Below are 54283 nucleotides of genomic sequence, written 5' to 3'. Positions count from 1 at the left end.
GCAGCGCGGCCCCGGCGCACAGCGCGAAGAGCTGGCGGTAGGCCGTCAGGGACGGCACCGCGAAGGCTCCGAGGATGACCGTGTTGGCGGCGAGGATGCTGCCACCGAGAGCCGAGGCCAGCGAGCTGCCGAGGCTGCGAAACAGCGCGTTGAGGCCGTTGGCGGCCGCGATCTCGGAGCGCGGCGAGTGCTCGTTGATGAGCGACGGGATGGCGGCGTAGCCGATGCCCGTGCCGATCCCGACCACGGTCGTGCCGATGATGACCTCGGTGAGGCTCGCGGTCCAGACGATGCGCATGAACCAGCCGAGGGCGACGATCACCGCGCCGAGGGCGAGGGTCTGCGGCGCACCCCACGAGCCGATGAGGCGGGCGGCGATCGGCGAGAAGATGATCATCGCGATGCCGCTCGGGAGCAGGGCCAGACCACCGGTCATCAGGCTCGCGCCGAAGCCGTAGCCGCTCGCCGCCGGGGCCTCGATGAACGACGCCGTGCCGAGGAACGAGGCGAAGAGGGCGAAGCCGAAGAGGACCGAGGCGATGTTGGTCAGCACGATCGGGCGCCTGCGCAGCGCCCTGAGGTCGACGAGCGGCTCGCGGATGCGGGTCTGGCTCCAGCCGAAGACCACGAAGAGCACGGCGGACGCACCGAGCAGCCACCAGACACGGGGGTCCGACCAGCCCCACGCGGCGCTCTGCGTCAGCGGCAGCAGGAGCGTCAGGAGCGCGCTGCCCATGAGCACGGCACCGACGATGTCGACCCGACCACCGCTGCGGCCCGGCGCCTCGGGGACCATCAGGCGGATGCCGACGAGGGCGACGAGGCCCGCGAACGAGGTGATCCAGAAGAGGGCGTGGAAGGAGAAGTGCTCGGCGACGAAGCCGGCCAGGGGCAGTCCGAGCGCGCCACCGACGCCGAGCATCGCGCTGACGAGGGCGACGGACGACGCGACGCGCTCCTTGGGCATCGTCGTCATGAGCAGGCTGATCCCGAGCGGGATCGCGGCGGCGGCCATGCCCTGGATCGCGCGGCCGGCGATGAGCAGGGCGATGTTGTCGGTCACGGCCGTGAGGAGCGAGCCGAGCGTCAGGGCGGCGAGCGAGACGAGGAGCATCCGGCGCTTGCCGAACATGTCGCCGAGGCGGCCCATGATCGGCACTGAGATGGCGGCGACGAGCAGCGTCGAGGTGAGCAGCCACGAGACGTTGCTCGCGGACGTGTGGAGGTCGGCCGGCAGGGTCGACAGGACGGGGACGAGCAGCGACTGCGAGAGCGCGACGACGAGGGCGCCGAGGCCGACGAAGACGAGCTGGACGGTGGCCCGGTTCGAGGTCGTGGTCTCCTCGCCGGCCCGCCGGGTGGCCGGCTCGGTGGTCGCCACGGTCGAGGCTGCCGTCTCGGGCGGCTCGGTGCTGACGGACATGCGGACTCCTACGGGAAGAACTGCGGTGTCCTGACACTGTACGCCCATCGTGACACCCGGTGTCAAACACGGCAGGCGATGCCAGAGCCTGCTAGGATGGCCGCATGCCAGCGACGCCGACGACCCTCCGGGACCGCGCCCGTGGGGCCGTGCGCGACGAGGTGTCGAAGCAGGCGTGGCGCCTCTTCGCGACGCAGGGCTTCGAGCTGACGACCGTCGAACAGATCGCCGCCGCGGCCGGCATGTCGCGGCGCACGTTCTTCCGCTACTTCGAGAGCAAGGAGGACCTCGTCCTCGACCGGCTCCTCGAGTCCGGCGAGTCCGTCGTCGACGCAATGCGTGAGCGACCGGCCGACGAGTCGCCGTGGGCGGCCCTGCGGAGGGCCTTCGAGGCGATCGTCAGCCTTCAGGAGACCCACGCCGTGAGCTCACGCCCCCTCCAGCTGATGCTCCACCGCGAGCCCGTGCTGCGCGGGACGGTCACCGAGCTGCACCGCCGCTGGCTCGAGTCGCTCACCCCCCTCGTCGCCGAGCGGATGCCTCGCCGCCGCGCCCACCGCGGGCCCGACGTCCGCGCGGCGGCGATGACGAGCAGCGCCCTGGCCTGCCTCGAGATCGCCCAGACGACGTGGGCCGGCGACCCCTCCGTCCGCCTGGCACCCCTGCTCGACGAGGTCATGGGCGCCGTCTCGCCGCTCACCTGAGCTCGGCGGTCCCCACCACGACGTGACCGAGGTATGCCGTCGCGACCGGACGCGACGGCATACCTCGTCCCAGCGGGGCCGGTGTCCCGAACCCCGTGGAGCTCAGCCGGTGACGGCGACCCGGAGGGCTCCGGCGGTCGCGTCCCAGCCGGCCTGGGTCGGGTGGACGAACTCGGCGACGTCGCGGCCCGGCGTCCCGACGGGGACGAGCCATGCCGCGGAGTTGTCGGCGACGACGTGCGGGTCGAGGCCGTGGACGCGACCGCCCCAGGCGGCCTTGACGGTGTCGACGAAGTGGTACGGCGTCGTCCCGTCCTCGGCGTTGAGCTCGGCGACGCCGCGAGCCTGGAGGTCGTCACCGAGCCGCTGGAGGTCGTTGAGCGCCCGGCCGGCGTCGTAGACCGGCGCGACCTCGGGGATGGCGTAGCTCTCGGTGTCGATGAGGAACGGGTAGCTGAGCAGGTAGACCTGCGCGTGACCGCCCGAGCGCGCGACGACGGCCCGCAGCGCGTCCTTGGTGCGCTGGACCATCTCGGGCGCCTTGGCCGAGGCCGCCTCGAGGGACTGGCGGCAGCTCGACGGGTCACGCAGGGTCAGGCAGTCGACGACGATCGTGGAGAAGCCGATGTCGTTGCCGCCGATGGTGAGGAGGGCGAGGTCGGTGTCGGGCGTGACCGCGTCGATCTGCGGACGCGCGACGAGCTGGCACGACACGGTGCCCGTGTAGAGGTCGTTCACGCCGACGCCCGCGACGAACGTGTACGTGTACGAGAAGTCGGGCTGTGCCGGCACCCCGCAGAGCCGCTCGGTCTGCGCCCGGCGCAGCCACTCGGCCTTCTGGTCGGGGTGGCGCGCCGGGTCGACCGAGTACGTCCCCGTCTTCGTGGACGCGTCACCGAGCAGGCGCGGCTCGAGGATGTCGGCGACGACCCCGCCGCTGCAGGCCGCGTCGGTGTAGGTCGCGTCGATCGAGGCCGCGACCTGCCACCCGTAGTTGTCCGGGGAGCGGTAGCAGCTGCGCTCCTCGTAGGTGCCGGTGCCGTTGCCGGCCGAGTAGGAGTCGCCGAGCTGCACGACGTGCGGCGCGTCCGTCGCGACGGCGGAGGGAGCCGCGGCGGCCCCGCCGGTCGCGAGGGCGGCGGCTGCAGCGAGGGCCGCGACGAGCGCTGCGGCAGGCCGGGCACGGCGGGCGGTGCGTGAGGAACGGGGCACGGCGGGACTCCTTCGTCCGGTGTCGGTCTCGGAGGAGAACGAGCCCGCCACCGGCGAGGTCACGCGACGGGCCCGGCGCTGCAGGCGCTGCACCCGTCGGGAGGCGAACGTCGGGTGGCGCGCGGCGGGTCCCACGAAGCGCGTACGCGGGCAGCGCTGCCGCCGTAGCGTTCGGCCATGGAGCGCACAGACTTCGTCGCCTCGGGCACCGACGGCGACCTCGGCGGGTTCGTCACCGGTGCGGGACAGCCGGTGCTGCTGGCCCACGGCGGCCCGGGCCTGGGCTATGACCACCTGAGCACCCTCGTCGAGGAGCTCGCCGCCGGGTTCCGGGTCGCTTACTACCAGCAGCGCGGACTCCCGCCCTCGACGACCACGGGTGCCTTCACTGTCGCGGAGGCGGTCGGCGACGCCGTCGCGGTGCTCGACCACCTCGGCTGGGACCGCGCCTGGTTCGTCGGGCACTCCTGGGGCGGGCACCTCGGCTTCCATGTCGCGGAGGCCATCCCCGACCGGCTGCACGGGGTCCTCGCCGTGGACCCGCTCGGTGGGGTCGGCGACGGGGCCGCGGAGGCGTTCGGTGCGGAGATGTTCGCCCGGGTCCCCGCCGACCGGCGGGCACGCGCCGAGGCGCTCGACGAGAAGGACATGAACGGCACGGCGACGCCCGAGGAGGAGGCGGAGACCTGGGACCTGGTGTGGCCCGGCTACTTCGGCGACCCCTCGCACGTCATGCCGAGGCCCGAGATGACCGTCTCGCCGGAGGCCCACGTGGGCCTGTGGAACGACCTCAAGGCGAGGCTCCCCGACCTCGAGTCGGGGCTGGTCGACATCCGGGTCCCCGTCGGGGTCGTCGTCGGCGAGCGCAGCCCGATGCCGCCCGACCGAGCCGGCGGGGCGACGGCGGACGCGATCCCCGGAGCGTGGGTCGAGGTCGTCGACGGCGCCGGGCACTTCGTGTGGTGGGAGCGTCCGGGCTCGGTGCTGCGGGCCCTTCGCCGCCTCGCGGACGAGAGTGCCTGACCCACGCTCGCGGGTCAGGCACTCCCGGCCGGCTCAGCCCTGGGCGAGCTGGGACACGTCGTCCCACTTCTCCCACGTCTCGATCCGCGAGGCGTAGTCGGCCTTGGCGATCGAGAGCGGGGCCGCGCCGAAGAAAACGCGCAGCGGCGGCTCGTCGGCGTCGACGACCTTGAGCACGGCGGCCGCGGAGGCCTTGGGGTCGCCGGGGCCCGACGTGTTGCGGGCCGCGCGCTCGCGGTGGGTCCGCTCGCGGATGTCGTCGTAGGGCGACGACGGCGCCGAGTGCTTGGCCGACGGGCCGGCCCAGTCGGTCGAGAAGCCGCCGGGCTCGATGAGCGTGACGTGGATGCCGAAGGGCGCGACCTCCTGGGCGAGCGACTGGCTCAGACCCTCGAGCGCCCACTTCGACGCGTGGTAGGCGCCGACGATCGGGAACGCGGAGATGCCGCCGATCGAGCTGACCTGGATGATGTGGCCGGATCCCTGCTCGCGCATGATCGGCAACGCCGCCTGCGTGACCCAGAGGGCGCCGAAGAAGTTCGTCTCCAGCTGGTTGCGGACGTCGGCCTCGCTCAGCTCCTCGACGAAGCCGAAGTGGCCGTAGCCGGCGTTGTTGATGACGACGTCGAGCCGGCCGAAGCGCTGGTGCGCCTGCTGGACGGCTGCGATGTCCGCGTCGCGGTCGGTGACGTCGAGGGCGATCGGCAGCAGCCGGTCGCCGTAGGTCTGGACGAGGTCGTCGAGGGTCGAGGTGTCACGGGCGGTCGCGGCCACGTTGTCGCCCCGCTCGAGTGCGGCGGTCGCCCACTCGCGACCGAACCCGCGGGACGTTCCGGTGATGAACCACGTTTTCGTCATGCGCTCGACGCTATGACTTCGAGTGCACTCCAACGCAAGCCGGGCGACGGCCGGGTCGAGGTGATGCCGGCACCGACCCGGCTCCCGCGATCACCTCGAACGGGCAGAGCGGCGGGCGCTCAGGAGCGGTGGGCGCTCAGGAGCGGCGGGCGGCGCGGGCGAGCCAGGTGAGGGCGTCCTCGGCAGTGCTGAGCACGGAGACGTGACCGTCGAGAGGCTGGAGCCACAGGTCCGCGTCGGGGATCGCGCTCGCGAGCCACTCGCCGTGCGAGACCGGCACGATGCGGTCGGCGCCGCCGTGCACGACGAGCGCCGGCGCCGCGACGTCGCGGGGATCGAAGCCCCAGTCGGAGACGTAGGCGAGGTCGTCGTCGATGAGCGCGGCCGGGCCGGCCGCCAGCGCCGGGCCGACGACCGAACCGAACCAGCCCCACGGACCCGAGAAGGCCTCCTCGTCCGCCTCCACGAAGCCGAAGTCGACCTCGCCGTCCGGCACCTGGGCCGCAGCGGCCTCATGAGCCTCCTTGGCCTCGCGACCGGCGGCCGCGGCACGCAGCGACGCCTCGCCGCCCGGCGCCATCCCGGCGAAGAAGTCCAGCCCCGGGGCGCCGAACGGTGCCACTCCCGAGACGGTCACGACGCCGAGCACGCGGTCGCCGAGCAGCGCCGCGGGGGCCAGAGCGTGCGTGCCTCCGCCCGAGTGGCCCATCACCGCGAACGAGCCCACGCCGAGGTGGTCGACGACGGCCGCGACGTCCCGCGCCGCCGAGGCGACGTCACGACCCGGTCGAGCAGTCGAGCCGCCGTAGCCGGGCCGGTCGTAGGACACCCAGCGGATGCCGAGGCGGGCCGCCGCGGCGAAGAGCGGCTGCGGGGGCGCCCCGATGTTCGGGGTGCCGTGGTGCCACACGACGACGAGCGCCTCGACGTCCGGGGTCCCCGGGCCGCCGGTGTCGTAGACGTGGAGCACGTGACCGTCGCCGAGGTCGACGTCGCTCTCGGTCACGGCGGGCGCGGGGGTGTCGGCGGCGTCGCTCACAGGGCTTCGGCCTTTCGTCGGAGGTGGTCCTGCTCGGGGATGCTCGTCGTGAGACGTGACGCGAGCAGGTAGCTCTCGCGGGCCCTCTCGGTGTCGCCGGACATCTCGAGCAGGTGCGCCCGCACGGCGTGCAGGCGGTGGTGCCGGGCGAGACGCTTGTCCTGCTCGAGGTCGTCCAGCACCGCCAGACCTGCGGCCGGCCCCTCGACCATCGCGAGCGCGACGGCGCGGTTGAGCGTCACGACCGGCCCGGGGGCGAGCTGCTCGAGGAGCCCGTAGAGCGCGAGCACCTGCTCCCAGTCGGTCTCGGCCCCCGAGGGCGCCTCGTCGTGCACCGCGGCGATGGCCGCCTGCACCTGGTAGGGCCCGAGCCGGGTCCGCGTCAGGGAGTCGGTCACGAGGGCCACGCCCTCGTGGACGTATGCCGTGTCCCACCGAGAGCGGTCCTGCTCGGCGAGCGGCACGAGCTCTCCCGCCTCGTTCGTGCGGGCGGGGCGCCGCGCCTCGGTGAGCAGCATGAGGGCGAGGAGGCCGGCCACCTCGCCGTCGTCGGGCAGGAGGGCGTGCGCCTGGCGCGTGAGGCGGATCGCCTCTGCCGTCAGGTCGACCCGGTGCAGCTCGTCACCGGTGCTTGCCGTGTGCCCCTCGGTGAACACGAGGTAGAGGACGTGGAGCACCTCGCGCAGACGGTCCGGCACGTCGTCGGGCGGCGGCATCCGGAACTCCGCGCCCGACTCGCGGATCCGCTGCTTGGCCCGGCTGATCCGCTGGGCCATCGTCGCCTCGGGCACGAGGAAGGCGTGCGCGATCTGCGCGGTGGTGAGGCCGCCGACTGCCCTGAGGGTCAAGGCGATCCGGGACGCCGGGGCGAGCGCGGGGTGGCAGCAGAGGAGGAGCAGCGTCAGGGTGTCGTCGTGGTCACCCGGCCCGACGGCATACGGCGGCGGGGCCACGAGCTCGTCGGCAGGAGCCCGCGTCGCGTCGGCGAGCTCACGACGCTCTCGTGCCTCGTCGCTGCGCAGGCCGTCGATGAGCCGGCGCGAGCCGACCCGGATGAGCCACGCCTTGGGGTCGTCGGGCACGCCGTCCTCGGGCCACTGCGCGGCGGCGGCGAGCAGCGCCTCCTGGGCGGCCTCCTCGGCGCGGTCGAAGTCGCGGTAGCGGCGCACGAGCGCACCGATGACCTGCGGCGTCACGCTGCGCCACAGGTCATCGGTCACGACGGGTCCTCCCACGCCACAGTCCTTCTCAGAGGTCCTCGGCCGAGCCGCCCATGAGCGGGCGCACCTCGACGGCCGCGAACCGGGCGTCGGGGAAGCGCCCCGCGATCTCCTCGGCCCGCTCGGGCGTCGCGCAGTCGACGACGAAGTAGCCGGCCATCTGCTCCTTCGCCTCGACGAACGGCCCGTCGGTGACGAGGCTCTCGCCGTCGCGGACGCGGACGCTCCGGGCCGTGAGCGGGTCCGCGAGCGCCTGGGCGGTGACGAGCTCACCGGACTCGCTGATCTCGCGCATCAGGTCCTCGAAGGCGCGCAGCAGCCCCGCCCGCTCGTCGTCGGTCATGGCCGCGGCCTCCGGCGTGCGCAGGAAGATCGGGTGCCCCCAGGTCTGCGGGTTGCTCCAGATCATCAGCAGGTACTTCACGTCCACTCCTTCGTCCTGACGCCGTCCAGGCGCCCTCGTGGCGGCGGGTTCCTCGTCAGGAGACGTCGGAGCCGCGGCCGCGATCTCGACACCGACCGACCCTTCCACAGTCCCGGTGGCGGCGGGGGCCGCGATAGCGTCGCAGCGTGTCCGCCGGTGACGTCCCGACCCGACCTCCGACCGCCCTCGACGAGCGTGCGGCGGAGGCCGAGCGCTCCGTGACGGCACTCTTCGCGGGCCCCCTCGGGCGGGTGCCACTGACGCACCTCGCGCGGATCGTCCACCCCGTGCCGCCCGGGTCGCGGGCGTTCGGCGGGCTCCGCGGGACGTGGCACTACTGGTGGCAGGCGCACTACCTCGACGCGCTCGTCGACGCCGGCGTCCGGGCCCTGCGGACCGGCGACCGGACCGGCGCCGAGGAGCACGCGGCCCGGGGCGACCGGCTGCTCAAGACGATCCGGCTGCGCAACCGAGTGCGATGGGTCAACGACTTCTACGACGACATGGCCTGGCTCGCCCTCGCCTCGGGCCGGCTCCAGACCCTGCACGACGAGATCGGCCGCACGGCCCGGGGTCGGCGCCTCCGGTCGGCGAGCCGTCACCTCACCGGCCAGCTGCGCGCGGCGCACACGGACGACCTCGGCGGTGGCCTCTTCTGGAGCCGTGACCGCGACTTCAAGAACAGCCCGGCGACCGGCCCGGCCGCCCTGCACCTCGCCCGTCTCGGCGACACCGACGAGGCGCGTCGGCTCGTCGACTGGCTCTACGCGCGCCTGTGGTCACCGGAGAGCGGGCTCGTGCTCGACGGCATACGGCTGCGCGGCGGCGAGGAGGTGCTCGTCCCGGACGTCTGGTCCTACAACCAGGGCACCGTGCTCGGCGCGCTCGTGACGTTGGGCGACGAGGAGAGCCTGATGCGCGCGGCCGCCCTCGTCGCCGCCGTGGACGCTCGGCTGACGACCGAGGTCGACGGGGGTCGCGTGCTCCGGACGCACGGCGGTGGTGACGGCGGTCTCTTCACCGGCATCCTCGTGCGCTATCTCGCCCTCGCGGCGACCGAGCCCGGGCTCGACGCCGTGGCGCGCGAGACGGCACGAGGACTCGTCGCCGCGACGGCCGAGGCGCTCTGGCGCGGCCGGGCGAGCCTCGCCGTCCCGGGTCGCCGCGACCCGACGGTCTTCCCCGTGGAGCCCGGCGGGCGCGCGCCCGGTCCGCCGCTCGAGCTGTCACCGCAGCTGCAGGCGTGGACCGTCCTCGAGGCCGCCGCCACCCTCCCCTGACCGGTCGGACGTCCGCCGACGGACGACCGTTGGTATGCCGTGTCGACCGTTCCGGCGTGTCGTGCGGCGTGTCGGGTGGGGCGTCTGCCAACGGTCGTCGGTCGGTGGAGGTCTCGGAACGGGCACGAAGGCTGGGAGCGGGCTGGGAATCCGGGCGGTCCCGGGTGAGACTCGAGAGGTGCGCACCCCCAGAGCCCTCGTGACCGGCCTGGCCGCCGCGCTGCTGCTCGGTGCCTGCTCGACCTCGGGGCCGGCCGCCGGGCCCGCCGACGACCGCGGCGGAACCACCGGGCCCAGCCCCACGGCATACGCCGGCCCGAGCCAGGGCGCGAGCGAGACGGCCACGTCGACGCCCACCGCGTCCACCCCGACACCCGCGCCGAGCCCGACGAAGCCCGCGCCCGACCCGGCCTCGATCGAGGCCCTCATCGCGACCCGCTACGAGGGCGGCAACCTGAGGCTGGGCCGTGAGCGCGGCAGCACCGACGCGTACCGGCAGTACTTCGCGACCTATGAGAGCAACGGGCTGACGATCTCGGGACGCATCAACATCCCGCGGGGCAAGGGCCCGTTCCCCGCCGTGGTCCTGGCCCACGGCTACGTCGACCCGGCCGTCTACACGAACGGCGAGACGATGCTCCGCGAGCGCGACTACCTGGCCCGCCGGGGCTACGTCACGCTCCACATCGACTACCGCAACCACGCGCAGTCCGACCGCGACCCCCGCAACGATGCCAACCTCCGCGCCGCCTACACCGTCGACGCGATCAACGCCGGGCTGGCGCTCAAGAAGGCCCAGGTCGTCGACCCGAGCCGCATCGCGATCATCGGCCGGTCGATGGGCGGCGGGGTCGTCTTGGGCGTCCTCGTCGTACGCCCGGGGCTCTTCCGCGCGGCCGTGGCCTACGCGCCGGTGAGCTCCGACAGCGTCGACAACTTCGACAAGTGGGTGCGGCGCGACGCCTCCCGTTCCGGCGCGGCGCGGGCCGTCATCGGGCGGCTCGGCACGCCCGAGGCGGAGCCGGCCGCGTGGGCGGCGACGAGCCCCCGCACCTACTTCGGCCGCATCACCGAGCCGCTCCTCATCCACCACGGCACCGCCGACGAGGACTGCCCGCTCACCTGGTCCCGCAAGTCCGTCGCCGCCCTGAAGGCCAAGGGCAAGGACGTCGAGCTGCGCGTCTACCCCGGCGGGCGGCACACCCTGACGTCGCCGCAGTGGGACACCTCGATCCGGCGCACCGAGGCCTTCCTCCAGCAGCACCTGGGCTGAGGTCCGGACGGGCTGGAGCGCCTGACCGTCGCCGTGACGTATCCGGAGGGCCCCTCGATCTCTCTGAATCTCCATGGCGATGTCACCGGACACGCCACCATCGAAGGATGTCCTGCGATCTCGCGCAGGACGTTCCGGGGCTCGTCCCGGTTCGGGGGCCGCGGCGACCACGCCAAGGCAAGGGGAAGAGATGATACGCACACAGCGGTGGGGCGCAGCTGCGCTCGCAGCCGTCACGGGAGTCATCATGTCGGCAGGGACGGCGCTGGCCGCCGCACCCGCCAACGACGTCAGCGGCAGCGCACTGGCCATCGGGGCCCTGCCCTACAGCACGACCCTCGACACGAGCGAGGCCACCACCGACGCGGACGACGCCGCGCTCAACGCGTCGTGCGGCGCCCCGGCGACGGACGCGAGCGTCTGGTTCACCTTCACGGCGGCCGCCGACAGCATCGTCGTCGCCGACGTCAGCGGCTCCGACTACAGCGCCGGCGTGATCGTGGCGCAGGGCACGGGCAGCTCGGCCACGGTCATCGCCTGCGGACCCGGAGGCTCCGGGTGGGCGGCGTCCGCAGGGGAGACCTATACGATCCTCGCCTTCGACGACCAGGAGGACGGGGTCGGCAACGGCGGACTGCTCGACATCACCGTCGAGACGGCTCCGGACGTGCCGTCCATCGAGGCCACCATCAACCCGATCGCCCAGTTCGACAAGGCGACCGGCGGCGCGTACGTGTCCGGCACGGCGACGTGTTCGGGCGAGGCCGACTTCGCGTTCGTCGACGTCCAGCTCAGGCAGCGGGTCGGTCGGATCCTGATCCAGGGATTCGGTGAGACCGAGATCGCCTGCACCGGGTCCGTCGAGCCGTGGACGGTCTTCGTCCTCGGCGACAACGGGCTCTTCAAGGGCGGCAAGGGCGCGACGGCCACCGCCGCCGTGGCCTGCAACATCAGCGGCTGTGGCGAGTACTTCGCCGACCAGACGGTCCAGCTCAAGGGCCGGACGCACTGAGGCCGGCGGGTGACCGGTCGGCGTCAGGTCGACGCCGACCGGTCACCCTCGCTCGGGGCTGCTGTCGAGGCCACGTCCAGACCAGCGTCCAGGCCACCGTCCAGGCCACCGTCCAGGCCCAGGAGTCGGGCGCCGTTGTGCCACAACACCGCTCGCATCCAGCCGTCGCCGAGGCCGAGGCGGGCGAGGGCGTCGAGCTGGTGGGCATAGGGGTAGGGGATGCTCGGGAAGTCCGATCCGAGCGCGACCCGGTCGCGCAGGGTCGCGAGGCGCTCGACGTAGCCGTCGGGGAAGGGCGCGAAGCGGTTCGTGAAGTCCGTGCCGCTCATCGTCGTGTCGAGGTGGACACCGGCGAACTCGTCTGCGAGGTCGGCGAACTCGTGGTACTCCGGCATGCCCAGGTGGGCCACGACGAGCACGAGGTCCGGGTGTCGACGGAGCACCTGGCGCACGGCGTCCGGGCCGGTGTGGGTGCCGCGGATCGGTGCCGAGCCGGCGTGGATGACGACCGGGACCCGGGCGCGCTCGAGTCGCGCCCACGCCGGGTCGAGGCGCTCGTCGTCAGGGGTGAAGTCCCCGACCTGGACGTGCATCTTGAACAGGCGCGCCCCGTCGTCGAGGGCCGCCGCGACGACGTCGCCCACGCCGGGCTCGGGGTAGAAGGTCGCGCAGTGGACCGCGTCCGGCACCGTGCGGGCGAAGTCGGCGCACCACGCGTTGAGCCACTGCGCCATGCCGGGCTTGTGCGGGTAGACGAGCGCCGGGATCGTCTGCAGTCCCAGCGACCGCAGTGTCGCGAGGCGCGTCTCCTCGTCGTCGCGGTAGGTGACCGGCCACGGCGTGCCGTAGTGCGTCTCGGCCTCGTCGAAGTAGTCCCACACCTTGCGCTGCATGGCGTCGGGCAGGAAGTGGACATGGACGTCGGCGAGGCCCGGCAGCCCGAGAGAACGGACGTATGCCGGCACGTCGGCGTCCGTCAACGGGCCCGGCGTCGTGTGGTGCGCGTCAGTAGTCGTCATCGTCTCGCACCGACAGCACGGCCTCGACCCACGACTCGTCGTCGAGGCCGTCGAGCGCGGCACCGATGCTGCGCTCCTCGAAGGCGAAGTGGGAGTCCATGATCGCGGTCAGCCCGTCGAGCTCACCGACGAGACGAGCGCGGTGGCCGTCGTCGCCCGCGCTCGTGGCCGTGTCGACGAGGTGCTCGACACGCGCGAGGATGCCCGCCACGAGGTGATGGTCCTCGACGATCTTGTCGAGCATCGGGCCGAGGTCGGGTCGCTCGACGCGCAGCGCGGCGAAGAGTCCGTCGTCCTCGCCGGTGTGGTGAGCCTGCAGGGCGAGGCAGAAGCCGAGACAGTGCTCGAGGATGCCGGTGGCCGGGGACTCCGCGTCGACCGTCGTCGTCCCAGGTCGGGCGAGACCGTCGCGGATCACGCGCACCCGTCCCCGCAGGTCGTCGTGCACGGCGGTGAGCTGGGCGGCCAGCGCCATCGTGCGGTCGTGGTCGTCATGACGGGGGTCGCGGAAGCTCGGGGGCATGGTGCACCCAGTCCATCACGCGGCTGGTCGGCGACGCCGTCCACCTGACGTACGAGCGCGCCGCCGCCTGACCGGCAGCGACGCGCTCGACGCGGAGCGAGAGCGGACTCAGCCGGCGAGGGCGCCCATCGGGTCCCAGGCGGGCAGGACGATCGGGTCGCGGGTCAGCGCCTCCTGCAGCTCGCCCGGCAGCGCGTCGCGGCGGACGGCCACCTCGAAGACGAACTCGGCGAACCAGCCGTCGTTCATCGTCATGAAGCCCTTGTCGCCCTTCTCGGTGCCCCAGCTGTTCTCGACGCGCCAGCGTCGCGGGAGGTCGTCGAGCAGGTCGACGCCGGTGAAGAGCATCGCGTGCGTCATGAGTGACTCGTGGTGGAGCAGCCGGTCGGCCTTGCCGAGGCTCGGCTCGGTGCCGTAGATCGCGGCCCGGTCGAAGAGGCCGGCGTCCCAGAGGCCGAGGGTGGCGTTGGACATCTGCCCCGTGTCGCAGCCGAACCACACCGGCTCGCCCCCGAGGATCGCCTGTGCCGCAAGGGACTTCATGAGGTCGGGCTCGACGTTGAGGTAGGTGACGGGCGGTGCGCCGACGACGTTGCCGAGGTGCTCGACGGTGAAGGTGTGCCCGTAGGGGCTGCTCGCGCGAGGGTCGTTGACGAGGCAGACGTAGTCCTCGAGAGGCACCGTGACGTAGCGCTCGGCGAACTCGAGCGGCGTCATGGTGCCATCGCGGTGGAAGCCCCCGTCGGTGTCCTTCCACTGCCACACGAACGACTCGGGCGGCGTGCCGAGGTGGATGCAGAGCAGGCGGTGGACCGTCGCGAGCGCCTGCTCCTTGGCGTCCTGCAGGTCCTCGGCGTCGTCGCCGTCGGCTGCCTTGGCCCGCAGGTCGCGCGCGGCCTGGCGCAGGATCGTGCTGAGGTCGCGGTTCATCTGGCCGGTGTTGCTCGAGCTCTTCGTCTCGGGCATCGCGACCTTCGGCACGAGTCCGTGCTTGACCACGAGCGCGACGAACATGTTCCACTGCCCGCCGTCCTCGGCCGGCGTCGCGAGCAGGTGCGCGACCGTGCGGTCGTCGACGTCGCGGTCGGTCGTCGCGATGATCGACTCGAGCCAGTGGTTGGCCTTCTCGAACTTGTCCCAGAAGAGCAGGTGGTTCTGCGAGAACTCGAAGTCCTTGACCTTGAGCTTCTCGCGCGCGCTCGCGCGCAGCAGGTTGGTGCCGGCGAAGAGCCAGCAGCGGCCGCTCTTCTCCTGGGACGTGGCGCTCCAGTCGTCGAGCAGGTTCGAGACGGAGTGGTCGATGCCCGTCACGACCCGGCGGTCGAGCGCGATGTCGTCGACCGACGTCGTCGTGACGGCGTTCTGCAGCATCCGGGCAGTGGGGTCGGCCTCGAACGCCTTCGTGAGGCGCTCGACGAGGTCGGGGGCAAGGTCGCGCGGCATGGGCCACTCCTTCGAGCTTTCTCGGGTCCCAGCATCGTATGCCGCCCAGCCCGCACCCACCCGGCCCCACCCCACCCGAGTGAGCGCCCCGCCACACGGGTCAGGCCAGGTCGGTCACACGCTCTCGGCGACGACCTCGATCGGGACGACGCCGGCATACGCCTGCGCGGCAGCCCGGACCTCGTCGGCGGTGAGTGACCCGGGGACGAGCGCCGGGTCGGGGCGGAAGTGGACGACCGTCCCCGTCGACGCCTGACCGGGCACGGCCTCCGGCACGCCCTGCGGTTGGCCGCGCTCGAGACGCTGGCTCCACCCACCCTCGGTGCGGCGGTTCGTGTGGACGACCCACTCGCTCAGCGCCGCGACGACCGAGATGCCGGCCCGCGGCGACCCGTCGGGCAGCAGGGGCGCGTCGTCACGGCCGTAGAAGCGCAGGTCCCTCGTCGCCATGACCGGCTTGACCCGCGCGACGCCGTCGTCGTCGACGCGCGTCTCGGTGCCGCGCCCGTCGTCCGCGACGGACACGGAGCCGTCCGCGTGGAGCACGACGCGGATCCGGGTCGTCGACCCTTCGACGGCCTCGTCGACCGGGTAGGCGAGCACCTCCAGGACGAGTCGAAACGGGCCGGCCGACGCGAACTCGCTTGCGTTGCGCCGGATCTCGTCGAGGTGGTCGGTGTCGACCGGGCTGCTCCAGCTGTGCGTTGCTCCCACAGCCCCACCTTGCCAGACCTCAGCGCGACAGCAACGCCATGATCGCCGCCGAGGCCGCGAGCTGGCCGGCGGCCATCGACGACACGACCGAGGACATCGGCATCGGGTAGGCCGGGAGGTGCGCCATGTCGCCCGCGCAGAAGACGCGCTCGCGGCTCGACCGGCCGAACTCGTCGACGCGGACCGCCCCGGACGGGTTGAGCTCGAGTCCCAGCTGCTCGGCGAACGGTGCCGACTGGTGGAGCTCCGGCTTCACGAAGAGGCCTGCGACCTGCTCGTGCACCTGCTCACCGTCGACGCCTTCGAGCACCACGCGTACGCCCCCGTCGTGCCGTTCGACCGCGACGACCCGCTCGGTGCGCACGATCGCCACCGCCGGAAGGCCGTCCGGCACGTCCGCACCGTCGGCGAGCACGACGAGCTCGGACGCGATGCGCCCGAGCAGCGCCGACAGGTGGGGCGCGTTCGCGGCGCCGAGGATGCCGACGCGCTGACCGCTGAGCTCGTGCCCGTGGCAGAAGGGGCAGTGCGCGACGAGGTCGCCCCAGAGCGGGTCGAGCCCGGGCACCGGCGGCAGCGTGTCACGGACCCCGGTGGCGAGCACGACGGCATACGCCGTCACGGTCGTGCCGTCGGCCGCATGTAGGAGGAAGCTCCCGTCGACCTCCTCGATCGACGCGACGCGCTCCTCCCGCACGCTCACGGTGTCGTATGCCGTGAGCTGCCTGCGCGCGTCGGCGCGGAAGTCCGCCGGCGGGGTCCCGTCGTGCGCGACGACGTTGTGCATGTGGCTGACGGTGGCGTTGCGGTAGGTCCCGTCGTCGAAGAGGACGGCGTCTCGGTGGATGCGGCCGAGGGTGAGGGCGGCCTGGAGGCCGGCGGGGCCTCCGCCGATGACGGCGACGTCGGTGTGCATGAGTGGCTCCTTGCGGTTGTCCGGCGGTTGTCCGGCAGTTGTCCGGCGGTCGGTCCCGGGCGGCTCTGTGCCTGTTGCGATCCAGCGTGTACCTTCATGTGGACATGAAGGCAAGGCAGCGTGACGAGACGTGGACCGTCGGTGAGCTGGCGGCGCGTTTCGACCTGCCGACGAACGTGCTGCGGCACTGGGAGACGTTCGGGCTGCTGACCCCGGCGCGCGACGGGTCCGGCTACCGGCGCTACGGACGCACCGACCTCGTGCGGGTCGCGGTCATCCTGCGCAACAAGGCGGCCGGGATGACGCTCGAGCAGATCGGCGTGCTGCTCGACGGCGAGGCGGCCGGTCGACACGAGGTGCTCGAGGCCCACCTGCGCGACCTCGACGAGCGGGCGCGGTCCATCGACCGCTCGCGCGAGATGACCGAGCACGCGCTGCGCTGCCGGGCGCACGACATCGTCGCGTGCCCGCGCTTCTCGCAGCACGTCGCCGACCTCACGGAGGGCCGCACGGCGACGGCCCGCATCGCCGACTGGGAGTAGGGCTGCACCGCACCAGCCGCTGGACGGCCTTACGTCGACAGCGAAGGGGCCTTGGCGTCGCGGCGCGTCCGGGCGAGGATCGTGCCCATGAGACTGCTCGTGCTCGGAGGCACCCACCACGTCGGTCGCGCGTTCGTCGAGGCCGCCCTCGCCCGCGGCGACGAGGTCACCACGGTGACCCGCGGCGTCAGCGGCACGCCCGTCGAGGGCGCCGAGGCGCGGCACGCCGACCGCCTCGACCCCCGGGCCCTGCGCACCGCGCTGGGCGACGACGAGTGGGACGCCGTGTTCGACACGTGGTCGGCCGAGCCGGTCGCGGTGCAGACGTCGGCCCGGCTGCTGAGCGGACGCGCCCCGCACTACACGTACGTCTCGTCGTGCTCCGTCTACACGTGGCCGATCGCGGTGGGTTCCGACGAGGGCGCGCCGGTCGTCGAGGGCGACCCGTCGTCGACCGACGGCTCGGACTACGCCGCGGCCAAGCGCGGGGGCGAGCTCGCCGCGCTCGCGGAGTTCGACGGCGACGTGGCGATCGCCCGCGCCGGGCTCATCCTCGGCCCGTACGAGATGGTCGGCCGGATGCCGTTCTGGCTCAAGCGGATCGCCGCCGGTGGGCGCGTGCCCGCACCGGGTCCGTATGACCGGCCGTTGCAGTACGTCGACTGCCGCGACATCGCGGACTGGGTGCTCGGGTCACGGGCGGTCGGCACCTTCAACATGGTGAGCGAGCCCGGCCACACGACGATCGGCGCCCTGCTCGACGAGGTGCGTGCCGTGACGGCGAGTGATGCCGAGCTCGTCTGGCTCGACCCGGAGACGGTCGAGGCGGCCGGCGTCCAGCCCTGGACCGAGCTGCCGATCTGGGTCCCGCCGACGGGCGAGCTCGCCGGCCTGCACGCGCTCGACACCTCGGCGGCCGCGGCGGCCGGCCTGCGCTGCCGGCCGATGCCCGAGACCGTCGCCGACACGTGGGCGTGGCTCGAGCGCGAGGGGCTGCCCGAACGCCCGACCAACCGTGGCGGAGGTCCCATGGACGCCGCCGCCGAGGCCCGCCTCTGGGCCGCCCACGACGCCGCCACCACCACCGCGACCACGACCACGACCTGAGAGATCCCCTCCCGCCGAGCGGGGCGGGGTTCAGCGGGTGCGGGCGCGGTGGGCGGCGGCCTTGACACGGCTCTGGCAGCGCGCCGAGCAGAAGCGCCGGGTGCCGTTCTTCGACCCGTCGACGTAGACGCGGTCGCACACCGGCGCCGCACACACCCCCAGGCGGCCGCCGAGGTCACTGCCGACCGCCATGGCCAGGCCCGAGGCGAGACCCGCCTGCCAGCCGCGTACGAAGCCGTCGTCGGGACCGTGGAAGTGCAGCTGGTAGCGGCCCTCGTCGTCGGGGTCGAGCCGCGGACGGGCGCCCGTCGCAGCGAGCAGGTCGTTGACGACCGAGGCCGCAGCCGCGAGGTCGTCGCGCTCCGCCGCCTCGAAGACGTCCCGGACCTGCGGCACGACAGTGAGGAGAGCGCCGGCCTCGGCGGATGTCGGCCGCGAGCGCCGCTCGGGTGACGAGGTCGCGTCGGCCACGCCGCGCACGAGGTCGTCCCCCGTCGGGGGTTCGTAGGCCGTCCCGTGGGCCTCGCCGGGGCTCGCGAGGTTGACGAGTGCCACCGTCGCGTCGAGCAGCCGCTCGACATGACTGTCGAAACGCACTTGACCAGTCACCTCCTCCTTCATAGTCTCGTGACTGCCAAAGTCTAGTTCGACAGTCAGGAGATCCGAGTGAGGAGCCACCGCGAGGCGACCGCACTGCCGCCCCAGCTGCGCCTGCTCATCCTCGCCCGGTGCGTCAACCGGCTCGGCGGCTTCTCGATGGCCTTCCTCGGTGTGCTCCTCGTCCGCGACCTCGGATCAGGGGCCGCCGAGACCGCGCTGGTCCTCACCTGCTTCGGCGTCGCGACGATCCCCTCGCGCATCGTCGGCGGTCACCTCACCGACGCCTGGGGCCACCGGTCGACGATGCTCCTCGGCCTCGTCGGCTGCGCGGTCGCCCAGCTCGTCATCGCCATGGCACCGGGCTTCGCCTGGGCCCTCCTCGGCGCCGTGCTCCTCGGGCTGGCGTACGAGGTCGTCGAGCCGCCGACGCAGGCGCTCGTCTCCGATCTCGTGCCCGAGGATGCCCGCGCTTTCGCCTACTCCGCGCTCAACGCCTCCCTCGCGGTCGCGGGCGTCCTCGCCGGGCTGGTCGCGGCCGCCGTCTCGGGCGCCGGCCTGCGGTGGCTGTTCGTCGTCGACGCGGCGACCTGCCTCGCCTGCGCCGCCCTCGTCGCCCGCCGCATCCCCCACGCCACCTTCTCGGTGGAGAACCGCCCGGTCAACGAGGACTCACGTCGAGTGGGCACCTCCCCACGCCCACGCCCACGCCACCGCATCACGCCCGTCGCCCGCGCTCGGTGGGCCGCAGCGCTCCAGGACCGGCGCCTGCGCCCGGTCGTCGCCTTCGGGACCGTCGCCGCCACCGTGACGATGGTCGTCGTGCTCGGGGTGCCGCTCCTCGTCGAGCAGCGCGGTCTGGCCCCGGCCGTCACGGGCTGGGTCCTCGCCGCCGGCGCCGCAGCCAGCGTCCCCGGCGCGTGGCTCGCCGCTGCACTGCGCCGCCGCACAGACGACGCCGGTGTCCTGCTCGTCGGCGAGGTGGTCGCCTCGGCCGGTCTCGCGACGATCGCACTCGCCGTCCACCCCGCGACGCTCGCCCTCGGCCTCGTCGCCTTCGACGTCGGCGGCCTCCTCGTCATCGCGACGACGATGGCCCGCGCCGGCACCCTGGCACCTGAGGGGTCCCGCGGCACCTACCTCGCCGTGCTGGGACTGACGTGGGGACTCGCCACGTCGGTCGCGCCGGTCGTCCTCACGACGCTCGGGACGGCATACGGCCCGGGAGCGCCGTTCGGTGCCGCAGCACTCGCCCTGCTCGCGACCGCCGTCGTGCGCGCGGGTCAGCGACCGCGGTTGCGGCGCCGGACGTCCTTGGGGGGCTTGCCGCCGGCATACGACCGCGAGGGGTCGACGACGTAGCCCTGGCGCAGCGCCTCCCGACCGACGAGCATCCGGAAGCCCATCCGGTCACGCTTGCTCAGCGTCACCTCTGCGGGGACCGTGCGGCCGGCGAGCGCGAGGTCGAGCCGCACGACGAGGCGCTTGGTCACGTGCCCCGACGAGCTGCGCACGCTGCGTCGGTCGTGGACCGGGCACTCGATGGTGTGGGCGTCGTCGGTGGCGTCCTGCCAGGGGTGCACCGTGAAGCGCACCCACGGCTCGCCGTCGCGGTCGAACTCCACGACGTCCTCGGCGTGCAGCGACGAGGTGCGAGCACCGGTGTCGATCTTGGCCTTGAGCCACGGCAGGCCGATCGCAGGCATGCCGACCCACTCCCTCCACCCGACGGGAGTGCTTGAATAGGCCGGCCCAGACACCCGCCCATCTTGGCAGGACCCTGCATGAAACTCGCGATCCTCTCGCGCGCGCCGCGTGCCTACTCGACGCAGCGTCTCCGCACCGCAGCGCTCGACCGCGGGCACCAGGTGAGGGTGCTCAACACGCTCCGTTTCGCCATCGACCTCTCGGGCCCGGAGCCCGACCTGCAGTTCCGCGGGCGCCCGATCTCCGACTACGACGCGGTGCTGCCGCGCATCGGCAACTCGATCACCTACTTCGGCACGGCCGTCGTGCGGCAGTTCGAGCAGATGGACGTCTACACGCCGAACACCGCGAACGGCATCTCCAACGCGCGCGACAAGCTCCGCGCCGCGCAGATCCTGTCGCGCCACAACATCGGCATGCCCGCGACGACGTTCGTGCGCAACCGCGCCGACGTCATGCCGGCCATCGAGCGCGTCGGCGGCGCGCCCGTCGTCATCAAGCTGCTCGAGGGCACGCAGGGCATCGGGGTCATCCTCGCGCCCGACATCAAGATCGCCGAGGCGATCATCGAGACGCTGCACAGCACGAAGCAGAACGTCCTCATCCAGAGCTTCGTCACCGAGAGCCGGGGCCGTGACATCCGCGCGCTCGTCGTCGGTGACCGCGTCGTCGCCGCGATGCGGCGACGGGCCAGCGGCGACGAGTTCCGCTCCAACGTCCACCGCGGCGGCACCGTCGAGGCGGTCGAGCTGACGCCGGAGTACGAGCAGGCGGCCGTGCGTTCGGCGCAGATCATGGGCCTGCGCGTCGCCGGCGTCGACATGCTCGAGGGCAACGACGGCCCCCTCGTCATGGAGGTCAACTCCTCCCCCGGTCTCGAGGGCATCGAGACGGCGACGAAGCTCGATGTCGCCGGCGCGATCATCGACCACATCGCCGGCCAGGTCGCCTTCCCCGAGATCGACGTGCGCCAGCGGCTCACGGTCTCGACGGGCTACGGCGTCGCCGAGCTCGTCGTGCACGCCGGCGCCGACATCATCGGCAAGACGATCGGCGACTCGGGGCTCGAGGAGCGCGACCTGCAGGTGCTCACCCTGCACCGCGGCACGAGCGTCGTCCCCAACCCGCGGCGCCGCGTCGTGCTCGAGGCCGAGGACCGGCTGCTGTGCTTCGGCCGCCTCGAGGAGATGCGCTCGATGATCCCGGAGCGGCGTCGCCGCCGCGCCAAGGTGCGCCGGCTGCCGAACGACCCGATCCACACCGTCGCCTGACGGGCGACCGATGGCGTATGCCGTCAGGCGCGGGGCGTGACGTAGATCTTGCGGAGCGTCTCGGTGACCGTCCACACCGTGCGCGCACCCTCGGGCAACCGCACGACGGAGCCGGGTCCGAGCTCGAGCGTCGCACCGCCCTCGACCGCGAGCGCGGCCCGGCCGGAGAGCACGACGAAGACCTCATCGGCCTCGACGTCCGTGACCGTGCCGGGGCTCATCTCCCAGACGCCGACCTCGGCGCCGGCGACCTCGGCGAGAGTCGTGACGGCGGCGGTCGGCGCTCCGCCGAGCACCTCCACCCCGGCGGGGACCTGCTCGTCCAGGGGCTCGGTGCGCACGTCGCCGACGAGGAGCGCCACGGTCGCGCGCTCGGTCGCGGGCTCGGTGTCGGCCACGGCGTGGGGCTCCGTGTCGCGCTCGAGCTCGGGCTCGGGGAGGGCGGAGGGGTCGCTCGTCACGGTCGCAGACTAGTGCGAGCCGCTCGCGTGCTTCCGGGTCTCGAACTCGGCACGCAGCCGGGCGACCTCGGCCTCGGCGGCGGCCGCGCGGTCGTCCGCCTCGGAGACGGCGCTCGTGGCGGAGCCGACGTGGTTCTCAGGGACGTCGGCCGAGGTCCGCATCTGGTCGACCTCCGACTTGAAGATGCGCGCCGACCGCCCGAGGCTGCGGGCCATGTCGGGCATGCGCTTCCAGCCGAAGAGGAGCACGACGGCGAGGGCGATGATGCTCAGCTCCGGCCACCCGAGATCTGCCACGGGAACCTCCTGGGTTCGGCGGTCGGCGGGGTCGGCGGTTGCACGCGCCCGCGCACGCATGGTGATGGAGCAGTGTAGGAGCCGTGGGTGGGAAACCGCCGGGAACCGGCTGTGAGGTCGCCGGGCGACCGGGTCAGCCAGCGCCGGGTCAGGGGGTGGCCGGGTCAGTGGGTGGCCGGGTCAGTGGGTGGCCGGGGCGGGGTCGCCCGCGCCGGCGGCGAGGGCGTCGAGGTCCCGCTCGGCGTAGAGGCGGTGCTGCCACTCCTCGTTGAGGATGGTGCGCAGGATGCGGGTCACGGCATACGACTCGGGCTCGGGGTAGCCGGGCGCGGTGACGGGCTCGGTGGTGCCCGCGAGCGCCTCGTCGGTGAGCCCGTCGACGACCCGGCGCACCGTCGCCGTCCGGTCGGCGCGCAGCGCGAGCACCTCGTCGAGCGAGGGGCGCGCGTCCCGGTCGCGAGGCACGGGCGGGCTGTCGGGCATGTCGTCGTGCGGCAGGTCGAGGGCGTCCCACGGCTCGGGCTCACCGAGGAGGGCGCGACACACCCACGCGTCGGTGGCGAAGACGAGGTGCCGCTGGGTCTCGATGAAGGACCACTCGCCGTCGACGCGCTCGTGCAGCTGGTCGGCCGGGAAGGTGCGGGCGCGCGCGACGGTGCCGGCCCAGAGCCGCTCGAGGACGTCCCAGGCCTCGCGGTAGCCGGCGGCGTCGGTCGGTCGCATCTTGGGCCGGTCGGGGTCCCGGCGGTCGAGCTCAGCCTCGATGAGGGGCGCCACGTCGACGCCGTTGATGACGAGGTTCTCGACGTCGCCGGTGATGTCGACGTCCTCGAGCCAGACGTCGCGGGCGCGAAGGCCCCGCAGGTCGACCTGGCGCAGCGACGCACCTCGCAGATCGACGTCGTGGAAGGTGGCGCGGTCGAGGTAGACGTCCTCGAAGGAGGCGCCGGTGAGCCTGGCCCGTTCGAAGCGGGCGCCGGTCTGGTCGTCGTAGGTCACATCGGTCATCGCAGTCCCCTTCTCCCAGAGGCCCGTCCGCCCCTGATGCTGTCCTCGGACCACCACCGGGCCCACCATTGGCAGCGTAGGGCCGTACCCGGACGTTCGGCGTCCGCCGTCAGCGCGTCGTGCTGACGGCCGCGTGGGTCGCCGCGCTGGGAGATGCCAGCCCGTCGGCGACCGCGACGACGAGCCCACCGAGCATGAACGCGGCGATCGCCGCCGCCAGGGCCGGCGCGGGCAGGTCGGGGATGAAACGGCGCGCTCCGGTGACCGCAGCGGCCGACCCGTGGTGCTCGTGCGTCAGGGCGTGGCCCTTGCCGCGGGCGAGCAGGTAGCGGTTCACCGGGTAGGCGGCGAGGAACGCCGCGACGAGCGAGATCGACATCCCGACCCAGAAGACGGCGTTGACGAGCCCCGCGTCCATGGCACCCGGGATGACGGCCATGACGAGGTTGTCGACGACCTCCATCGTGAGGATCGAGACGGTGTCGGCGGCCACGACGAGCCCCAGCGCGGCGCCGAGCGTCAGACCACTGCGCAGCAGGGGCAGGCTCGAGAGTGCGTAGCCGAAGAGAAACGCGAGCGCCACGGACAGCGCGATGGTCGCCCCCGTGGCGAGCCCGACCGCCGTGCCGATCATGAGGCCGAGGATCTCTCCGATCGCACAGCCCGTGAGGCAGTGCAGCGTGGCACTGGCCGCCATCGAGGCGAGCCCTCCACCGTGGGCCGCGCGCGCCTCGTGGGCTGCGTGATGGGTGTGCGCTGGGTGGTTCATCGTCTCGTCCTTCCGGTCCCGGGAGCTGCGGGGACCCGCTGGGCCCGCCACCCGGCATACCCCCCACGGGTATGCCCTCCGGTCCGGTCAACGCGGCCGCGCCGCCACCCATTCCCGGGACCACGAAGTTCGGGGTCGCCTGACACGGCTGGGGGCGATGGACAAGGATTGGACCCGTGACAGAGCCCGTCGACGACGACCACGCGCACCGGATCCTGCTCGATCATGCCGACCGGAAGGTGACCGGTCCGCTGGAGGACCCTGCCGTCCTCGCAGCGGTTGTCGGGGTCGAGCGGCTCGTCGTCGCAACGGGATCGACCGATGAGGCCGTGCTGCGGTCTGCGCTCACCGGTGACGTCGTGGCGGACGCCGATCCCGACCGGGTCGCCGCCCTGGTCGCCGAGGCGAGGAGCCACGTCATGGCCGGGCTCCTCCGGCGCGCCACCGGGCAGGCCGTGGACGCCGGCATCGTCAACCCGGCCTCCGGTGGCTACGAGATCACGACCGATGCGACCCTCCTGCGCGCCGCCGTTCGGGCCGCCCAGGGGTCGATCGACGCCATGCCCTACTACGGCGCCCGCTACGGTGCGCGCGGTTCACGGTTCGCCACGACGGACTCCGCGTGGCTCGTCTCGCTCGCGACCCTGGCCGAGGACCGCGCGGTGCACCAGGTCGAGTGGCTGTCGCGGGTCCTCGCCGCCCGGGGGATGCCCTCCTGGCTGCTCGAGATCCACCTCGACGCGCTGGTGTCGGAGGTACGTTCGGTGGCGGACTCCGGCGCGGTGGGATCGCTGCCGGTGGCCGCGGACGCCTTGGGTCGGGCGCGACGGCGCCATGTCGACGACGACCTCCTCCGCTCGGCGGACAGCTGGGCCGACGAGGTGCTCGGCGACGCCCTGCCGGTACCGCGCGCCGGGGCCCTGATGGCCGCCGCCGTCGCCGACGAGCGCGCGGGGGTGACGCGGGACGACCGGGCCCTGGTCGACTGGCTCACCGACTCCGCGCGGTCCGACGAGAGCGCCACGGCCCGGCTGCTGGGCGTGCGTCAGCGCATCCTCGATGAGGCGCGCTGACGGGTCACCGACCGGCTGGAAAAATCGGTACAGATTGCCGCTTGACCTTGACGCTGCGTCAGGGTTGCACGCTGTACGCATGACCACTCAACCAGCCATCGAGATCGCCGGGCTCACCAAGTCCTACGGCGACCACGCAGTGCTCACGGGCGTCGACCTGAGCGTCCCCGCGGGCACCATCTTCGCCTTGCTCGGCTCCAACGGCGCCGGCAAGACCACGGCGGTGAAGATCCTGTCCACGCTGCTCAAGGCCGACGGCGGGACCGCCTCCGTCAACGGGCACGACGTGTCCACCGAACCCGAGAAGGTCCGCGAGTCGATCAGTCTCACTGGGCAGTTCGCCGCCGTCGACGAGATCCTCACCGGCCGCGAGAACCTCGTGCTCGTCGCCCGGCTGCGGCGCCTCGAGGGCTCGGGAGCGATCGCCGACGCCCTGCTCTCGCGGTTCGGCCTCACCGACGCCGCCGGGCAGCGGGTCGCCACCTACTCGGGTGGCATGCGCCGTCGCCTCGACATCGCGATGAGCCTCATCGGCGACCCGCCGGTGCTCTTCCTCGACGAGCCGACGACGGGGCTCGACCCCCAGTCGCGGATCGAGGTGTGGAAGACGGTGCAGGAGCTGGCCGGCCGCGGCACCACCGTCCTGCTCACCACGCAGTACCTCGACGAGGCCGAGCACCTCGCCGACCGGATCGCGGTGCTCCACGACGGCCGCATCATCGCCGACGGCACGCTCGCCGAGCTCAAGCAGCTCCTCCCGCCGGCCAAGGTCGAGTACGTCGAGAAGCAGCCGTCCCTCGAAGACATCTTCCTCGCGATCGTCGGTCACGACGGCGCCGCCAGCCAAGGAGCCCAGCGATGACCACCTACGTCCTCCACGACACCGACGTCCTGCTCAAGCGGTCCCTGCGCCACATCCTGCGCAGCCCGGACACCATCATCACCACCGCCGTCACCCCGATCGCCATGCTCCTGCTCTTCGTCTACGTCTTCGGCGGGGCGATCGACGTGGGAGGCGCCTCCTACGTCAACTACCTGCTGCCCGGCATCCTGCTCATCACCGTCGCCTCCGGCATCGCCTACACCGCCTTCCGGCTCTTCACCGACGTCTCGGGCGGCATCTTCGAACGGTTCCAGTCGATGCCGATCACGCGCTCGGCGTTCCTGTGGGGGCACGTGCTGACGTCGGTCGTGGCCAACATGACCTCGCTCGTGCTCGTGGTCCTCGTCGCCCTGGCGATGGGCTTCCGCACCGGCGCCGGTGTGCTCGCCTGGCTCGCAGTGCTCGGGATCATGCTGCTCTTCACCCTGGCGCTCACCTGGCTCGCCGTGATCCCGGGGCTGACCGCCAAGACGGTCGACGGCGTGAGCGGCTTCTCCTACCCGCTGATCTTCCTGCCCTTCGTCAGCTCGGCCTTCGTGCCCACGGAGAGCATGCCCGGCCCCGTGCAGTGGTTCGCCGAGCACCAGCCGGTCACCTCGATCGTCAACACCATCCGCAGCCTCTTCGCGCAGCAGCCCGTCGGCAGCGACGGCTGGGTGGCCCTCGCCTGGTGCGTCGGGCTCCTCCTCGTCGCCTACGCGCTGGCGATGCGCACCTACCGCAGCAAGCTCGCCTGACACCGCCGCCGTCCCCACCACCCGCGAAGGAGACACCGTCATGAACAACCTGCTGACCAAGATCATCGGCGACAAGAAGGAGTGGAAGGCCATGGAGGCGCGGGCACGCACCCTGCCCCGCGACTACCGGGTCGTCTACGGCGAGATGAAGTCCTACATGTGGCGCTTCACCTCTGGCGATGGCATGGACGTCGTCGCGGTCCTGAAGGACGTCCTCGAGCTCTTCGAGACCAGTGCCGCCGAGGGCAGGCACGTCCTGGACGTCACCGGGAGTGACGTCGCGGCGTTCTGCGACGAGCGACTGCGCGGCGTGACGACGTACGCCGACACGTGGCGGTCCACGCTGAACCGCGAGGTCGCCGCGCAGGTGTGCGCGAAGGTCGCAGAATAGGGCCATGCTGACCATCAGCCAGCTCGCGTCGTATGCCGGCGTCACCGTCCGCACCGTCCGGCACTACCACGCCAAGGGGCTGCTGCCCGAGCCCGAGCGCGACCACTCGGGCTACCGGCGCTACGACGCTGCAGCGGTCGTCGAGCTGGTCCGGATCCGCACCCTGGCCGACGCGGGGGTGCCCCTGTCTCGGGTGCACGAGCTGCTGGAGGCGGGTGACGAGGAGTTCGCGGCGGCGGTCGAGCAGATCGACCGCCGCCTGCGCGCCGAGATCCGCGAGCTCCAGCGGCACCGGGAGCGCATCGCCAAGCTCGCAGCAGGTGACAGCCTGGCGCTGCCGCCCGAGGCGGTCGCCTACCTCGACCGGATGCGCGAGTTCGGCTTCCCCGAGCGACTCATCGAGGTCGAGCGCGACAGCTGGATCCTCATCGCGGCGCAGATGCCGGACGAGGTCGCGGCCTTCATGGAGATCAAGCAGACCCAGATCGAGCACGAGGTGCTGCGCCGGCTCTACCTCGACGTCGGCGACCTCGTCGACTGCACCCCCGACGACCCGCGTCTGCCCGCCCTCGCCGACCGGGTCGCCGCCTTCATCGAGGCCGCGTCGGCGGAGGCCGAGGGCATCGAGGACGTGCACCCCGTGAGCGACGACCTGGTCGCGCTCCTCGACGCGGCGTTCCTCGAGTCCTTCGCGTGCGCGGGCCGGCTGCTGGAGCTGCTCGAGGAGCGCGGCTGGACCGGCTGGACCGACATCCGGCGCCTGGAGCCCGCGGTGTGAGCGCTGATCCCACCGAGGGCCCGGTCGGCCCTGTCACATCTGCCCCGTCCCGATCGTCAGTAGTGCAGGACAGCACACGAGAGAAGGAGATGACCATGAAGACCATGACCTGCCGAGCACTCGGAGGACCCTGCGACCTCGAGCACCGGGCCGAGACCGCCGACGAGATCATCAAGGCCCAGGACCGCCACCTCAAGGAGGCGGAGAAGGCCGGCGACGGCACCCACCAGGAGGCACGTGAGGCCATGAAGGGCCGGTGGCGGCACCCGAAGAAGTCCATGGCCTGGTACACCGACACCAAGCAGAGGTTCGCCGCCCTGGCCGAGGACTGACCTCGACCCCGTCCCCGCGACGTGACCGCCCACCCGGACCACCGGCTGGGCGGTCACTCGCGACGGGCGACCGTCGCTCAGTCGAGGCAGAACTCGTTGCCCTCGACGTCCTGCATCACCTGGCACGACTCGTTGAAACCGTCGGCGCGCAGGAGCGTCCCTCGGGTGGCACCGAGCGCGACGAGCCGGGTGCACTCGGACTCGAGGGCCGCCAGGCGCTCGTCACCGACGAGCCCCGTGCCGACCCGGACGTCGAGGTGGACCCGGTTCTTGACGACCTTGCCCTCGGGGACGCGCTGGAAGAACAGGCGCGGGCCCACACCGGTGGGGTCGGAGCACGCGAACGCCGAACCCTGACGCTCCGGAGGGAGTGACTGGTCGAACTCGTCCCACGAGGCAAAACCCTCGGGCGGTGGCGGCACCTCGTAGCCGAGCACCTCGCACCAGAAGCGAGCGACCCTCTCGGGTTCCGCGCAGTCGAACGTGACCTGGACCTGTCTCACCGACGCCATGGATCCACCCTAGAGGCGTGGCCTTGGAGGCGACCACGCCATTTCGCCCGTGTGCGAGCGGCCTGTGCTGCCAAGGGATCCGGGTCAGAAGTTGTTGGCCATGTTGGTGAAGCGGCTGAAGTGACCCTGGAAGGCGACGACGATCGTGTCGGTGGGACCGTTTCGGTGCTTGGCCACGATGAGGTCAGCCTCGCCCTCGCGCGGGGAGTCCTTCTCGTAGGCGGCCTCGCGGTGCAGCAGGATCACCATGTCCGCGTCTTGCTCGATCGACCCGCTCTCGCGAAGGTCGCTCATCGCGGGCTTCTTGTCGGTGCGCTGCTCGGGACCACGGTTCAGCTGCGAGATCGCGATGACCGGGACCTCGAGCTCCTTGGCGAGCAGCTTGAGCGCACGCGAGAACTCCGAGACCTCCTGCTGGCGCGACTCGACGCGCTTGCCCGAGCTCATCAGCTGGAGGTAGTCGATGACGACGAGCTTGAGGTTCTCGCGCTGCTTGAGCCGGCGGCATTTGGCACGGATCTCCATGAGCGACATGTTCGGCGAGTCGTCGATGAAGAGCGGTGCGTCGGAGACTCGGCCCATCGTCGAAGCGAGGCGGGTCCAGTCCTCCTCGCGCATCGTGCCCTTGCGCATGTGCTGCAGCTGGATGCCGGCCTCGGCCGAGAGCAGACGCATGGTGATCTCGGTGCGGCTCATCTCGAGCGAGAAGACGACGGCAGCCATCTTGTGCTTGATCGCAGCAGACCGGACGATGTCGAGTCCGATGGTCGATTTTCCCATCGCCGGTCTGGCGGCGATGACGATCATCTGGCCGGGGTGCAGACCGTTGGTCAGGGCGTCGAAGTCGGTGAATCCCGTTGGTACACCGGTCATCTCGCCGGATCGGCCGGATGCGACCTCGATCTCGTCGACCGTGGCCTCGATGATGTCGCCGATGGCGTGGTAGTCCTCGCCGCCGCGCTTGTCGGCGACGGCGTAGACCTCGGCCTGCGCCGCGTTGACGATGTCCTCGACGTCACCGCCGCCCTGCGCGTAGCCGAGCTGGACGATCCGGGTGCCGGCCTCGACGAGGCGGCGCAGCACGGCGCGCTCGGCGACGATCTGGGCGTAGTAGCCGGCGTTGGCCGCGGTGGGCACCGAGGCGATGAGCTGGTGGAGGTAGGCCTGGCCCCCGACGCGCCCGAGGTCGCCGCGCTTGGTCAGCTCGTCGCTGACGGTGATGGCGTCGGCGGGCTCGCCGCGACCGTAGAGGTCGAGGACGGCGTCGTAGATGAGCTCGTGCGCGGGGCGGTAGAAGTCGGTGCCCTTGAGCTGCTCGACACAGTCGGCGATGGCGTCCTTGGACAGGAGCATGCCGCCGAGGACGGACTGCTCGGCCCCGACGTCCTGGGGCGGGAGGCGGTCGTCCGGAGGTCCCCCGTCACGGGTCGACGACGACGCGAACGCGCTCGTGCTCAGCTCATCGAGCGACACGTGCTCCCCTTCCCCTGAGTGATGAATGACATCAGTGCAACTTGGTCCACACCAGTAGACAACGTCGTGCCGACAGTGCTGGAACGAGGGGGGACGAGTCCTACCCAGCTCGCGCGCTCACCCTCCCGAGGAGCACCCGACCCACCGTAGGTGCGGGGTTCGACCGACAACAACCTCAGGAGCCATCCGCGCCGAACCGCCTGTGGACAACCGGTGGACGGTCATCCCCGACACGCCGTCAACAGGTGTGGACAAGGTGTGTGCACAACTGTGGGCATGTGGCGCCGGTCACACGAGTTCGTGCTCGCTGACCTGCATAAACGCCTTTCCACGGGGTGTGGAGAACAAGTTCCTCACCCCTGTGCGCTGTCCACAGCGGTATGCGACACGCCCGAACGTGGGGTATGGCGTCCCGCTGGGTCCCCGCGTCCGTTTACAGCCCGGCGGCCGAGGCGTCGTAGTAGTCCCGGTTGCGCAGGCCCGAGGCCGCGGCCCCGTCGAGTACGGCGGTCGCGTCGGCGTGCCATTGGAGCACCGACGCGGGGCACGACGCCGACAGCGGACCCTCGAGCGCGGCCGCGACGGCCGCCGCCTTGCCCCGCCCGGAGGCGACGAGCACGAGCCGCCGCGCGTCGAGGACGGTGCCGAGTCCTTGGGTGACACAGTGCGTCGGCACGTCGTCGATCCCGTCGAAGAAGCGCGCGTTGTCATGACGCGTCCGGTCCGACAGGCGCTTGACCCTGGTCCGCGACGACAGCGCCGACCCGGGCTCGTTGAAGCCGAGGTGGCCGTTGGCGCCGATACCGAGGATCTGCACGTCGACACCACCCGCGTCACGGATGAGGCGCTCGTACTCCCTTGCGCCGGAAACGAGCTCGTCCTCGTCGTGGCCGGAGCCGTCCGGCACGTGCAGCCGGTCGGGCGCCAGTCCCAGCGGCCCGCAGACCTCGCGCAGCAGCACCTCGCGGTACGACTGGGGATGCCCCGCGGGCAGGCCGACGTACTCGTCGAGCGCGAACCCGCTGGCACCGCGCAGGTCGAGGCGGCCGCTCGCCACGGCCCCCGCCAGCTCGGCGTACAGCCCGAGCGGGGAGGATCCGGTGGCGAGTCCGATGACGGGCTCGGGGCGGCGGGCAGCGGCCAGCCCCTCGATGACGACCGACGCGGCTCGGCGTGCGACGTCGGCAGGCGTGGGCAGGACGAGGACCTCCATCAGCCCACCCTCTCACCGGGCAGGGCGACGTCGGGACTGGCGTCCGGGGACGCGACCGCGGCCAGGCGTGGGACGTCCGGGACACCGAGCCAGGCAGCTCCGAGCGCGGCCACGGGCACGTCGGCAGGCAGCAGCTCGACGCGGTCGGGCAGGCCGAGGACGTCGATGATCCTCGAGCTGCGTGCCCGCCGCATCAGGTCTGCACGGATCCCGTCGAGCAGGGGCGCGCCCAACCCGGCGAGGCCGCCGCCCACGACGACACGCTCGGCGCCCGAGGCCAGGGCGAGCACCTGGACCGCCAGACCCACCCCCGTGCACAGCACGTCGACGGCGGCGCCGGCGAGGGCGTCACCGGCAGCCGCCGCAGCGAAGGGGTCCCGTGCTCGACGCCGCGTCGCGGGCCAGAGCCGGGCGAGCGCGGACCCTGAGGCCACGGTCTCGAGGCAGCCGACCTGGCCGCACGTGCACGGCGCGTCCCCGCCCACAGGCAGGTGCCCGATCTCGCCTGCCGCACCGTCGATCCCGCGGACCACGATCCCGTCGCGCACGACGGCCGAGGCCAGGCCCGTCCCGAGGTTGAGGTAGGCCAGCGCCGACTCGCCTCCACGGTCGTCCGACCCGCGTGCCGGCCCGACGCCCGCCACAGACCCCGCGGACCCCGCGGACCCCGCGGACCAGGACCCGCGCAGGCGCCAGGCGCCGAGGGCGGCGGCCTTGACGTCGTTCTCGACCGCCACGGGGACGCCGAGGCGCGCCGAGAGCTCGCCGGCGAGGTCCAGGGACTCGACCTCGAGGTTGACGGCGTGCCGGGCGAAGCCGCTGACCGGGTCGACGAGCCCGGGCATGCAGGCCCCGACCGGCACCGTGGCACCACGACCCCGCGCGCGAGGCGCGTGCGCATCGAGGACCTCCCGTGCAAGCCGCACCGCGACGTCGACGACTCCGGACGCACCGCGTCCGGACGGCGCCGAGCGCATCGCCTGCACCGAGCCGTCGGCCACGAGGGCCACAGCCGTCTTCGTCCCGCCGATGTCGATGCCGAGCCGGTGCCCCGCCGTCATCGCGCGGGCACCCCGAGGTAGCGGCCGAGGGCCTGGGCCACGACGACGGAGCCGCCGAAGGTCACGAGGTCGGCTCCGCCGCGCGGCCAGCCGCAGTCGACGACGATCGTCGGATGTCCCTGTGCGCGAAGCCGTTCGGCGACGTCCCACAACGGGTGCCCGGCCGCGAGACCGCGACCGGCCACGGCGACCCTCGCCCCATCCGGCACGTCCGGCTCGGCGGTGGTCAGCCCGGCGGCATCCGGCCCCCAGGCGACGCGTCCGACGGCGAGGTTCGGGTCGGACGCGACCTGCACGATGACGGCGTCACCGGGCGCGTCGAGCCACGCCCGGACCGCACCGCCCACCTCGAAGCCCCCGACGAGAGCGCCATTGGCCCATGCCGGCTCCGCCGCGTCGTCATCCTGCACGAAGTTCGCACCCACGCCACCCATGGCGAAACCCTTGGACAGCAGGGCGACCCGCGCCGCCGCCTCCCCGAGGCGGTCGACCGGCAACCGCCCGGACGCCGCAGCCTCCACGAGCGCCTCGACGACGGCGAGGTAGCAAGCCTCCGTCGTCTCGGACCCGACGCAGAGCAGGTCGCACCCCGCCACGAGGGCGCGCACGGACGCCTCGGGGATGCCGGTCTCCGCCGAGGCCCCGGCCATGTCGAGGGCGTCGGACACGATGACACCCTCGAAGCCGAGACGGCCGCGCAGCACGTCCCCGAGGACGATCGGCGAGAAGGTCGCCGGACGCTCGGCGTCGATGGCGCTGACGACGACGTGGGAGGTCATGATGCACGCGACGCGAGCCTCGATCGCTGCGCGGAACGGCTCGAGCTCGCGCACGTCGAGCACGTGCGCCTCGGCGTGCACCCGGGGCAGCGCGTGGTGCGAGTCGGTGACCGTGTCACCGTGGCCAGGGAAGTGCTTGGCGCACGCCGCGACGCCCACCGACTGCACGCCCTCGACATAGGCGGCGGAGTGCCGGGCCACGTGGGCGGCGTCTGCGCCGAAGCTGCGCACCCCGATGACCGGGTTCTCGTCGGCCGAGTTGACGTCGACGACGGGCGCCAGGTCGAGGTTGATGCCGTATGCCGCGAGCTCGCGTCCGATGGCCGAGGCGGAGCTCCGCGTCAGCCCGGTGTCGTCGAGGCGCCCGAGCAGCGCGTTGCCGGGCTGCGTCGAACCGGTCGGGTAGTGCAGCCGCGTCACGTCACCGCCCTCCTCGTCGACGGCGACGAGCAGGTCGGGCGCGGCCTCCCGCAGCGACGCGCACAGGGTCGCCAGCTGGTCGGGGTCCACCACGTTCGCGCCGTAGAGGCAGACGGAGGCCAGCCCGGCGGCATACTCCCGCTCGATCCACGCGGGGACGGTGGTGCCGACGAAACCGGGCATGAGCGTGCCGACAACGAGGCGCCGCAGCGCCTCTCGTGAGGTGTTCATCTCAGCCCTTCAGCGCTCCGCCGACGAGGCCGTTGCTCATGCGTCCCTGGACGACGAGGAAGAAGACGATGACGGGCACCGCGACGACGGTCGACGCGGCCATGACCTGGCCCCAGTCGGTCTCGCGGGTCGCGCTCGCCTGGACGAAGCCGCGCAGCCAGAGCGGCAGCGTGCGGGACTGCTCCTCGGTCATGACGACCAGCGCCACGGTGAACTCGTTCCACGCCTGGAGGAACGCGTAGACGCCCGACGCGACGAGCCCGGGAGCCAACAGGGGGAACGTGATCCGCAGGAAGGCCTTGGTGCGCGAGAGGCCGTCGACCATGGCCGCCTCCTCGAGCTCGACGGGCACGCCGGCGACGAAGCCGCGCAGCATCCACACGGTGAAGGGGACGACGGCCGCCGTGTAGAGCAGGGCGAGGCCGAGGACGTTGTTGAGCAGGCCCACCGAGCTCATCATCTTGTACTGCGCGATGAAGAGTCCCTCCGCGGGCAGCATCTGGATGAGCAGCAGCGCGAGGATGAACGAGCGTCGGCCGCGGAAGCGGAAGCGGCTGATCGCGAGGGCCCCGAGGAAGGCGATGACGATGGCCGCGGCGACGGTGACGAGGGTTACGGCGAGCGAGATCCCCAGCGCCCGAACGAAGCCCGCGTCGCCGAAGACCGTGGCGAAGTTGTCGAGGGAGCCGCCGAAGGGCAGGAAGGTCGGGGTGCTCGACTGGAGGGTCACCTTGTCGAGGAAGGCCGAGTTGAGCATCCAGTAGACGGGGAACGCCCAGACGAGGGCGACGAGGACGGCGACGACGGTCAGCACCGAGCGTCGGGTGGACCGACGCGAGCGGGCGGGGGCGAGGATGCGACTCACGACTCCTCCTTCATGAGCGAGCGGACGTAGTACCAGCTGATGGCGACGGTGAGCAGGAGCATGACGATCGAGACGGCACTGGCCATCCCGAAATCGCCTGCGCCCGTGCCGAGCTGGTAGATGAACGTGCCTAGCAGGTGGGTCTCGTTGGCCACGCCACCGGCGTCCTGGAGCAGCTTGATCTGCGTGAAGACCCGGAGGTCCCAGATGAGCTGGAGCAGCAGGACGATCGAGATGACCGGCGCCACGAGCGGGAGGATGATGTGCCGGAGGCGTTTCCAGCCTCCCGCGCCGTCGATCTCGGCTGCCTCGAGCACCTCCGGGGAGAGCTGGGTCAGCCCGGCGTAGATCGAGAGGGCCACGAACGGCACGCTCATCCACACGACGATGACGGCCGCCACGACGAGGAACGAGAGCGGCTCGACGAGCCAGTTGTGCCCCTGCGCGTCGACACCGACGCGCTCGAGCGCCCAGTTGAGCAACCCGTTGCGCCAGTTGACGATCCACGTCCACACCGTCATCGAGGCGACGACCGGCATGGCCCAGGCGAGCAGGAGCGCGACCTGGAGGACGAGACGCCCGGCGCGGGTGACCGCGCCCATGAGCAGGGCGAGACCGAGGCCGATCGCCACCGTCGACAGGGCGCACACGATGCAGAAGGCGATGGAGCGTCCGACGATGACCCAGAGCTCCGGGTCCGTCACCAGGGTCGCGTAGTTCGACAGACCCACCCACTCGGGCGGCTGGCCGAACTGCTGCATCATCCCGAAGTGCTGGAAGCTCGTGACGACCTGCCACCCGACGGGGTAGCCGAGCGCGGCGACGAGCAGGACGAGCGAGGGGAGCACGAGCCACGCGGGCGTGTGCCGTCGGGCGGGGCGGGCGGGAGCCGTGGGCTCCGGTGCCGGGGCGGTCTCGGGGGGAGCGGTCGCCGTGGAGGTCATGGGCGGGCCTTTCGAACCTGGCGTCCGGCGGTCGGGCGGGAGGGGGTCCCGACCGCCGGACGTGGTGTCACGCGACGGTCAGGTCACTTGAGGTTGAGCAGCGGCGTGATCTTCGCGTCGTACTCCTGGGCCAGGGCCGTGAGGTCGGAGGCGTCCCGGATCTTGGAGAAGAACTCCTCCATGATCATCTTCGACTCGACGGTCGCCCAGCCCGGAGCAGCCGGGGTGAGCTTGGAGTTGGTCGCGGAGTCGATGAGGGCCTTGGCGAACTGGTCGTCACCGAGGGAGCTGACGTAGTCGGTGTTGGCCGGGCCGAGGCCGGCGCCGCCGAGCTTCTTCTGGTAGTCCGCGGAGAAGATGATCTTCAGCAGCTCCTTGGAGAGGGCCTGGTTCTGGCTGGCCTTGGAGATGGCGATGTTCGAGCCACCGGCGAAGACCGGGGCGGGCTTGCCGTCGTTGCCCGGCAGGACGAAGGCGCTGAACTTCTTGTCGTTCCACTCGCGGACCTTCTTGCCGTCCTTCTCGACGAGGTCGCCGATCGACCAGTGGGCCCAGCCCGGCGCCATGATCGTCGCGGCGGCGAGGGACGTCTTGCCCGTGACGTTGCCGGACTCGTCGAGGATCTCGTCGGCGTCGTTGACGTAGAGCCAGGGCGTCTGGTCCTTGGCGTCGGCCGGGGCCTTGGACGCGTTCTTGTAGAGGTCCTGCAGCTGGGTCAGGCCTTTGACCGTGTTGGGGTCGGCGAGCGTCGAGACCCACTGGCCGTTCTCCTGCTTCGCGAGCTCGCCGCCGTTGGCGAAGATCCACGAGACGCCGTTGCGCCAGTCCTGGCCGCCGAGGAAGAAGCCGGAGAAGTTCTTGATGCTGCGCGGGTTCTTCGTCGTGATCGTCTTGACCGCGGCGTTGAACTCGTCGAGGGTCTTCGGCGCGGCGACGCCGGCCTCCTGCCAGACGTCCTTGCGCGCGAACATGTAGCGCGAGCCGAAGTAGTAGGGCAGGGCGTACTGCCTGCCGTCGACGCTGCCGACGTCGACGAAGGACTGGAGCAGCTTGCTGCCGCCGAGCTCCTGGTACATGTCCGACACGTCGCTGAAGGCACCGACGTTGGTGAAGGTCGGGCTCTGCGTGTTGCCGATCTCGGTGACGTCGGGCGTGTTCTTCGGGTCGGGCAGCGAGGTCGTCAGCTTGGTGACGAGGTCGCCCCAGCTCTGCTCCTCGATCTTGAGGGTGGCACCGGTCTTGGCCTTGAAGGTGTCCTGCAGGTAGGTGCGCAGCTCCTTCGGGGTGTCGGTGCCGGCGAGCCAGAGGGTGATGGACTTGCCGGCGTTGCCCGACGCACCCGCCGAGGGGTCGGTGGTCGAGCCGGTGGCACCCCCACCGCACGCGGTGAGGACGAGCGCCGCAGTGGTCGTGGCCACGGCCAGACCCAGGGTCTTCTTCATTCCTTGTCTTCCTTTCGAAGGGCCGCGGTGCGGACCGGTTGTTCGCTGGACGCGAGTGGAGGAGTGTCCCTGTGGAGGGGAGTTCGAGGGGGTGGTGCGCTGTCGTGGGCCGAGGGCGTATGCCGTCCGGCCCGGTCAGGGTGGACGGCGGGGTCAGGCGACCCCGAGCTGGTCCCAGAGGACGAGGACGGCGGCGCCGCGCAGGACGATGTCGTCGGAGCGGTGCGCGAGGCGCACCGTGAGGTCGGTCGTGGTGCGGGCGAGGAGGCGGGTCCGGAGGGTCTCCTCGACGGCGTCGCGCAGGACGCCGCCGAGCAGGTGCTCGGGGCCGCTGAGGACGACCTCCGAGAGGTCGAGGGCGGCGACGACGGGGGCGAGGGCGATGCCGAGGCGCTCGCCCGCCTCGCGCAGCGGCTCCTGCGGGTCGTCGGAGAGCGCCGCGGCGAGCGCCTTCTCGAGGTTGGGGGCCGAGATCCACGTCTCGAGGCAGCCGACCTTGCCGCAGCGGCACATGGCGCCGCCGTCGGTGCCGACGGTGACGTGGCCGATCTCGCCCGCGGCGAAGTGCGATCCGCGGACGCGCTGGCCGCCGACGATGAGGCCGCCACCGACACCGCGCCCGATCTTGACGAGGACGAGGTCGTCGCCGCCGTCGCCGAGCGTGTAGTCGGCGTGGACCGCGGCGTCGGCGTCGTTGACGACGAAGACGGGCAGGCCGGTCGCGTCGGCGACGATGTCACGCAGCGGCACGTCGTTCCAGCCGAGGTTGGGGGCCGTGTCGACGACGCCGCCCGGGCCGACGATGCCGGGGGTGCCGACACCGATGCCGAGCAGCGGCGCCGTGGCGGCCGCGATGACCTCGTGCACGAGGTCGAGGACGGTGTCGACGACGGCCTGGCCGGAGTCGTCGCCGATCGGGCGCTCGGCGCGGACGAGGATGTTGCCGTCGAGGTCGAGCACGGCGGCGCGCAGCATCTCGTGGGCGGCGAGGTCGACGCCGATGGCCTGCAGGCCCGTGCGGTTGACGTCGACGAGGGTGCCCGGCTTGCCGGGGCGCACGACCTCGGAGGGGCCGAGCTCGACGGCGTGACCGCTGTCCATGAGCTCGGAGACGAGGTCGGAGACGGTCACCTTGCTCATCCCGAGGCGGCGGGCGAGGTCGGCCCGGCTCATCGCACCGACCGAGTAGAGCATCTGGAGCACGAGCGAGAGGTTGTGCCGGCGGCCGTGGGCGGGCAGCACGGCGGTGCGGGGGGAGACGCGGCGGGCTCGCGGCAGTGCGGTGGTCACGAGAGTTAGTAAAGTTTACTAACTCTCAGTTTGGCAACCCCTTCGGCGAGAAATGTTCACCGTCGCGCCGCCGGGTCGAGGTGATCTCGACGCCGACGCCGCTCGCGCGATCACCTCGAAGGGTGCGAGCGGCAGGGACCGCGGGTCGGTGCCGCGACATACAGTCGAGGTATGTGCCGCAACATCCGACAGCTCCACAACTTCGAGCCGCCAGCGACGAGCGACGAGGTCCGTGCCGCCGCGCTGCAGTACGTCCGCAAGGTCAGCGGGAGCACCAAGCCCAGCCACGCCAACCAGGCCGCCTTCGACGAGGCGGTCGAGGCCGTCGCGCACGCGACGGCCCACCTGCTCGAGCATCTGACGACGACGGCTCCGCCCAAGGACCGCGAGATCGAGCGCCAGAAGGCGCGCGAGCGCAACGCGGTCCGCTTCGGCACCCCGGCCTGACCCGCGCCGGCTGACCTCGCTGTCGTTCTCCGTCGCCGGCCCTCGCGGCCCTCGCGGCGCTCCTCGCGCTGCTCGCCGCCCTTCTCCGCCGGGCCCTCGCCCCGCCGGAGATCCCGGTCATCACCCTGCACGGCGGGTGAGCTCCCCTACGCTGGCCGCATGGGCATCTGGGCCACCCAGGTCACGCCGCGGCTCGTGGCGGCCGGGAGCGAGGACGAGAAGGTGCGCGCCCTCCGGGCCCGGGCCTGCGGGGGTCTGCACGGCGAGGTCGTCGAGCTCGGCTTCGGCAGCGGCCACAACGTCGGGCTCTACCCGAGCGCCGTCACCCGCGTCGTCGCCGTCGAGCCGTCCGACCTCGGCTGGGAGCTGGGGGCGCGGCGCCGCGCCGGCAGCCCGATCCCGATCGTCCGGGGCGACCTCGACGGCCAGTGGTTGAGCCTCCCGGACGCGAGCGCCGATGCCGTCCTGTCGACGTTCACGCTGTGCACCATCCCCGACGTCCACCGTGCCCTCGCCGAGGTCCGGCGCGTGCTCCGACCGGGCGGCGCCCTCCATTTCCTCGAGCACGGCATCGCGCCCGAGGAGGGCGTCCAACGGTGGCAGCGCCTCCTCGAGCCGGTGCAGAAGAGGGTCTTCGACGGGTGCCACCTCACCCGCCCGATCGACCGACTGGTCGCGGAGTCCGGCCTCGTCATCGAGGAGATCGACCGGGCGTACGCACTGACGCCCAAGCTCATGCGGCCGTGGGTCTTCGGCTACCTCGGCCGCGCCGTGCGACCGGCCTGACGACGAGCGCGACCCAGCCCTCCGGCATACCCCCTCGTCCGGACAGTGAGAGGACGCATCGGCGACGATCCGCACGGACAGGGGACGTGCGGCGATGCGAGGGCCACGACCGGGGTGACGGCTGACCGCCCCGGTCGGCGACGCCGACTACGGTTGGCGCATGACGATCGGCGCGCACCCCGACCTCGTGTCGGAGGTGCGGGCCGCTCTCCTCGCCGAGGCCGACGCGGAGCGGGCAGCCGGTCAGCAGCGCTACATGAAGTCGGCCATGCCGTACTTCGGTCTGACGTCCCCGCAGCTCAAGGCCGCCCTGACTCCCCTGCTCCGCGACCCCGGGCTCGCCATGGAGTCACGCGAGCAGTGGGAGGCGACCATCCGCGCCCTGTGGGACGGCGCCACCCACCGGGAGCAGTGGTATGCCGCCATCGCCCTCGCGCGACACCGCCCCTACCGCGCGTGGGTCGACAGCGACGCGATGCCGTTGTGGGAGAGGCTGATCCGCGCTGGGGCGTGGTGGGACGTCGGCGACGACATCGCGACGCACCTCGTGCGTGACACGGTGCTCGCCCACCCGACGGTGGAGGGCCTGCGGATGCGCGACTGGGCCGGCTCGGACTCGCTGTGGGTGCGCCGAGCGGCGATCATCTGCCAGGTCGGCGCGCGTGACCGCCTCGACCAGTCGCTCCTCGCCGACGTCATCGAGCCCAACATCGACGACCCGGACTTCTTCAGCCGCAAGGCGATCGGCTGGGCCCTGCGTGACCACGCCCGCATCGACCCGCAGTGGGTGCGCTCGTTCGTCGCCGCCCACCCGGACCTGTCCGGCCTCTCGCGACGCGAGGCGCTCAAGCACCTCGGGCCGCTCACGTGAGCCCCACCTCCCCGCTGCCCACGAGCCACCGGCGCGAGATCGTCCGTCTCGCGGTCCCGGCCTTCCTCGCCCTCATCGCCGAGCCGCTCTTCCTGCTCGCCGACTCGGCGATCATCGGACACCTCGGCACCGCCGAGCTCGCCGGCCTCGGGGTCGCGAGCGCGGCCCTCGTCACGGCGGCCGGCATCTTCGTCTTCCTCGCCTACGGCACGACGAGCATCGTCGCGCGTCACCTCGGCGCCGGCGACGAGCGCTCCGCGGTGAGCGCCGGCATCGACGGGTTCTGGTTGGCCCTGGGCCTCGGCGCCGTCACCGCAGCCGCCGTCGCGGTCTGGGCGGGTCCGATCAGCGCGGTCTTCGGGTCGTCCCCCGCCGCGCACGAGCAGGCGACCACCTACCTGCGCATCTCGGCCCTCGGCATCCCCGCGATGCTCGTCATCCTCGCCGTCACCGGCGTGCTGCGCGGCCTGCAGGACACGACGACTCCGCTGGTCGCCTCGGTCGTCGGCTTCGGCGCCAACATCGTGCTCAACGTCGTCTTCGTCTACGGGTTGCACTGGGGCATCGCCGGATCCGCGTGGGGCACGGTCATCGCCCAGACCGGCATGGGCCTCGCCCTCGTCACCGTGCTGCTCGTCAAGGCCCGGGCCAGGCACGCCCGGCTGCGCCCGCACCCAGCACGTGTCCTCGCAGCCGGACGCACCGGCCTACCCCTGCTCGTGCGCACCCTGGCGCTGCGCGCGACGCTGCTCGTCACGACGTGGGTCGCGGCGTCGCTCGGTGACGTCACGCTCGCGGCCCACCAGGTGGCGATGACGGTCTGGTCGTTCCTCGCCTTCGCGCTCGACGCCCTCGCGATCGCGGCCCAGGCGATCACCGGTCGCGCGCTCGGTGCCGGCGACCGGGGCGGCGTCCGGCTCGCGATGGGCACGATGGTCCGCTGGGGCGTGTGGGGCGGGCTGGCGCTCGGGCTCGTCATCGCCGGGCTGCACTCGGTCGTGCCGGCGCTCTTCACACCCGACCCGGCCGTCCAGGAGGCGCTCGGCGCGGCCCTCGTCGTCGTCGGGCTCGGGCAGGCGGTGGCCGGCTACGTCTTCGTCCTCGACGGCGTGCTCATCGGCGCGGGCGACGGCCGGTGGCTCGCCTGGGGCATGGTCGCAACGTTCGTCGCCTACCTCCCCCTCATCCTGGCCGTGCGGTCCGCCGGACCGAGCGGCTCCCCGACCCGCGACGTCGTCGTGCTCTGGGCCGCGTTCACCGCCTTCATGGTGATCCGCGGCGTCGGGCTCGGGTGGCGGGCCCGGGGCGACGACTGGATGGTGGTCGGCGCCCGCTGACCCGCCCGCTGACCCGCCCGGTCAGCCGCCCTTGACCACTCCCGCGACGAGGAGCCCCGCGGACGCCAGCGACAGCGCGGCCCGCACGTGGTTCATCGCGACCCAGCCCGGCGCGTACCCCTGCCAGGCCGTCGCCGCGGCGGTCGAGCCGGCGTCCACCCGACCGAGCGCGTCGTTGCGGGGCACGTGGTAGGCCGCGGTGACCCCGAGGGCCACGACCCCGGTGAGCGCGCCGGCGACGAGCAGTGCGCGGGCACTGCCGCTCGAGCGGGCGAGGGCCCACCCGCCGACGGCGAGCGACCCGAGCCCCGACACGGCGAGCGGCACGGCGAGCCCGCGCGGGGCGGTGACGTTGATGGCCTGCATGGCACGCACGGCGTCCCCGGCGGCGAGCCGGTCGAGCGCCGGCATGACGAAGGTCGAGAAGCCGACGAAGACACCCCCGAGCACTCCGGTGCCGAGGGCGGTGGCGAGGGTGACGGTGCGCATCAGAGTGGTGTCCATGACTCCATGACACCGCGTCCGCATGAGCAGGTGAATACGCATTCGGCTCATCAACCTCAGCGATCGTCTCACCGGCGTACGGTGGGGCGATGGACACCCTGAGCACGGTCATGGACGGCCACCGCGCCCGTGGCGCCTCCCTGCTGCGCTGCGAGATGGCAGCCCCGTGGGCGCTCCGCATCGAGGACGAGGCCGCCCTCGGGCTCGTCGTCATGGTCTCGGGCAGCGCCCACGTCGTCCCCGCGCACGGCGCCCCGATGCGGCTCGACGAGGGGGACCTCGCGCTCGTCAAGGGCACCCACCCCTGGGTCTTTGCCGACGCCGTCGCGACCCGGCCGAGCGTCGTCATCGGGGCCGGCAACGTCTGCCGGTCGCTGACGGGCGAGCACCTGGCGCTGTCGCTGGGTCTCGGCACCCGCACGTGGGGCAATGCGGGCGACCGACCCGGCGACACCACCTTCCTCACCGCGTCGTGGGAGCTCGCGAGCCAGGTGACCGGCCGCCTGCTCGACGCCCTCCCCGACGTGGTGGTCATCCCGGCGGACGAGGCCGACCCCACGCTGGCCGGGCTGCTCGCCCGCGAGGTGCAGCGCGACCTGCCCGGTCAGGACGTCGTGCTCGACCGGCTCGTCGACCTCGTGCTGATCGGCGCCGTACGCCAGTGGTTCTCGCGCGCGGACGGCTCGGCGCCGTCGTGGTGGAGCGCGGGCTCCGACCCGCTCGTCGGCCGCGTGCTCGCGCTGCTGCACGACGAGCCGGGCCACCCCTGGACCCTCGACCTCCTCGCCGCCCACGTCCACGTGTCGCGGGCAACCCTGTCGCGCCGGTTCACCGAGCTCGTCGGCCAGTCGCCGATGGCCTACCTCACCCAGTGGCGGCTGGCGCGGGCCGCCGACCTGCTCCGCGAGGGGGGCCTCGGAGTCGAGCAGGTCGCGCACACGGTCGGCTACGCCAACGCGTTCGCCTTCAGCGCCGCGTTCAAGCGTGCGCACGGGTCGTCGCCGCGCGCGTTCCGCTCGGCGCCGGTCCCACCGGGGGCGTCCACCCCCGTCCCCGGCTGACCTCGCGCACCGAGACGGGCGCGTATGCCGCCACGCCGGGTCGGCGCGGCCCCTTCGGACCGCGCCGCCGGAGTCAGGGCCAACTGCTACCGGTTTCCCAGTCTTCTTTAAGGTCCGGCGTTCATAGTCGATCTCGTGAGTTGCTCCTGTGCGACTCGGTGATCTCCTCCCCCTGTCGGATCACCGGGTCAAAGAGCACCTGCCCCTGCTGGTCGAGTTCGGCGACGTGACCAGCAGGGGCGGGTTTTCTCGTTTTCGGGCCCGGTCGGTGCCCGGCGAACCACCTGCCGGGACTCACATCGCGCCGTCGGCGACCTCGACGTCCGAGAGCAGCGCCTGGACCTCGGCCGTCGTCGGCATCGCCGTCGAGCAGCCGAGCCGCCCGGCGACGAGCGCGCCGGCGACGTTGGCGAAGTGGAGGGTCCGCTCGAGGTCCCATCCCTCGAGGAGGCCGTGCACGAGCGCTCCGCCGAACGCGTCACCCGCGCCGAGACCGTTGACGACGCGAACGGGGAAGGCCCCGACGCTCACCTGCTCGGTCGGCGTCATGGCCAGCACCCCGCGCGGGCCCTGCTTGACGACGGCGAGCTCGACGCCCGCGGCGAGCAGCGCCCGGGCGGCGCGCTCGGCGTCGGCCTCCCCCGTGGCGATCTCGCACTCCTCGAGGTTGCCGACGGCGACGGTGGCGTGACGCAGGCCCTCGCGCACCTGACGGCGAGCCTCGTCGGCGTCGCGCCAGAAGACGGGTCGGTAGTCGAGGTCGAGGACGGTGAGTGGCGCTCGTCCGCGCTCCTCCCACGCGGCCTGGTGCGCCGCTCTGCTGGGCTCCTGGCTGAGGCCTGTCACGGTGGACCAGTAGACCTTGGCCTCGCGGATCGCTTGCAGCGGAAGGGATTCCGCCGTGATGAGCAGGTCTGGCGCGATCGGGTAGCGATAGAACCAGATGGGGAAGTGGTCCGGCGGGAAGACCTCGCAGAAGGTGACCGGCGTGGGCGGGCCACCGGTGATGGTCTGGACGTGCGCGTCGTCGACCCCGAGCTGCAGCAGCTCCCGATGCACGAAGCGTCCGAAGGCGTCGTCGGCCGTCGCGCTGACAAGTGACGCGCGCCGGCCGTGGCGGGCCGCGGCGACCGTCACGTTGGCCGGACTGCCGCCGAGGAACTTCTCGAAGGTGCGCACCTCGTCCAGCGTGACGCCGTGCTGGAGGGGGTACAGGTCGACGCCCACGCGACCGATCGCGACGAGGTCGTAGACGGTCATGGGAGCCTCCCACCGGTGCCGGGCCCGCGCCGGCGTCTCGACCTCCACGCTAGCGGCGATCAGGTCACGGAATGGTCACGGCCCTTGACCGATGCCCACCGGCACCCCCATTCTCCTCGTGAGAGCGCTCTCACGACTGGAATCCCAGCACGGAGAGCGCTCTCACACCCACATTGGGGATGAGACCAAAGGAGCTCTCCATGACATCCCGTTCCACCCGGATCGGCGCGCCCTCCGTGCGCTCTCGCCACGCCGTACTCGCCACCCTCACCGTCGGCATGCTGGCCCTCTCGGCCTGCGGCTCGGCCTCGGGTGGCGACAGCCCCTCCACCCAGGCCGGCAGCACGGGAGGTGGCGGACCGGTCACCCTGACGCTCGCCACCTTCAACCAGTTCGGCTACGAGGAGCTCATCCCCGAGTTCGAGAAGTCGCACCCGAACATCAAGGTCACCCACAAGAAGGCCGCGACCTCCAACGAGGCCCGCGACAACTTCTTCACCCGCCTCTCGGCCGGCAGCGGCATGGCCGACGTCGAAGCCGTCGAGGTCGACTGGCTCCCGGAGATGCTCCAGTACTCCGACAAGTTCAACGACCTCAACTCTGCCGACGTCCAGGGCCGCTGGCTCGACTGGAAGGCCAAGGCCGCCACCGACGCCGACGGTCACCTCATCGGCTACGGCACCGACTCCGGCCCCGAGGCCATCTGCTACCGCAGCGACCTCTTCAAGGCCGCCGGTCTGCCCAGCGACCGCGACTCGGTCGCGAAGCTGTTCGGCACCACGTGGGAGAGCTACTTCGCCGCCGGCAAGCAGTTCAAGGCCAAGTCGAAGGTCCCCTTCTTCGACAGCATCGGCGCCACCTACCAGGGCATGGTCAACCAGCTCGAGGCCGCCTACGAGAGCCCGAGCGACGACGCGATCACGGCGACCGACAACGCCGAGGTCAAGAAGATCTACGACCAGGTCATCCAGGCCGGCATCACCGACGGCCTCTCCGCCAAGCTCCAGCAGTGGGGCGACGACTGGACCGCGAGCTACCAGAAGAACGGCTTCGCGACCATGCTCTGCCCCGGCTGGATGGTCGGTGTCATCGAGGGCAACGCCAAGGGCGTCAAGGGCTGGGACGTCGCCAACACCTTCCCCGGCGGCGGCGGCAACTGGGGCGGCAGCTACCTGACCGTGCCGAAGCAGAGCGCCCACCCGAAGGAGGCCCAGGAGCTCGCCGCGTGGCTGACCGCGCCCGAGCAGCAGATCAAGGCCTTCAAGAAGGTCGGTGCCTTCCCCAGCCAGAAGCAGGCGCTCGAGAGCCAGGACCTGCTCTCCTTCACCGTGGCCTCCTTCAACAACGCGCCGACCGGCCAGATCTTCGCCGACCGCGCCAAGGCCGTCACCATCACGCCGTACAAGGGCACCCACTACTTCGCGATCAACGACGCGATGCAGCAGGCCCTGACCCGTGTCGAGCAGGGCACCTCCCCGCAGGAGTCCTGGGACAAGTGGGTCGGCGACGTCAAGGCGCTCGGCTGACCTGACCCCCAGCCGGCCGTGGACGGCCCGGCGCACCTCCACCGCACCGGGCCGTCCACCCGACGATCGGAAGAGCATGTCCGTCCAGACCCCTGCCCGCACGACCGGGCCCCTCCCCGGCGACGCACCCGGTTTCGTGAGCCGTTCGCCGATGACCCCCCGCTCCGGGTGGCGCCGCCGCCTGACCCGGCTGGACGAGAAGGGCGCCCCCTACGCGTACGTCTCTCCGTTCTTCATCCTCTTCGGCGTCGTCGGGCTCTTCCCGCTGCTCTACACGGCGTGGGTCTCGCTCCACAAGTGGAGCCTCATCGGAGGCCAGGGCGACTTCGTCGGCCTCAAGAACTACGCGGACGTCCTCTCGCAGCCCTACTTCTGGAACGCGTTGAAGAACACCGTCAGCATCTTCCTGCTCTCGAGCGTGCCGCAGGTCATCGCGGCGCTGCTCATCGCCGCCGCCCTCGACAGCGGCCTGCGGGCCCGCACCTTCTGGCGGATGGGCGTCCTGCTGCCCTATGTCGTGGCACCCGTGGCCGTCGCCCTGATCTTCAGCGACCTCTTCGGCGACAAGTTCGGCCTCGTCAACCACCTGCTCGGCCTCGTCGGCATCGACCCGATCCAGTGGCACAAGGAGGTCCTGCCGAGCCACGTCGCCATCGCGACGATGGTCAACTTCCGGTGGACCGGCTACAACGCCCTGATCTTCCTGGCGGCCATGCAGGCCATCCCGCGCGACTACTACGAGGCGGCCATGATCGACGGCGCTGGACGCATCCGCACCTTCTTCTCGATCACGATCCCGCAGCTGCGAGCGACCATCATCTTCGTCGTCATCACCTCGACGATCGGCGGCCTGCAGATCTTCGACGAGCCGCGGATGTACGACCAGTACGGCCTCGGCGGCGCCGACCGGCAGTGGCAGACGCTGACCCTGTACCTCTACCAGCTCGGCTGGACGCAGAAGAACTTCGGCCGCGCCGCCGCCGTCGCCTGGATGCTCTTCCTCATCGTCATCGTCTTCGCGGTCGTCAACTTCCTCGTCACCCGCCGGATCGCCTCGAAGGGACAGCGATGACCACCTCGACCCTCCCGAAGACCCGACGTGGCTCCCGGCTGATGCGCCGCACCCAGGCCAGCCCCACGGCATACGTCGTCCTGGCGATCGTCCTCGTCGGCTCGGCCTTCCCGCTCTGGTGGTCCTACGTCATCGGCAGCAAGGACTCGGCCGCCATCGTGCAGGACCCGTTCTCGCTCGTCCCGGGCGGGCACTTCCTCCAGAACGCGAGCACCGTCGTCACGACGGTCCCGTTCTGGAAGGCCCTCGGCAACAGCATCTTCGTCAGCACCACGGTGGCCGTGCTCGTCGTGCTCTTCTCGGCGATGGCCGGCTTCGCGTTCGCCAAGCTGCGCTTCCGCGGACGCAACGGGCTGCTCGTCTTCGTCATCGCGACGATGGCCGTACCGACACAGCTCGGGATCGTGCCGCTCTTCATCGTCATGAGCAAGCTCGGCTGGATCGGCAGCCTCTGGGCCGTCATCCTGCCCAGCGCCGTCAGCGCCTTCGGCGTCTTCTGGATGACGCAGTACCTCCAGGAGGCCCTGCCCGACGAGCTCATCGAGGCCGCGCGCGTCGACGGCGCCTCGACCCTGCGGACCTTCTGGTCCATCGCGCTGCCCGCCGCCCGCCCCGGCGCTGCGATGCTCGGCCTGTTCACCTTCATCGCGACGTGGACCAACTTCTTCTGGCCGTTCATCATCCTCGACCCGGGCAACCCGACCCTGCCCGTAGCCCTGCAACAGCTGCAGGCCGCATACTTCGTCGACTACTCCCTCGTGCTCAACGGCGTCGTGCTCATGGCACTTCCGCTCATCGTCCTGTTCGTCTTCGCCGGGAGGCAGCTCGTCTCCGGCATCATGCAAGGAGCAGTCAAGGGATGACCGACCAGCCGCACACCCACCAGCCCCTCACGGCCTCGGCCACGGGTCGTCCTGTGGCAGAGTCCCGCCCGGTGCCGCAGGACTTCGTCCTCGGCGTCGCGACCGCCGCCTTCCAGATCGAGGGGGCTCGCCACGAGGACGGGCGCACCGACTCCATCTGGGACACCTTCTCGCACACCCCGGGTGCCGTCGTGAACGGGGACACCGGTGACGTCGCCTGCGAGCACTACCACCGGTATGCCGGCGACGTCGCCCTCATGAAGTCGCTGGGGATGCAGTCCTACCGCTTCTCGACGTCATGGGCGCGCGTCTGCCCCGACGGCGGACCGGTCAACGCCAAGGGCCTCGACTTCTACGAGCGTCTCGTCGACTCCCTCATCGAGTCGGGCATCGCGCCGTGGCTGACGCTCTACCACTGGGACCTGCCGCAGGCCCTCGAGGACCGTGGCGGGTGGACCTCCCGCGAGACGGTCGACCGCTTCGTCGACTACGCCCTGGCGGTGCACGACCGGCTCGGCGACCGCGTGAGCACCTGGACGACCCTCAACGAGCCGTTCTGCTCGGCCTTCCTCGGCTACACGGCCGGCATGCACGCGCCGGGACGCACCTCACCCGCCGACGGCCTCACCGCCGCGCACCACCTCATGCTCGGTCACGGCCGGGTCGTGCAGGAGCTGCGGGCCCGCGACGCCGCGCTCGAGCTCGGCCTGACGCTCAACTTCACGGTGGCCGACCCGGTCGACCCGTCCGACCCGCGCGACGTCGATGCCGCCCGCCGCGTCGACGCCCAGATGAACCGGGTCTTCCTCGACCCGATCTTCCGCGGCGAGTACCCCGCCGACCTCCTCGAGGACGTCCGCCATCTGGGCCTCGAGGACCACATCATGGACGGCGACCTCGACGTCATCTCGACGCCCATCGACGTCCTCGGCGTCAACTACTACAACGGCGAGGCCATCGGGCACGAGCCACCGAGCGCCGCACTCGACGACAGCGTCAACGGTGGCCGGGTCACCCGCTCGCCCTTCCCCGCGGCCGACGAAGCGCACCGCCACCCCCGCGGCCTGCCCGTCACCGCGATGGACTGGGAGATCCAGCCCGAGGGCCTGACCCGCCTGCTCGCCCGGCTCCAGCAGGACTACGCCGGCCCGGCCGGCGTGGCCCTGCACGTGACGGAGAACGGCGCCGCCTTCGACGACGTCCCCGACGAGGACGGCTTCGTCGACGACCGCGGCCGCACGGCATACGTCCGCGCACACCTGGGCGCGGTCCTCGACGCCGTCGACGCGGGCGTGCCCGTGCGCGGCTACTTCTACTGGTCCCTGCTCGACAACTTCGAATGGGCCTGGGGCTACGCCAAGCGCTTCGGTATCGTCCGAGTCGACTACGACACCCAGGTGCGCACCCCCAAGGCGAGCGCCCTCGACTACGCCCGCATCATCGCCACGCGCCGGCTGCCCACCCCGTGGGACGGTTCGGCTGGGAGCGGCGACGGCGACGAACCCGCAGGAGAATCGACAGCATGAGCGAAGGGACGCCCGCCACTCCCGTCGGGCGACCCACCCTCGAGGAGGTCGCCCGGGTGGCCGGCGTTTCCCGGGCCACGGTCTCGCGCGTCATCAACGGCTCGCCCCGGGTCAGCCCCGACGTGCTCGCCGTCGTCGAGAAGGCGATCGCCGAGCTCGACTACGTGCCCAACCGGGCCGCGCGGTCACTCGTCGCGCGCGCGACGATGTCGATCGCCCTCGTCGTGCCCGAGGACACCCACCGCTTCTTCGGCGACCCCTACTTCGCCGACGTCGTCCAGGGCATCAGCGACCGGCTCGACGACAGCGACTACGTGCTCAACCTCCAGCTGACCAGCCCGAGCTCGCCTTCGGACAAGACGAAGCGCTACCTGCTCGGCGGCAACGTCGACGGGGCCATCGTCGTCTCGCACCACTCCGGCGACCACTTCCTCACCTCGCTCAGCCGCTCCCTGCCCGTCGTCTTCGGTGGCCGGCCGATCGGTGAGGCGGCCGTCGACGGCGACTACTACATCGACGTCGACAACCGTCTCGGCGGCGTCCGGGGCACCCAGCACCTCATCGACCGCGGGCGCACGGCGATCGCGACGATCACGGGCCCGGCCGACATGCCGGCCTCGGTCGACCGCGAGCAAGGCTGGCGCGACGCCCTCGCGGGGGCCGGGCTGCCCGACCACCGCTTGGCGCGGGGCGACTTCACCGAGGCCGGTGGCATCCGCGCCGCGCTGGCCCTCATCGACGAGTACCCCGACATCGACGCGCTCTTCGTCGCGAGCGACCTCATGGCGAGCGGAGCGCTGCTCGCGCTCGAGGAGCGGGGGCTGCGGGTCCCCGACGACGTCGCTGTCGTCGGTTTCGACAACAGCAAGTACGCCACCCGCGGCAAGGTCGGCCTGACCACCGTGGCCCAGCCCGCCCGGGAGATGGGCGTCGTCATGGCCGACACCCTGCTACGACTGCTCGCGGGAGAGTCCCCGCCGCGCGTGACGACCCTCGACACCGAGCTCGTCGTCCGCGACTCCACCTGACCCGTCGCTGGAGATGGGGGTGCCGGCGGACTCGTCGGCGCGCCAGCGGCACACTCTCGGGTCAGCGGGCACGGAGCACGGCGTGCAGCCGGCCCGAGGGTGTGCGCGTCGCCCGCAGGCGCCCCGGCGTGACCGGCATCGGCTGCGTGACGGGCCCTCGCACGGCGAAGGGCCGGGCTCCGCGTGATGCGGAGCCCGGCCCTTCGGCGTGCTTCAGACCTCGAGGGTCAGGCGGGGACGACCTCGAACTTGAGGGTCGCCGCGACCTCGGGGTGCAGACGGACGGTCGCCTCGTAGGAGCCGAGCGTCTTGATGGCCTGCTTGACCTCGATCTTGCGCTTGTCGAGCTCCGGGCCACCGGCAGCCTTGACGGCGGCAGCGATGTCGCCGTTGCTGACGGCGCCGAAGAGGCGACCGGACTGGCCGGACTTGGCCGGGACCTTGACCGACGTGGCCTCGAGCTGGCCCTTGACACCCTTGGCGGTGTCGAGGTCCTTGATCTCGCGGACCGCACGGCCCTTGGTCAGGGCGTCGACCTGCTTCTGGCCGCCCTTGGTCCACGGGGTCGCGAGACCGCGCGGCATGAGGAAGTTACGGCCGTAGCCGTCCTTGACCTCGACGATGTCACCAGCAGCACCGAGGCCGGTGACCTCGTGCGTGAGAATGAGCTTCATGGTGTTCTCCTCGTTCCCGAACGGGCTCAGCGAGCCGAGCTCGAGTAGGGCAGCAGGGCCATCTCACGGGCGTTCTTGACGGCCGTGGCGATGAGACGCTGCTCCTGGACGGACACACCGGTCACGCGACGCGCGCGGATCTTGCCGCGGTCGGAGATGAACTTGCGCAGGAGCGCAGTGTCCTTGTAGTCGATGTTCTCGACCTTCGCCGCCTTCAGCGGGTTGGCCTTCTTCTTGGGCTTGCGCACAACGGGCTTTGCCATCGTGGTGCTCTCCTTCTTGATGAGAGCCCGGGGGAGGTGCCCCGGGATGGGTTAAGAACTACGGGGTATGCCGTCCGGCTCGGTCACCGGACGACGGTGCTGACCTGCTCGATCAGAAGGGGGGCTCGTCGTAGCTGGGGGCTGCGCCCCACCCACCACCCTGCTGGCCACCTGCCGCGGGCTGGCCACCGCCCGAGGGCTGGTTCCAGCCGCCCTGGCCGCCGCCTGAAGCCGGGGCCGCCTGGCCACCGGCGGAACCGCCGGTCGCCCACGGGTCCTCGGCCTGGCCGCCGCCGGAGCCACCGCTCCAGCCGCCGCCCTGGTTGCCCTGGCCGCCGCCGAAGCCGCCACCACCGCCACCACCGCGCTGGGTCTTGTTGACCTTTGCGGTGGCACTGCGCAGGGACGGGCCGATCTCGTCGACGTCCATCTCCACGACGGTGCGCTTCTCGCCTTCCTTCGTCTCGTAGGAACGAGACTTCAGCCGGCCGGACACGATCACGCGCATGCCCCGCTGGCACGACTCGGCGACGTTCTCCGCCGCGTCGCGCCACACCGAGCAGCGCATGAACAGCGTCTCGCCGTCCTTCCACTCATTGCTCTGGCGGTCGAACTGCCGCGGCGTCGAGGCCACGGTGAAGTTCGCGACCGCGGCTCCGGACGGCGTGAAACGCAGCTCGGGGTCGGCGGTCAGGTTGCCGATGATCGTGATGACGGTGTCGCCTGCCATGGACCAGTCCTTCGTCGGTTGATCGAGCGGATCAGTATCTTCGCTGAATCAGGCGCCGGGGCGCAGCAGCTTGGTGCGCATGACCGACTCGCTGAGGTTCAGCTGGCGGTCGAGCTCCTGGGCGGTGGCCGGCTCGGTCGTCATGTTGACGACGACGTAGATGCCCTCGGACTTCTTCTTGATGTCGTAGGCGAGACGGCGGCGGCCCCAGATGTCGACGTTCTCGACGGTGCCCCCGTCGTTCTTCACGACGGTGAGGAACTTGTCCATCGTCTTGTCGACGGTGCGCTCTTCGGTCTCCGGGTCGAGGATGACCATGAGTTCGTACTGACGCATGCTTCTAACCCACCTCCTCTGGTCTTGGCGGTCACGAGTCTCTCTCGTGACAGGAGGGTTGCATTCGTCCCGCCGCGAGCCTGGGGCCCGGCCTGATCTTCCAGCCGGGTTCAGCCTCGCAGACCTCACCGACATCGGTCGGGTCGATCCACAGGCCACCGGGCACACGGCGAACTGGGCAAGACTACCGGGCCGGACGGCATACGCCGAATCCGCAGCGCCGCCGCGCCGTCATCGCTCAGGAGAAGCGGACGATCAGCCGGTCCTCGGCGCCGCTCATCGGCCCGGCGAGGTCGTCGGGCTCGGCGCTCGACCGGCTCCACCGGTCGCGCGCCCGCAGCCACACGACCGCCACCAGCCACAGCACGGCCACGACGCGCAGCATCGAGAAGAAGGCGTACCACGCCGGCGGCAGGCCGCGGTCGGGCACGGTCGTCGCGGCGATCGTCAGCCACACGGCGACGAAGTTGAGGGCCTCGGCGCCTGCCCACATGAGGTGGTCGCGCCACTGGAGGGCGCACCACGCGACGAGGGGCACGAGCCACAGCGAGCTCTGCACGGTGAACGACTTGCCGGTGACGAGGACGAGGCCGACCATGACGAGCGACACCTCGGCGATCGTCGGGCGCCGGGCCGACGACAGGGCGAGCACGGCCCCCACCACCAGGGCGACGAGCCAGCCGACGACGGCGAGCGCCGTCACGGCACCCGCGGGCAGTGCGTGCCCGGCGAGCTGCGGCAGCAGCCACGGCGAGCCGTAGCCGGCTCCCGCCGACGCCCACTGCTGGTAGGGCGACGCGGCCGCCCCCGGGTTGAGCAGCCAGAGGCCCGAGAGCAGGGCGCCGAAGGTCAGCAGGGCGTAGCCGACGACCCTCCCCATCTCGCGCAGCCGCCCGGACCGCACGCAGAGCAGCGCGATCGCCACGAGGATGAGCACGGGATACGACCGGGCGCCCATGGCGAGCCCGAGCAGCACCCCGGCGAGCGTCGGGTTGCGCCGCGACCACGCCCACATGCCGGCGCTGGCGAGAGCCACCCCGAGCATGTCGGCGGAGATGAAGCCGGCGAGCACCACGACCGGCGACAGCGCGACGTGCGCGGCCGAGAAGGGTCGGGCCGCCGACGAGGCGACGAGCCACACGACCGTGAGCAGCAGGAGGGTCAGCAGCACCGACCACAGCGCGAAGTACCAGGCGGCGCGCGTCTTGAGCGAGCCGTCGTCGGGCCCGAGGCTCGCGACGGCGGTGAGCACCAGCCCGGTCAGGGGTGGCTGTCCCGTGACCGGAGCACCGTCGCCGCCCTGGAGGTATGCCGCGAGGCCGGCCTTGAGGTTCGAGTCGCGGTAGGCGGTAGGCAGGTCGGCGTAGCAGGCGCTCCAGAACTGCGTATCGCCCGTGAAGCCGGTGCGCAGGCAGGGCACGCGGATGAGGATCGCGAGCCCGGCGGTGACGGCCGTCAGCGCGGACAGCAGCGCGGCCGTGAGCACCCACGGGAGCTCACGGGCCGCGGCATACCGTCCGCGGGGGCCTCCGATGACCTCGGAGGCCGCCCGCACGACGGGGTCGTCGACCGTCCCGGTCACCGAGCGGTCACCTCGTCACCCCACCACTCGCGGCCGCGTCATGGGCCGTTGCCGGGTTTGGTCGACGTGGGCGACGGCCCGGGCAACGGGATGGTGATCGTCGGCTCCGCGGTCGTCGTCGTCGGCTGGGGCTTGCCCGTGCCGTTCGTCT

59 protein-coding genes (2 of these 59 only partly in view) are annotated in these 54283 nt (G+C 71.9%); 25 read left to right on the top strand and 34 right to left on the bottom strand.

Annotated elements, in window-relative coordinates; genetic code table 11:
- Window positions 1-1423, bottom strand: the 5' portion of a protein-coding gene (locus ASD90_RS01015) for an MFS transporter (protein ID WP_056750407.1). It extends 59 nt beyond the left edge of the window; the window shows 1423 of its 1482 coding nt (coding positions 1-1423); its start codon is at window positions 1421-1423; its stop codon lies off the left edge, out of view.
- A 104-nt stretch (window positions 1424-1527) separates the two neighbouring features.
- On the opposite strand from ASD90_RS01015, the gene ASD90_RS01010 reads away from it, so the two are divergent.
- A complete protein-coding gene (locus ASD90_RS01010) occupies window positions 1528-2127 on the top strand; it encodes a TetR family transcriptional regulator (protein ID WP_056750405.1) in 600 nt (199 codons plus the stop codon).
- 102 nt (window positions 2128-2229) lie between these two features.
- Here ASD90_RS01010 and ASD90_RS01005 read toward each other — a convergent pair whose 3' ends face one another.
- Window positions 2230-3339, bottom strand: coding sequence for an SGNH/GDSL hydrolase family protein (locus ASD90_RS01005; protein ID WP_056754169.1), 1110 nt, complete (start codon window positions 3337-3339; stop codon window positions 2230-2232).
- A 177-nt stretch (window positions 3340-3516) separates the two neighbouring features.
- Here ASD90_RS01005 and ASD90_RS01000 point away from each other — a divergent pair, with 177 nt between their 5' ends.
- Window positions 3517-4362, top strand: a complete 846-nt coding sequence (locus ASD90_RS01000) for an alpha/beta fold hydrolase (protein ID WP_056750401.1) — start codon at window positions 3517-3519, stop codon at window positions 4360-4362.
- Window positions 4363-4395: 33 nt separating this feature from the next.
- On the opposite strand, the gene ASD90_RS00995 is transcribed toward ASD90_RS01000, so the two are convergent.
- The 4 genes from ASD90_RS00995 to ASD90_RS00980 form a co-directional block, all read right to left on the bottom strand.
- The gene (locus ASD90_RS00995; protein WP_056750399.1) at window positions 4396-5220 is read right to left on the bottom strand and encodes an SDR family oxidoreductase; all 825 of its coding nucleotides are present in this window, start codon (window positions 5218-5220) and stop codon (window positions 4396-4398) included.
- A 136-nt stretch (window positions 5221-5356) separates the two neighbouring features.
- Entirely contained in the window at window positions 5357-6259 is a 903-nt protein-coding gene (locus ASD90_RS00990; protein ID WP_082588395.1) for an alpha/beta fold hydrolase, read from the bottom strand.
- Entirely contained in the window at window positions 6256-7479 is a 1224-nt protein-coding gene (locus ASD90_RS00985) for an RNA polymerase sigma factor (protein WP_235506337.1), read from the bottom strand. Before ASD90_RS00985 ends, ASD90_RS00990 begins: the two co-directional genes overlap by 4 nt.
- A 28-nt stretch (window positions 7480-7507) precedes the next feature.
- A complete protein-coding gene (locus ASD90_RS00980; RefSeq protein ID WP_056754163.1) occupies window positions 7508-7903 on the bottom strand; it encodes a YciI family protein in 396 nt (131 codons plus the stop codon).
- Window positions 7904-8049: 146 nt separating this feature from the next.
- Between ASD90_RS00980 and ASD90_RS00975 the strand changes: the two genes are divergently transcribed.
- The 3 genes from ASD90_RS00975 to ASD90_RS00965 all read left to right on the top strand — a co-directional run bounded on the left by ASD90_RS00975 (window position 8050) and on the right by ASD90_RS00965 (window position 11468).
- Window positions 8050-9183, top strand: a complete 1134-nt coding sequence (locus ASD90_RS00975; protein WP_056750395.1) for a glycoside hydrolase family 76 protein — start codon at window positions 8050-8052, stop codon at window positions 9181-9183.
- A 178-nt stretch (window positions 9184-9361) separates the two neighbouring features.
- Entirely contained in the window at window positions 9362-10456 is a 1095-nt protein-coding gene (locus tag ASD90_RS00970; protein WP_056750392.1) for a S9 family peptidase, read from the top strand.
- A gap of 247 nt (window positions 10457-10703) precedes the next feature.
- Window positions 10704-11468 (top strand): hypothetical protein, encoded by a 765-nt coding sequence (locus tag ASD90_RS00965; protein ID WP_056750391.1) that lies wholly within the window; start codon window positions 10704-10706, stop codon window positions 11466-11468.
- 23 nt (window positions 11469-11491) lie between these two features.
- Here the strand turns inward: ASD90_RS00965 and ASD90_RS00960 are convergent, their stop codons facing one another.
- From ASD90_RS00960 to ASD90_RS00940, 5 genes are all read right to left on the bottom strand, one after another.
- The gene (locus ASD90_RS00960) at window positions 11492-12487 is read right to left on the bottom strand and encodes an amidohydrolase family protein (protein ID WP_056750388.1); all 996 of its coding nucleotides are present in this window, start codon (window positions 12485-12487) and stop codon (window positions 11492-11494) included.
- Complete coding sequence (locus tag ASD90_RS00955; RefSeq protein WP_056750383.1) at window positions 12474-13010, bottom strand: hemerythrin domain-containing protein; 537 nt, start codon at window positions 13008-13010, stop codon at window positions 12474-12476. The genes ASD90_RS00960 and ASD90_RS00955 overlap by 14 nt, the downstream gene beginning before the upstream one ends.
- Window positions 13011-13118: 108 nt before the next feature.
- Window positions 13119-14453: an aminopeptidase C gene (locus ASD90_RS00950; protein ID WP_056750382.1), complete on the bottom strand. Its 1335-nt coding sequence runs from the start codon at window positions 14451-14453 to the stop codon at window positions 13119-13121.
- 114 nt (window positions 14454-14567) lie between these two features.
- Window positions 14568-15167, bottom strand: a complete 600-nt coding sequence (locus ASD90_RS00945) for a hypothetical protein (RefSeq protein WP_056750380.1) — start codon at window positions 15165-15167, stop codon at window positions 14568-14570.
- Between the two features lie 19 nt (window positions 15168-15186).
- Window positions 15187-16083, bottom strand: a complete 897-nt coding sequence (locus tag ASD90_RS00940) for an NAD(P)/FAD-dependent oxidoreductase (protein WP_056750376.1) — start codon at window positions 16081-16083, stop codon at window positions 15187-15189.
- A gap of 104 nt (window positions 16084-16187) precedes the next feature.
- Here ASD90_RS00940 and ASD90_RS00935 point away from each other — a divergent pair, with 104 nt between their 5' ends.
- Both ASD90_RS00935 and ASD90_RS00930 read left to right on the top strand, forming a co-directional pair.
- Window positions 16188-16625 (top strand): MerR family transcriptional regulator, encoded by a 438-nt coding sequence (locus tag ASD90_RS00935; RefSeq protein ID WP_056750375.1) that lies wholly within the window; start codon window positions 16188-16190, stop codon window positions 16623-16625.
- An 87-nt stretch (window positions 16626-16712) separates the two neighbouring features.
- Window positions 16713-17732, top strand: coding sequence for an NAD-dependent epimerase/dehydratase family protein (locus tag ASD90_RS00930; protein WP_056750372.1), 1020 nt, complete (start codon window positions 16713-16715; stop codon window positions 17730-17732).
- A gap of 30 nt (window positions 17733-17762) precedes the next feature.
- Here ASD90_RS00930 and ASD90_RS00925 read toward each other — a convergent pair whose 3' ends face one another.
- On the bottom strand, window positions 17763-18329 hold the full coding sequence (locus tag ASD90_RS00925; protein WP_082588394.1) for a CGNR zinc finger domain-containing protein: 567 nt from the start codon (window positions 18327-18329) through the stop codon (window positions 17763-17765).
- A 69-nt stretch (window positions 18330-18398) separates the two neighbouring features.
- Between ASD90_RS00925 and ASD90_RS00920 the strand changes: the two genes are divergently transcribed.
- Window positions 18399-19691, top strand: a complete 1293-nt coding sequence (locus tag ASD90_RS00920) for an MFS transporter (RefSeq protein ID WP_056750366.1) — start codon at window positions 18399-18401, stop codon at window positions 19689-19691.
- Here ASD90_RS00920 and ASD90_RS00915 read toward each other — a convergent pair.
- A complete protein-coding gene (locus ASD90_RS00915; RefSeq protein ID WP_056750364.1) occupies window positions 19613-20035 on the bottom strand; it encodes a RimK/LysX family protein in 423 nt (140 codons plus the stop codon). The genes ASD90_RS00920 and ASD90_RS00915 overlap by 79 nt on opposite strands.
- Before the next feature lie 78 nt (window positions 20036-20113).
- On the opposite strand from ASD90_RS00915, the gene ASD90_RS00910 reads away from it, so the two are divergent.
- Complete coding sequence (locus tag ASD90_RS00910) at window positions 20114-21307, top strand: RimK family alpha-L-glutamate ligase (protein WP_056750361.1); 1194 nt, start codon at window positions 20114-20116, stop codon at window positions 21305-21307.
- A 23-nt stretch (window positions 21308-21330) separates the two neighbouring features.
- Here ASD90_RS00910 and ASD90_RS00905 read toward each other — a convergent pair whose 3' ends face one another.
- From ASD90_RS00905 to ASD90_RS00890, 4 genes are all read right to left on the bottom strand, one after another.
- Window positions 21331-21768, bottom strand: a complete 438-nt coding sequence (locus tag ASD90_RS00905; protein ID WP_082588392.1) for a cupin domain-containing protein — start codon at window positions 21766-21768, stop codon at window positions 21331-21333.
- Between the two features lie 9 nt (window positions 21769-21777).
- The gene (locus ASD90_RS00900; protein WP_056750360.1) at window positions 21778-22065 is read right to left on the bottom strand and encodes a Sec-independent protein translocase subunit TatA; all 288 of its coding nucleotides are present in this window, start codon (window positions 22063-22065) and stop codon (window positions 21778-21780) included.
- A gap of 180 nt (window positions 22066-22245) precedes the next feature.
- Complete coding sequence (locus ASD90_RS00895) at window positions 22246-23073, bottom strand: DinB family protein (RefSeq protein WP_056750357.1); 828 nt, start codon at window positions 23071-23073, stop codon at window positions 22246-22248.
- Between the two features lie 109 nt (window positions 23074-23182).
- On the bottom strand, window positions 23183-23842 hold the full coding sequence (locus ASD90_RS00890; protein ID WP_235506336.1) for a DUF4396 domain-containing protein: 660 nt from the start codon (window positions 23840-23842) through the stop codon (window positions 23183-23185).
- A gap of 176 nt (window positions 23843-24018) precedes the next feature.
- On the opposite strand from ASD90_RS00890, the gene ASD90_RS00885 reads away from it, so the two are divergent.
- From ASD90_RS00885 to ASD90_RS00860, 6 genes are all read left to right on the top strand, one after another.
- Entirely contained in the window at window positions 24019-24915 is an 897-nt protein-coding gene (locus ASD90_RS00885) for a hypothetical protein (RefSeq protein WP_056750354.1), read from the top strand.
- 79 nt (window positions 24916-24994) lie between these two features.
- Complete coding sequence (locus tag ASD90_RS00880) at window positions 24995-25777, top strand: ABC transporter ATP-binding protein (protein ID WP_056750352.1); 783 nt, start codon at window positions 24995-24997, stop codon at window positions 25775-25777.
- Window positions 25774-26535, top strand: a complete 762-nt coding sequence (locus tag ASD90_RS00875) for an ABC transporter permease (RefSeq protein ID WP_056750349.1) — start codon at window positions 25774-25776, stop codon at window positions 26533-26535. The genes ASD90_RS00880 and ASD90_RS00875 overlap by 4 nt, the downstream gene beginning before the upstream one ends.
- Window positions 26536-26575: 40 nt before the next feature.
- Window positions 26576-26926 (top strand): DUF1048 domain-containing protein, encoded by a 351-nt coding sequence (locus tag ASD90_RS00870; protein ID WP_056750345.1) that lies wholly within the window; start codon window positions 26576-26578, stop codon window positions 26924-26926.
- A 4-nt stretch (window positions 26927-26930) separates the two neighbouring features.
- Complete coding sequence (locus ASD90_RS00865; RefSeq protein WP_056750342.1) at window positions 26931-27704, top strand: MerR family transcriptional regulator; 774 nt, start codon at window positions 26931-26933, stop codon at window positions 27702-27704.
- Between the two features lie 95 nt (window positions 27705-27799).
- The gene (locus ASD90_RS00860; RefSeq protein WP_056750339.1) at window positions 27800-28036 is read left to right on the top strand and encodes a DUF1059 domain-containing protein; all 237 of its coding nucleotides are present in this window, start codon (window positions 27800-27802) and stop codon (window positions 28034-28036) included.
- Window positions 28037-28113: 77 nt separating this feature from the next.
- Here ASD90_RS00860 and ASD90_RS00855 read toward each other — a convergent pair whose 3' ends face one another.
- The 9 genes from ASD90_RS00855 to ASD90_RS00815 form a co-directional block, all read right to left on the bottom strand.
- Window positions 28114-28548, bottom strand: coding sequence for a VOC family protein (locus tag ASD90_RS00855; protein WP_056750337.1), 435 nt, complete (start codon window positions 28546-28548; stop codon window positions 28114-28116).
- An 84-nt stretch (window positions 28549-28632) separates the two neighbouring features.
- A complete protein-coding gene (gene dnaB / locus ASD90_RS00850; RefSeq protein WP_056750334.1) occupies window positions 28633-30021 on the bottom strand; it encodes a replicative DNA helicase in 1389 nt (462 codons plus the stop codon).
- A 433-nt stretch (window positions 30022-30454) separates the two neighbouring features.
- On the bottom strand, window positions 30455-31234 hold the full coding sequence (locus ASD90_RS00845; protein WP_056750332.1) for a glucosamine-6-phosphate deaminase: 780 nt from the start codon (window positions 31232-31234) through the stop codon (window positions 30455-30457).
- The gene (locus ASD90_RS00840) at window positions 31234-32295 is read right to left on the bottom strand and encodes an ROK family protein (RefSeq protein WP_056750329.1); all 1062 of its coding nucleotides are present in this window, start codon (window positions 32293-32295) and stop codon (window positions 31234-31236) included. The genes ASD90_RS00845 and ASD90_RS00840 overlap by 1 nt, the downstream gene beginning before the upstream one ends.
- Window positions 32292-33725, bottom strand: a complete 1434-nt coding sequence (gene nagZ / locus ASD90_RS00835) for a beta-N-acetylhexosaminidase (protein ID WP_056750328.1) — start codon at window positions 33723-33725, stop codon at window positions 32292-32294. The genes ASD90_RS00840 and nagZ overlap by 4 nt, the downstream gene beginning before the upstream one ends.
- A 1-nt stretch (window position 33726) precedes the next feature.
- Window positions 33727-34590, bottom strand: a complete 864-nt coding sequence (locus ASD90_RS00830) for a carbohydrate ABC transporter permease (protein ID WP_056750326.1) — start codon at window positions 34588-34590, stop codon at window positions 33727-33729.
- Window positions 34587-35534 carry a carbohydrate ABC transporter permease gene (locus ASD90_RS00825; RefSeq protein ID WP_056750323.1) on the bottom strand — a complete coding sequence of 316 codons (948 nt, stop codon included), beginning with the start codon at window positions 35532-35534 and terminating at the stop codon, window positions 34587-34589. Before ASD90_RS00825 ends, ASD90_RS00830 begins: the two co-directional genes overlap by 4 nt.
- Window positions 35535-35617: 83 nt before the next feature.
- A complete protein-coding gene (locus ASD90_RS00820) occupies window positions 35618-36976 on the bottom strand; it encodes an extracellular solute-binding protein (RefSeq protein ID WP_056750320.1) in 1359 nt (452 codons plus the stop codon).
- A 153-nt stretch (window positions 36977-37129) separates the two neighbouring features.
- A complete protein-coding gene (locus ASD90_RS00815) occupies window positions 37130-38266 on the bottom strand; it encodes an ROK family transcriptional regulator (RefSeq protein ID WP_200958512.1) in 1137 nt (378 codons plus the stop codon).
- A 171-nt stretch (window positions 38267-38437) separates the two neighbouring features.
- Here ASD90_RS00815 and ASD90_RS00810 point away from each other — a divergent pair, with 171 nt between their 5' ends.
- The 4 genes from ASD90_RS00810 to ASD90_RS00795 all read left to right on the top strand — a co-directional run bounded on the left by ASD90_RS00810 (window position 38438) and on the right by ASD90_RS00795 (window position 41707).
- Window positions 38438-38713, top strand: a complete 276-nt coding sequence (locus ASD90_RS00810) for a DUF2277 domain-containing protein (protein WP_056750318.1) — start codon at window positions 38438-38440, stop codon at window positions 38711-38713.
- A gap of 159 nt (window positions 38714-38872) precedes the next feature.
- Window positions 38873-39499 (top strand): class I SAM-dependent methyltransferase, encoded by a 627-nt coding sequence (locus ASD90_RS00805; protein ID WP_056750317.1) that lies wholly within the window; start codon window positions 38873-38875, stop codon window positions 39497-39499.
- A 160-nt stretch (window positions 39500-39659) separates the two neighbouring features.
- Window positions 39660-40370, top strand: a complete 711-nt coding sequence (locus ASD90_RS00800) for a DNA alkylation repair protein (protein ID WP_056750314.1) — start codon at window positions 39660-39662, stop codon at window positions 40368-40370.
- Window positions 40367-41707, top strand: a complete 1341-nt coding sequence (locus tag ASD90_RS00795; RefSeq protein ID WP_056750311.1) for an MATE family efflux transporter — start codon at window positions 40367-40369, stop codon at window positions 41705-41707. Before ASD90_RS00800 ends, ASD90_RS00795 begins: the two co-directional genes overlap by 4 nt.
- 21 nt (window positions 41708-41728) lie before the next feature.
- On the opposite strand, the gene ASD90_RS00790 is transcribed toward ASD90_RS00795, so the two are convergent.
- A complete protein-coding gene (locus tag ASD90_RS00790; RefSeq protein ID WP_056750309.1) occupies window positions 41729-42211 on the bottom strand; it encodes a DUF1772 domain-containing protein in 483 nt (160 codons plus the stop codon).
- A gap of 89 nt (window positions 42212-42300) precedes the next feature.
- On the opposite strand from ASD90_RS00790, the gene ASD90_RS00785 reads away from it, so the two are divergent.
- Window positions 42301-43272 (top strand): AraC family transcriptional regulator, encoded by a 972-nt coding sequence (locus ASD90_RS00785; protein WP_056750306.1) that lies wholly within the window; start codon window positions 42301-42303, stop codon window positions 43270-43272.
- A 294-nt stretch (window positions 43273-43566) separates the two neighbouring features.
- On the opposite strand, the gene iolC is transcribed toward ASD90_RS00785, so the two are convergent.
- Entirely contained in the window at window positions 43567-44532 is a 966-nt protein-coding gene (gene iolC / locus ASD90_RS00780; protein ID WP_056754153.1) for a 5-dehydro-2-deoxygluconokinase, read from the bottom strand.
- 200 nt (window positions 44533-44732) lie between these two features.
- On the opposite strand from iolC, the gene ASD90_RS00775 reads away from it, so the two are divergent.
- The 5 genes from ASD90_RS00775 (at window position 44733) to ASD90_RS00755 (ending at window position 50547) form a co-directional block, all read left to right on the top strand.
- A complete protein-coding gene (locus ASD90_RS00775; protein ID WP_056750304.1) occupies window positions 44733-46058 on the top strand; it encodes an extracellular solute-binding protein in 1326 nt (441 codons plus the stop codon).
- 76 nt (window positions 46059-46134) lie between these two features.
- The gene (locus ASD90_RS00770; RefSeq protein WP_157622910.1) at window positions 46135-47130 is read left to right on the top strand and encodes a carbohydrate ABC transporter permease; all 996 of its coding nucleotides are present in this window, start codon (window positions 46135-46137) and stop codon (window positions 47128-47130) included.
- A gap of 41 nt (window positions 47131-47171) precedes the next feature.
- Window positions 47172-47993, top strand: a complete 822-nt coding sequence (locus tag ASD90_RS00765; protein ID WP_235506454.1) for a carbohydrate ABC transporter permease — start codon at window positions 47172-47174, stop codon at window positions 47991-47993.
- Entirely contained in the window at window positions 47990-49519 is a 1530-nt protein-coding gene (locus ASD90_RS00760; RefSeq protein ID WP_056750298.1) for a GH1 family beta-glucosidase, read from the top strand. Before ASD90_RS00765 ends, ASD90_RS00760 begins: the two co-directional genes overlap by 4 nt.
- Window positions 49516-50547, top strand: a complete 1032-nt coding sequence (locus tag ASD90_RS00755) for a LacI family DNA-binding transcriptional regulator (protein WP_056750295.1) — start codon at window positions 49516-49518, stop codon at window positions 50545-50547. The genes ASD90_RS00760 and ASD90_RS00755 overlap by 4 nt, the downstream gene beginning before the upstream one ends.
- A 227-nt stretch (window positions 50548-50774) precedes the next feature.
- On the opposite strand, the gene rplI is transcribed toward ASD90_RS00755, so the two are convergent.
- The 6 genes from rplI to ASD90_RS00725 form a co-directional block, all read right to left on the bottom strand.
- A complete protein-coding gene (gene rplI / locus ASD90_RS00750; RefSeq protein ID WP_056750292.1) occupies window positions 50775-51221 on the bottom strand; it encodes a 50S ribosomal protein L9 in 447 nt (148 codons plus the stop codon).
- A gap of 26 nt (window positions 51222-51247) precedes the next feature.
- Window positions 51248-51484, bottom strand: coding sequence for a 30S ribosomal protein S18 (gene rpsR / locus ASD90_RS00745; protein ID WP_013494395.1), 237 nt, complete (start codon window positions 51482-51484; stop codon window positions 51248-51250).
- Window positions 51485-51596: 112 nt separating this feature from the next.
- Window positions 51597-52214, bottom strand: a complete 618-nt coding sequence (locus tag ASD90_RS00740) for a single-stranded DNA-binding protein (protein WP_056750287.1) — start codon at window positions 52212-52214, stop codon at window positions 51597-51599.
- Window positions 52215-52262: 48 nt separating this feature from the next.
- A complete protein-coding gene (gene rpsF / locus ASD90_RS00735) occupies window positions 52263-52550 on the bottom strand; it encodes a 30S ribosomal protein S6 (RefSeq protein ID WP_028785248.1) in 288 nt (95 codons plus the stop codon).
- 238 nt (window positions 52551-52788) lie between these two features.
- A complete protein-coding gene (locus ASD90_RS00730) occupies window positions 52789-54132 on the bottom strand; it encodes a glycosyltransferase 87 family protein (RefSeq protein WP_056750284.1) in 1344 nt (447 codons plus the stop codon).
- A 38-nt stretch (window positions 54133-54170) separates the two neighbouring features.
- Window positions 54171-54283: the end of a transglycosylase domain-containing protein gene (locus tag ASD90_RS00725; RefSeq protein WP_056750280.1), read on the bottom strand. 2119 nt of this gene lie beyond the right edge of the window; only the last 113 of its 2232 coding nucleotides appear in the window; the start codon falls outside the window, past its right edge — the gene reads right to left on this strand; it ends in the stop codon at window positions 54171-54173.

This window comes from Terrabacter sp. Root181, from assembly GCF_001428505.1.
Taxonomy (GTDB): domain Bacteria; phylum Actinomycetota; class Actinomycetes; order Actinomycetales; family Dermatophilaceae; genus Terrabacter.
This window is presented reverse-complemented; position numbering and strand designations above follow the sequence as displayed.

What these genes read in the sequence shown, in the direction of transcription:
- ASD90_RS00960 (WP_056750388.1), bottom strand. Translation starts at nt 12,487, where the DNA reads ATGACGACTACTGACGCGCACCACACGACGCCGGGCCCGTTGACGGAC.
- ASD90_RS00825 (WP_056750323.1), bottom strand. Translation starts at nt 35,534, where the DNA reads ATGACCTCCACGGCGACCGCTCCCCCCGAGACCGCCCCGGCACCGGAG.
- ASD90_RS00775 (WP_056750304.1), top strand. Translation starts at nt 44,733, where the DNA reads ATGACATCCCGTTCCACCCGGATCGGCGCGCCCTCCGTGCGCTCTCGC.
- ASD90_RS00740 (WP_056750287.1), bottom strand. Translation starts at nt 52,214, where the DNA reads ATGGCAGGCGACACCGTCATCACGATCATCGGCAACCTGACCGCCGAC.
- ASD90_RS00950 (WP_056750382.1), bottom strand. Translation starts at nt 14,453, where the DNA reads ATGCCGCGCGACCTTGCCCCCGACCTCGTCGAGCGCCTCACGAAGGCG.
- ASD90_RS00790 (WP_056750309.1), bottom strand. Translation starts at nt 42,211, where the DNA reads ATGGACACCACTCTGATGCGCACCGTCACCCTCGCCACCGCCCTCGGC.
- ASD90_RS01010 (WP_056750405.1), top strand. Translation starts at nt 1,528, where the DNA reads ATGCCAGCGACGCCGACGACCCTCCGGGACCGCGCCCGTGGGGCCGTG.
- ASD90_RS00805 (WP_056750317.1), top strand. Translation starts at nt 38,873, where the DNA reads ATGGGCATCTGGGCCACCCAGGTCACGCCGCGGCTCGTGGCGGCCGGG.
- ASD90_RS00875 (WP_056750349.1), top strand. Translation starts at nt 25,774, where the DNA reads ATGACCACCTACGTCCTCCACGACACCGACGTCCTGCTCAAGCGGTCC.
- ASD90_RS00965 (WP_056750391.1), top strand. Translation starts at nt 10,704, where the DNA reads ATGTCGGCAGGGACGGCGCTGGCCGCCGCACCCGCCAACGACGTCAGC.
- ASD90_RS00855 (WP_056750337.1), bottom strand. Translation starts at nt 28,548, where the DNA reads ATGGCGTCGGTGAGACAGGTCCAGGTCACGTTCGACTGCGCGGAACCC.
- ASD90_RS00865 (WP_056750342.1), top strand. Translation starts at nt 26,931, where the DNA reads ATGCTGACCATCAGCCAGCTCGCGTCGTATGCCGGCGTCACCGTCCGC.
- ASD90_RS00930 (WP_056750372.1), top strand. Translation starts at nt 16,713, where the DNA reads ATGAGACTGCTCGTGCTCGGAGGCACCCACCACGTCGGTCGCGCGTTC.
- ASD90_RS00995 (WP_056750399.1), bottom strand. Translation starts at nt 5,220, where the DNA reads ATGACGAAAACGTGGTTCATCACCGGAACGTCCCGCGGGTTCGGTCGC.
- ASD90_RS00880 (WP_056750352.1), top strand. Translation starts at nt 24,995, where the DNA reads ATGACCACTCAACCAGCCATCGAGATCGCCGGGCTCACCAAGTCCTAC.
- ASD90_RS00770 (WP_157622910.1), top strand. Translation starts at nt 46,135, where the DNA reads ATGTCCGTCCAGACCCCTGCCCGCACGACCGGGCCCCTCCCCGGCGAC.
- ASD90_RS00895 (WP_056750357.1), bottom strand. Translation starts at nt 23,073, where the DNA reads ATGACCGATGTGACCTACGACGACCAGACCGGCGCCCGCTTCGAACGG.
- ASD90_RS00955 (WP_056750383.1), bottom strand. Translation starts at nt 13,010, where the DNA reads ATGCCCCCGAGCTTCCGCGACCCCCGTCATGACGACCACGACCGCACG.
- ASD90_RS00910 (WP_056750361.1), top strand. Translation starts at nt 20,114, where the DNA reads ATGAAACTCGCGATCCTCTCGCGCGCGCCGCGTGCCTACTCGACGCAG.
- ASD90_RS00870 (WP_056750345.1), top strand. Translation starts at nt 26,576, where the DNA reads ATGAACAACCTGCTGACCAAGATCATCGGCGACAAGAAGGAGTGGAAG.
- nagZ (WP_056750328.1), bottom strand. Translation starts at nt 33,725, where the DNA reads ATGAACACCTCACGAGAGGCGCTGCGGCGCCTCGTTGTCGGCACGCTC.
- iolC (WP_056754153.1), bottom strand. Translation starts at nt 44,532, where the DNA reads ATGACCGTCTACGACCTCGTCGCGATCGGTCGCGTGGGCGTCGACCTG.
- rpsF (WP_028785248.1), bottom strand. Translation starts at nt 52,550, where the DNA reads ATGCGTCAGTACGAACTCATGGTCATCCTCGACCCGGAGACCGAAGAG.
- ASD90_RS01000 (WP_056750401.1), top strand. Translation starts at nt 3,517, where the DNA reads ATGGAGCGCACAGACTTCGTCGCCTCGGGCACCGACGGCGACCTCGGC.
- ASD90_RS00890 (WP_235506336.1), bottom strand. Translation starts at nt 23,842, where the DNA reads ATGAACCACCCAGCGCACACCCATCACGCAGCCCACGAGGCGCGCGCG.
- ASD90_RS00845 (WP_056750332.1), bottom strand. Translation starts at nt 31,234, where the DNA reads ATGGAGGTCCTCGTCCTGCCCACGCCTGCCGACGTCGCACGCCGAGCC.
- ASD90_RS00935 (WP_056750375.1), top strand. Translation starts at nt 16,188, where the DNA reads ATGAAGGCAAGGCAGCGTGACGAGACGTGGACCGTCGGTGAGCTGGCG.
- rpsR (WP_013494395.1), bottom strand. Translation starts at nt 51,484, where the DNA reads ATGGCAAAGCCCGTTGTGCGCAAGCCCAAGAAGAAGGCCAACCCGCTG.
- ASD90_RS00840 (WP_056750329.1), bottom strand. Translation starts at nt 32,295, where the DNA reads ATGACGGCGGGGCACCGGCTCGGCATCGACATCGGCGGGACGAAGACG.
- ASD90_RS00940 (WP_056750376.1), bottom strand. Translation starts at nt 16,083, where the DNA reads ATGCACACCGACGTCGCCGTCATCGGCGGAGGCCCCGCCGGCCTCCAG.
- ASD90_RS00820 (WP_056750320.1), bottom strand. Translation starts at nt 36,976, where the DNA reads ATGAAGAAGACCCTGGGTCTGGCCGTGGCCACGACCACTGCGGCGCTC.
- ASD90_RS00755 (WP_056750295.1), top strand. Translation starts at nt 49,516, where the DNA reads ATGAGCGAAGGGACGCCCGCCACTCCCGTCGGGCGACCCACCCTCGAG.
- ASD90_RS00860 (WP_056750339.1), top strand. Translation starts at nt 27,800, where the DNA reads ATGAAGACCATGACCTGCCGAGCACTCGGAGGACCCTGCGACCTCGAG.
- ASD90_RS00765 (WP_235506454.1), top strand. Translation starts at nt 47,172, where the DNA reads ATGCGCCGCACCCAGGCCAGCCCCACGGCATACGTCGTCCTGGCGATC.
- ASD90_RS00915 (WP_056750364.1), bottom strand. Translation starts at nt 20,035, where the DNA reads ATGCCTGCGATCGGCCTGCCGTGGCTCAAGGCCAAGATCGACACCGGT.
- ASD90_RS00810 (WP_056750318.1), top strand. Translation starts at nt 38,438, where the DNA reads ATGTGCCGCAACATCCGACAGCTCCACAACTTCGAGCCGCCAGCGACG.
- ASD90_RS00785 (WP_056750306.1), top strand. Translation starts at nt 42,301, where the DNA reads ATGGACACCCTGAGCACGGTCATGGACGGCCACCGCGCCCGTGGCGCC.
- rplI (WP_056750292.1), bottom strand. Translation starts at nt 51,221, where the DNA reads ATGAAGCTCATTCTCACGCACGAGGTCACCGGCCTCGGTGCTGCTGGT.
- ASD90_RS00800 (WP_056750314.1), top strand. Translation starts at nt 39,660, where the DNA reads ATGACGATCGGCGCGCACCCCGACCTCGTGTCGGAGGTGCGGGCCGCT.
- ASD90_RS00760 (WP_056750298.1), top strand. Translation starts at nt 47,990, where the DNA reads ATGACCGACCAGCCGCACACCCACCAGCCCCTCACGGCCTCGGCCACG.